Raw genomic sequence first — 57,671 nt, 5'->3', positions numbered from 1 at the left:
GAAGCCCATTGTAATGATTTTTCGTATAGGAATATTCGTGTCTACTCGCTCTAAAGAGGCTTCGGCACCAAAAATGGAATATCCCATGTAGGTAACGATACCACCGCCTATAATGAGAAAGGCGAGTTTTAACATAGGCCATGTTTCGAGGAGTGCACCTATGCCAAAAAAGGCCGCTGTACTTAATGTCATGTCGAAGAGGCCGACGATAATAATGGTCAAAATAATATGTTTGATAGGTCTCGTAAGTGCTGTATTGATGATGAAGAGATTTTGCATCCCTATAGGGGCAAATGTGGCGAGGCCAATTAATAAGCCTTGTAGAAAATACATAGATACTCCTTCTTTATAGTAAAAGCTCCCAAGTGATATATCCTTATTATATCACTTGGGAGCTTTTATATTACCATAATCCCATTACATGTTGCACACCTAGACTCATAATAGAAATGGCAATCCAACAAGCTGCACCTAAAGCGAGAGCAGAGCCACCAGATCGAATGAGTTTTACAATATTTGTATTTAGCCCGATAGCTACCATGGCCATAGTAATGAAATATTTAGAAATTGTTTTGAAATAGTCGAGAAAATGGATGTCTACTTTCATATAAGACAACGCAGTGGTAATGAGAGAGCAGATAATGAAATAGAGGACAAATTTAGGGAAAATGGCACTTACTTTTACAGCATTTGCTTCACCTGTTTCAATGGCATTTTGTTTAGCCTTGTATACTTGGTAGCTAGCGAGGGCTAAACAGATAGGAATAATTGCTAGTGTACGAGTTAGTTTGACAATTGTAGCGTATTCTAGTACTTGTGTACCCGTTCCTTTCATGCTATCCCAAGCGGCGGCAGTAGCAGTTACAGATGATGTGTCGTTAACAGCAGTGCCAGCAAAGAGACCAAATCCCATATTAGTTAGATGGAGTGCATCTCCCAAAGGAGGGAAAATGAAAGCGGCTACCACATTGAAGAAGAAGACAACAGAGATGGCTTGCGCAATATCTTGATCACTGGCTTTAATAACAGGAGCCGCTGCAGCGATAGCAGAACCGCCACAAATGGAGGAGCCTACGCCGATGAGTACGGCCGTGTTAGACTCGATGTTAGTACTTTTAAAAATGATGTATGCTATTACAAGAGAGGTTAGGATGGTTGTAATAATAACAGGCAATGAAAGCCATCCAACGTGTAGAACTTGCGTAATATTCAAGCCAAAGCCGAGCAAAATAACGGCCCATTGTAAAATCTTTTTAGATGTGAAAGCAATACCAGCTGCAGTTTTTTCTCGTTTCCAGGCTGTAAAAAAAGATCCAATAATAATACCTAGAATAATGGCAAAAATAGGACTGCCAATGAGATTGAACTGTTGGCCGAGAAACCAGCAAGGAATAGCTAGAATAAAGCAAAGTAAAACACCTGGTAATGTAGTGGCATTAATACCCATTGTAAAACCTCCTAATGATACAAACTATACATTGTTGCGGTATGATATACCAATCCTCTTTGAATCTATGTTAATAGTACCACAGTGAGGGTTTTTAAATCTAATATAAAAAAATCGATATATAGCCTGTTAGAGCCATAGTTTATCGAGAGTTATGATGCACTAGAAGTCATATATATAGTTTGTTTGATGTAAATGTCACATATGGTAATATATTAGTATAGAGTAAGGAGGTTTTAGTATGGATATATATGTAATCCTGCAAATTATTATTTTATTTGGTGCTATCTTTCTTGGTGTACGCCTAGGAGGGATGGGGATTGGTTATGCCGGTGGTCTTGGTGTAGTATTGCTGAGTCTTGGCATGGGGATGTTCCCTGGAAAGATTCCATGGGATGTAATTCTCATCATTATGTCTGCTATTGCTGCCATTTGTGCTATGCAATTAGCTGGTGGTTTGGATTATCTTGTACGTATTGCAGAAAATTTGCTTCGTAAAAATCCAAAGCACATAAACTATTTAGCACCTACTGTTACGTATTTTTTAACGATTTTAGCTGGTACAGGTCATACGGCGTTTTCAATGATTCCTGTTATTGTAGAAGTGGCAAAAAGCGAAAATATTAAGCCTTCTGTGCCATTGTCGATTGCTGTTGTAGCTAGCCAAATTGGTATTACTGCGAGCCCTGTATCTGCTGCGGTAGTAGCGATGAGCGGATTTTTAGAGCCTTTTGGGGTGAGTTATCCAGCACTATTAGCTATCTGTATTTCTACAACTTTTATAGCTGTTATGGTAACGGCTTTCATTATGTCTAATTTTAGTAATAATGATTTAGATTCTGATCCTGTATATCGTGAACGATTAGCAGCTGGGCACGTGTCTGTAGCTCGCGAAAAAGACTCTGATTTCCAATTGAAACCATATGCAAAAACATCGGTATGGATTTTCTTTATTGGCGTTCTTGCCATCGTATTCTATGCAACGGCGATTTCTAAAAATATCGGCCTTATTTCACCAGTTATTTTCGGTCGAAACGATGCTATCATTGGATTTATGATGATTATTGCGACAGCTATTACTTATTTCTGCAAAATCGATACAGCTGATTTGGTAAATACAAGTACTTTTAAATCTGGCTTATCTGCCTGCGTCTGTGTATTAGGTGTAGCGTGGTTAGGTGATACCTTCGTAAGAGGTCACATTCCGGAAATCAAAGCGGTGGCAGCTGATTTGGTTAGTGCTTATCCTTTCTTGTTAGCAGTAGCATTCTTCTTTGCTAGTACATTGTTATATAGTCAAGCAGCTACTACGCAGGCCTTGGTACCAGCAGTAATCTTGGCTCTTGGTATTACGCCAGAGAATACGGAGAATGTATATATTATTATTGCATCCTTTGCGGCTGTATCTGCCCTATTTGTATTACCAACATATCCAACATTGCTTGGTGCAGTACAAATGGATGATACAGGAACGACGCGGATTGGTAAATTTGTTTTCAATCATCCGTTCTTTATTCCTGGTGTATTGACTATTGCTATTGCGGTAGCATTGGGATTTGTAGTGGCACCTCTTATAATTTAATAGTTATAGGGATAGGTTTAATACCTATCCCTATTTTTATAGTTTATATGAATCTATATATTATGCTTGCCCTTAAAGTATGCTTTAAGGTTATAATCGTTATATTGATTATCACTATAATTTTATGTTAACCTTGACTGTAATAATTTAATAAGAATACAATATTATCTTCATTATATTCCATTTGTTCAGACCAGCGTCTAATTTGTTCTGGTAAATTGCCTCTTAGGGCCGTGCATAGTAGGATAAAATGAGTTGCCTCCTTGGCGTATTGGAGAAGTACAGGTAGAGAATAATCGGCTAACATATCGAGTTGGCGATAGAGGATATATTGATAGATGCGCTGTAGTGCAAGTTCGTTTGCGGTAACAGTTTTTACGAGCCGTTGTGATAGATCATTTTTAGCAGTTAACTCTGTTTCTACTAGTTGAAGTTCATCTGTCCATGCTGCATCGACTGGATCTGTTAGGGCGTAAGTATTGAGTATGATTTTATAATAAAAGGTATCAAAAGTAGGCATGTAACGCAGTAGAGCTGGATTGATTGGTAACCCTAAGAGGTGAAAGATACTTTCTAAAGACAGTGTGTTTCGGTCGCTATCGAGTAGTATAGTATCAGATTCGTTGTCGATTGCTATATTGTCATCTTCAATAGTAAATGTTATATCTTTGTTGTCATTATTTAATAAACCTTCTACAGCAGCCTCACAAGATAGGCCTACACCGCAGAGTTCTAAATCTTCGATATATTTATAGAACCGCGGATGGTTAGTGCATACGTCAGAGAGGGCGTCTTCGCCTAGTTCTAGTATGATCTGGCAGAGGCCATTCGGGGTGAGAAGTGGACAGCGTGGTTTATCCTCCGGGAATACGAAGGAATAACCGTTTTCGTCGGCAGTCATTGTATGGCGTAGTTTTTCTCCTAGAGGGGTAGTTAATGTATTGTAAAAATTAGCCGTATCGTCGTCGATAGGCACATCCCATTTTTGGCAACACGTATATTGGCAGTTATGGGCTTTACATTGGAAGGTATGGTAAAAGGTTGGGTAAATTGATATCATAAGCTTTCAGTAGGGACTTTCATAAATAGAGTGATAAGGATGTTCAACAGATTAGTAGAAAACCTGTTATAAACATATAGTTACTAGCGATATTTACAAACAAGATTAGTTGTAAGGGATTTGTAATAATTTAGTTATTCTTTTGTAATAAGAGTATAGTATAGTTTGGGTAGAGTCAATGGACAGCAATCATGAATATATGAATATGAATGTGTCAAATTGAACGATTTAGTGTATAATAAACACATAGAAAAAGTTAAATGTATTTAATCCATAAAGGAGAAAGACATGAAATCTTTAGTATTAAAAGGCAGCATTTTATTAGCATTAGCAACGTTTGCAGTGAACGTTCCTGTAGTAGAAGCGGAAAAACCAATTCCTGTACAACCAACTGTAGCTGTAGTAGATGAAAATCATGCTGCTATCGTAGGTGCTAACGCTGTGTTGAATGCATTCCTTCAAAATCGTCCAAATGCAACAATTACTGAAATCTCTTTCGATAGTGACAATGGCATGTTGAAATATGAAGTAGATGGTTTTGATGGTACTGGTAAATATGATTTGAAATATTATCCAGCTACAAACCAAGTAGTAGAAGAACGCGATGGTGAATATAAATCTTCCTTAGGTCGTCGTGCTATCGATCCAAGTGCTATTTTGCCACCAGCAGCAGTTGTGAACTATGCTTTTGCTCAAACAAAAGGTGAAGCGACAAGCCTTGACGATTGGTCTGTAAAAAAAGAAGGCAATAAAATTGTTTATGAAGTAAGCTTCGGCACAGCAACGCAAGGTGAAATCGATGTTAAAATCGATGCTGCTACAGGTGAATTATTATCTGTCAAAAAAGATAAAAAATAGTTTTGTTCATAGAACTTAATCCTATAAGCCCTTATATACACAACACACACATAATAAAAATATAAATATATAATAAGCTTTTATATGTAGCTTTATACGATAAAACCCCGCCTTTCGGCGGGGTTTTTGTATTATATGGTTTATGCTGTCATAAGACTATAGGAAGGACTAAATATATTGTCGCGGAATGCGCTCAGAAAATCCCGTAAAGATTTCATAGGGGATGGTCGACGCAAGGGCGGCAATTTCTAATGCAGAAATGCTTTCATGCCCTTGTGAACCTAACAGTACTACTTTATCACCGGGATTAACGGTAATGGTAGATGGTACAGCCACCATGAATTGATCCATACAGATGCGTCCTACTACAGGACAACGGGTACCGTGAATGAGGACGGAGCCGCGGTTAGATAAACTGCGAGGATACCCATCGGCATAGCCTACAGGAATCGTAGCGATGGCCATAGGCTCAGGTGTTACATAGGTAGCGCCATAGCCGATACCTTCGCCAGCTGGCAAGTGTTGGACATGTACGACTTCACTATGGAAGGATAGTACTGGCTTTAATCCAAGGCGATTCGGTACATCGAGAGAGGGCATAATGCCATATTGAATAATACCAGGACGAGCATCGGTAAATAAGCTATCTTTTACTGCTAACAGCCCTGCGCTATTGGCGAGGGAGAAACGATAATCTGCGTCTGGTCTAAATTGACGAATGGCATCTACCATTGTGTGGAATCGCTCTGCTTGCCCATGGGCATGGGTTTGATCCGCAGCGTCAGCATTGCTCATATGAGAGAAGAAACCGTCAATTTCGAGGTGATCAAAGCTTTCCACATATTTGATAAACTCAATGGCGTTCTCTGGCTGAATACCGATGCGGTGCATACCTGTATCGACAGCGACGGTAACGCGGATAATCATATCATGATTGCTAGCTGTTCGGTTAAGGGCTTCTAAATCGGTAGATTCGCAAACTGCTGGAATGGAATTTGTATCTGCAATGAGTTCAAACGATTGTGGTCGTGTTAAGCCCAATAAATAGATAGGCACCATAATTCCAGCATCGCGCAGAGGTACCGCTTCTTCGGGGATGGCTACCGCTAAGGATTCATAACCTTCTTCGATGGCGATACGGCCCATCATAACACTACCGTGACCGTAACCGTTGGCTTTTACCACTGATGTAGATGTGCTCCATTCAGGCAGGCTATCTTTAATTTTTCGTAAATTCTCGCGAACAAGCGAGGTGTCTATCGTTAAATAGGCTGGTCTCATACTAATTATCACTCCTAAAATACATACTATTATTGTATACCTTTTTCAGAAATTCTCAATACTTTTGTTAATTGGCTATGAAATACTATGCATTCTTTTGATGAAAACATAGTATAATATTTATGAAAGTATCATACTGAAAGCTCGCATAGTTTCAGTCGCTTTAGATAGAATGAGAATTGGGCATAGATAGGAGGCTTTTATGAACGAACGAGTAGTAGTGGTGAACGCAAAGAAAATGAATTATGACGGATTGCTAGATTTTTCTGTGCTCTCTAATGATGTAGTTGTTTACGATGATAGCACAAATGACGAGTTCATTGAACGCATTCAAGGTGCTCGAGTGGTGGTGACAAAGGAATTGCCAGTAGGGGCTGATTTAATTAATCAATTTCCAGATTCTGTAGAGCTTATCGTGGAAGCGGGTACAGGATATAACAATATTGACCTTGATGCGGCACGTACTAAAGGTATTACGGTGTGTAATATTCCAGCGTACAGTACCCAACGTGTAGCCCATACGGTGATTATGATGCTCATGAATTTTGCGTCTACTATGCACCGTCAAATCGCTATGCTTGCTACAGGTGACCGTAGCAACTTTACGGAGTATTTGCAAGTGCCTCATGTAGAAATTAATGGCAAAACACTCGGTATTATTGGTGCCGGTCGTATCGGAATGGAAGTAGTGAAGGTGGCTCAAGCATTAGGCATGAATATTTTAATCTATACTCGTACGCCGAAAGAAGATAGCGATGGCATTCGCTATGTCAGCCTTGATGAATTATTAACGAACAGTGATTATATTTCCTTACACTGTCCATTAAATGAAAGCACTAAACACATTATTAACAAAGATACTATTGCTAAGATGAAACCTAATGCAGTTATTCTTAACACAGGCCGTGGTGGACTCATTAATGAAAAAGATCTATGTGATGCGCTAGCAGCCCATATCATTGGTGGCGCAGGCCTAGACGTACAAGAGGTAGAACCGCCAGCGGCAGATAGTCCGTTATATACATTGGACAATGTGATCATTACCCCTCATATGGGATGGAAAGGGTTAGAAACACGGCAGCGATTGGTAGGCATTGTGAAAGATAATGTGGAAAACTTCTTTAAGGGGACGCCGATAAATGTAGTGTCCTAGGAGATGTTAGGGGAGATAGGATTTTATTGAGGGGATATTATTATGAAAATATTAAGTTTTTTTAAACTATTTTGTATTAGCTCTATGCTTATTATTGCTATACTACTTACAGGAGGTGGGACTGACTATAAAGAAGAAAAAGCGTCAGAAGGTTATTTTAAACAATTAACTATGGATAGTGCTGGTACTTTTTACGTTAAGCAACGAGTTAATGAAAGAGATTCTAAAAACGCTGGTCTGGTTTATCATATTGAAATGGATGAGCAAGATAAGTCGAGGATAAAACAAATTACTGCTTATAATAATGGGCATAAAGTAGATACTTTATTAGAAGATAGATATCTTGGTACGCATGGAAAGTTTCACCAAATTCGTATTAGTTATGAAAATGATACTATGAAATATGATTCCTTTGATTCTGCAGGAAGAGCTATTCCTGGATTTTTGGGGGCTGATTCTATACGGTTACAGTTAGATGATAATAAAAAGGTAACGGATATTTTTTCCTATAGTTTGGGAATGCTCAGAGATTATGATGTTCCACATCATAGAATTTCGTATGATGATAAAGGACGAGTTAGTACAGTAACTCCTATGGATATAGAAAGGACTTTTAAAGTTGTATTAGCGGATTTACCTGCTAGTGTAAAATACGAGTATGACGAAAAAAATCCTAATCGTGCTGTAGCTATCACTTCTTTAAATCAAGATGGGACAGTTAAAATAAAACATACATTAATATATGATGAGAAAGGTCGTGTAGTTCGAGTTGAAAATTATTTAGGAGAAAGTCAGTCTTATGATAAGATAGAATCTTTGCCGTTAGAACTAGAATTTATTCAAGGCCCATTAAGTTTTATTAGAAATTTTCAAGGATTACCATTTTACTTTATTACTCCTGTAGTTGAATATGTATATAATGATAGTGGGTTGACTGCTGTTAGATTTAAACATTCAGATGGCAGTCCTAACGGTATAGGGTCTTATCGTGGAGTAAGAGGTCATAGTATTCCGGAGAGAACAGGGATTGCTGAAATTGCTGTTGTGAGAGATAAGAATGGTAATATACTAGAAATTCATACTAAAGGGGTAGATGGTAAACCGATTGAATTAAATACAAAAGGTGCTACTGTGATTAAATTGAATTATAGTGGAGAGGGCTATATTGACTCTATAGAATGGCTTAAAGATGGACAACCTGTGACTACGGATCTATTTGATGCTCAAGGTGATGATGTTGCTAAGGTATCTTTTATGTGGGAAGATGAAGACCGGCCGTCAAGCTGGGCGTTTTTTGGCCTTGATGGTAAACCTGTGAATACTATAGGTATGAAAGGATTGAGTGGTAATCAAGTTTATCATAAACTTGTTCACTCTAAAAACGAAAATGGACAAGTTATTACTATATATTATGATGCTGAAGGGAAGGAAATAAAAAGACTATAACCCAGTTGAACTATAGTAATAGGGCACATATATAAGTTATAAAAATAGAAAAGAGCAATATACAAGGAAAGACTTAGTATATTGCTCTTTTTTGTTTAACCGAACTTTCATGAATGGATTCATGCAAATTTAATGTATAATCTCACAGTCAATTCATTTTATCATATTAAATTATATATCAGTAGATTGAATCATATCTACTGATTGTTTTTTTATTAGGCAAATTTAATTAAAGGAGGTAATGAACATGAAAAGATATAATAACTTATCTAGAATATTATGTTCTCTTAGTGTAAGTACTGTCCTACTTGCAGGGGTTGCTAGTGCAGCTAGCGTGCAACCTACGAACAATATGCCTATGAATGCTACACAATCGAAACAAACTGTTGCAGAAGCACAGCCAAGTGCGACTCAGTCGCAACCAAAGGTAGTGCGATCAACACAAGGTAGTGCACAATCGCAACAAGTCGATTATGTAGGTGCCGTATCTATTTTGCATCACTATTATCCAGATGCTAAAGTAACGTCCATTGCTTATGATGCTACGAATAAGCCGATGTACGAAGTAGAGGCTTTCACAAATAAAGAAGCAGTGGAGGTGAAAGTTGATGCAGCGTCAGGTCAAGTTCTTGCAAAAGATGCTCAAGCCATAGATACGTCAAAACAAGCAGATGTTAGCAGCATCGATATGCAAAAAGTAATTTCTCCACAACAAGCTGCAGCGAAAGCCGCTGAGCAAGTAGGCAGTGATTTTAAAGTGGTAGAATGGGAATTAACGACAGAAGATGGAACTGCTATATATGAATTTGATTTAGTAGATCCTGTTAATCAACAAGTAGATATTATTGTTGACGCTACATCAGGCCAAGTAGTAGGGTCTAATGTAGATAAACAATAATTTGTAGAACGATTCATTAGGATACTCTACCTCACATATTCATATAATTAATACATTATATACAACTCCTTTCATACAAACACAAAACAACACACAAACACACAAAACATATAGAATACTCTCTCAACACACACAACAAACAACACACAACAAGAAAAGGGAAGAAATCGTAAGATTTCTTCCCTTTTCTTGCTAGGTAATGAGTTTTTACTTTTTAAGGTAGTATTTGTTATACTATTTACAGGCAAAGAGTTGAATTTCGCATGAATCACAAAGCCCCTAAGGAATGCTACTCCTTAGGGGCTTTTAACGTTATAATGCTAACGCTAGAGCATGGGCTAGTTGCTTAGTAGGATGGCAATAATCACGTCTAACCACCTGCAAATATAGTTGGCCGCTATTCTTATTTATCCTTCTTGAGGCCAAACACTCCATTGATGCTGCCGATAGGCTTTCATACCTGCTAATACAGTTTTAGAAGCGGCTACGGCGAGTTCTTTCGGTGCTGCTTGGGTGCCTTCAAGACGATAAGGAATATTGAGTTCTTTGTATTTGTTGACGCCCATCACATGGTATGGCAAACAGTCGAGAGCTTTTATATTAGGCATGGCACCTAAGAAGAAGCCTAGCCGGTAGTGCCGATCTTTATTGTCTGTCAAACCAGGTACAATGACGTGGCGAATCCATACGTCTGTATTTGTTGCTGTAGTAAGCTTAGCGAACGCTTTCACAGGATCGATAGATTGTTTCGTAATGTCCTTATGGTGTGTCGGGTCAATGTCTTTGATATCGAGCATAGCGAGGTCTGTTACGGCCAGGAGGGCCTCGAATTTACTGCGCTGCACCGGCGTGTAAGTAATACCGCTCGTATCGAGACAAGTATGAATGCCACGCTCTTTGAAATAGGTGAATAATGCAAGGACGAAGTCGATTTGCACGAGTGGTTCGCCGCCTGTTACGGTAATACCCCCATTCGTATAGAAACTTCGGTTGCGTTCGAATTGTTCCCAAATTTCGTCGATGGTCATCATCGTTGAGTCGCCTACATTGTCCCATGTATCAGGATTGTGGCAATAGGCACAGCGCATAGGACAGCCTTGGAGGAATACGACGAATCGCATGCCTGGACCGTCTACAGTGCCCATCGTTTCGATGGAGTGAACGCGTCCTTTCATATACTCACCTGCTTTCATAGAGCTACTTAGCAATCACAGATTCATTACACTTGATTGTGGAATGTACGAGAAATAACTTCGTCTTGTTGTTGTTTTGTTAATTTGTTGAAATGTACAGCGTAGCCAGATACGCGCACTGTTAATTGAGGGTACAATTCAGGATGTTTTTGTGCCTCTAACAATGTTTCGCGAGTGAACACGTTAACATTTAAATGGTGACCGCCTTTTTGGGAATAACCATCTAACAATTCCACTAAATTATCGATTTGTTGTTCTTTGTTCATAAGAATAACTCCTTTCGAGATAGGGTGCGCCGGTGAAAGCGTTGATCCCTGTAAATATTAATTATGAAAGTAGATTACTTTTCATCTATTGTAACATTTGGTTCGCTGCAAGCGAAGTTCGTATTGCCATTTGGAAGTTGAGACGGATCCAAATCGAAATCAAAATCGCTCATAGATACAAATGCTTCACCAGTTTTTCCGAGCGCATCAGGAACGATGGAGAATGTATTAGAAATACCATCAGAGCTGTCGCGCCAAGGCATTTTAGCTACAGATGCTAAGGAAGCAATAGCGCCGTGGCTATCACGACCGTGCATAGGGTTCGCACCAGGAGCGAAAGCTTCGCCCGCTTTACGGCCGTCTGGTGTAGAACCAGTAGCAGTACCATATACAACATTAGAAGTAATTGTTAATAAACTCATAGTTGGTACAGAATGACGGTATGTAGGGTGTTTACGGATTTTGTTCATGAAAGTACTTACTACTTTCGCTGCTAATTCGTCAACTCGATCGTCATCGTTACCATATTTAGGGAAGTCCCCGTCGATTTCAAACTCTACAGCGACGCCATTTTCGTCGCGTACAGGTTTTACTTTTGCAAATTTAATAGCCGATAAGGAGTCAGCTACTACAGAAAGTCCGGCAATACCAGTGGCGAACCAACGAGTGACTTTGCGGTCATGCAATGCCATTTCTAATTTTTCGTAAGCGTATTTATCATGCATGTAGTGAATGATATTCAAGGAATTTACATATACGCCAGCAAGCCATTCCATCATATCATCGAAACGTTCCCATACTTCGTCGAAGTCGAGGTATTCAGACGTAATCGGACGGTAGCGAGGACCTACTTGTTTTTTAGATTTTTCGTCTACGCCGCCATTGATTGCGTATAATAGACATTTTGCCAAGTTGGAACGAGCGCCGAAGAATTGCATTTCTTTACCGATTCGCATAGGAGATACACAACATGCGATAGCGTAGTCGTCACCAGAGTTTGGTCTCATCAAATCGTCGTTTTCATATTGAATGGAAGACGTTTCGATGGATAGTTTCGCACAGAAACGGCGGAAGCCAATTGGCATGCGAGGAGACCACAATACGGTTAAGTTTGGTTCTGGCGCAGGGCCTAAGTTAGTTAATGTATGTAAATAGCGGAATGCCATTTTGGATACCAATGTACGGCCGTCTGTACCCATACCACCGATGGATTCAGTAGTCCACACTGGGTCACCAGTGAACAAGTTGTTGTATTCGTGGATACGAGCAAAGCGTACCATACGCAATTTCATAATGAAGTGGTCAACGAATTCTTGGATTTGTTCTTCTGTGTACGTGCCGTTTTTCAAATCCCGTTCAGCGTAGATGTCTAAAAATGTGGTATTACGACCGATGGACATGGCCGCACCGTTTTGCTCTTTAATGGCCCCAAGGTAACCGAAGTACAACCATTGAATCGCTTCTTTTACGTCTTTTGCTGGTTCGGAAATATCGTAACCATAAGAAGCAGCCATTTCTTTTAATTCTTGTAGGGAGCGAATTTGATCTTTAATTTCTTCACGGTCGCGAATCACTTCTTCTAGCATGTCGCCCATAGTGATATCAAATTCTTTTAATTTTTCTTCAATTAAGTGGTCTACACCGTACAATGCTACACGGCGATAGTCACCGATGATACGGCCACGGCTGTACGCATCTGGCAAGCCAGTGATGATGTGCGCAGAACGAGCTGCGCGCATTTCTGGCGTGTATACGTCGAATACACCGTCATTGTGCGTTTTACGATGCTTTTTGAAGAAATCTTCTGTTTGGGCATCGAATTCAAAGCCGTATTCTTCAACAGCAGATTTAGCTGTACGAAGACCGCCGTACGGGAACATGGCGCGTTTTAATGGTTTATCTGTTTGTAAACCGACAATCGTTTCTAAGTCCTTATCAATATATCCAGGAGCATGCGCAGTAATGTGTGTTGCCACAGATGTATCTGCATCTAACATACCACCTTTAGCGCGTTCTTCTTCGTATAATTTAAGAACTTGTTGCCATAAGTTAGTAGTCCGTTCCGTAGGGCCTACTAAGAAAGAATCATCTCCTTCGTAAGGTACATAATTTCGTTGGATAAAGTCTCGTACATCGATGGCTTTATCCCACACACCTGTGTTAAAACCGTTCCATGCTGTATGTTTCATCTTACACCTCCATAATGGATATACACTATAGATATTGTTTATCTATAGCTTATAGATTTCCTATGTCTATAGTGTACACAATATATTGTGATTTCACAATAGGCATACTGATATACATTTTCAATATTAAAGATGAGAAAAAGGTAAGAAGTGATCTGTCTAGATACTATCTAGGTTTACCGATTGTCTTTTAAAAACTGTAGCTGTGGCGACAGATAAAAATAATGAAAAGGGCTATACTGAAAGAATCGTTTAGTATGTGACGTAACATTTATTGATAATAAATATCGTTTTAGTGCATTATAGATACACAATAATGTGTCATAATTCTCGGATTATGAATGATTATAGTATCTTATTATGGCAATCCGTGGTACCATGAAGTACATACACAGTATATTATAAGTATTTCTTTTATTATGTGATATATGTAACAGGAGTGGGAATCATGTCGAATCGCACAAAAATGATCATTGGTGCCTTAGGGACGATTGCCGTATGGGCGACGGCATTTCCTTTTAGTAAAATTGCGTTACAATATATTGACGTTACCTCGGTATCGACGGCGCGCGTTATAATAGGAGCTATATTTATGCTCATTATGGGCATGGTGAAAGGCTTGCACATTCCTACATCGTGGCGGGAGTGGGGAATTTACCTATTGCTTGGCTTGACAGGTAATGTGCTGTATCAGCTAGCCTTTAATGCAGGGCTGCGCACCATACCAGCGGCTACGTCGAGCATCATTATGGCCTTAACGCCTATGACGACTGCTTTGATGGCCTTAGTAGTGTATAAAGACCACATGCGTCCTATAGGGTGGCTCTTTACGGTCACTGCTTTCATAGGTGTAGCCATTATTGTTTTGTGGAATGGGTCCTTATCGTTACCTACAGGTGCACTGTGGACGATGTTGGGGATGACCATATTCTCTATATACAATATTATTAATAGAGGATTTGCTATGAAAGGGCACGATGCCATCACCATTGCCACCTGGTCAATGTTTGTAGGGGCTATTATGATGCTACCCTTTGCTAACCATGCTATTGAAAGCATCGCTGCTGCGCCGCCTGTTACGTGGGGCGCCATTGCCTACTTGTCTATCCTGTCCAGTGCATTAGGCTTCGTATTTTGGAGTTACGCCTTAGAGCATGCAGAACAGGTGTCGGACGTGACCAATTTTATGTACTTGTCACCAGTGGTAGCAGCTATCATGGCGGCCTTGATAATCGGGGAGATACCAGATTTAGGTCTTTATATTGGGGCGCCTATTATACTAGGATCGCTGTATATGTTTAGTCGGTGTAGATGATTATAGAAAAGGTAGCAATACAATGCGTAAGATAGTTGAACTCTAAATTTGGAGTGAGGAGTTATATGAGAAAGCTACTGATAAATATCTTTTGGCTTGTAGTAGGGGTATTAATATTGTTATTAGGATCTATTATAGTTCCGCTTGGTATTATAGGCGGTGTGAACTATATTTTGGCATCTTCTGAAGATACGGTTTTATTAGGCAGAGATGTTTTAGTAACATTTTGGAATGAAAAGGGGTATTTCAGCCGATTTGGAGACCAGTATCTTTTTATAGATGCAAATTTAGAACGAGCAAGATTGCCCTATTTAGTAGACTACTATTATATTAAAGAAAAAAATAATCATGAATGCATATATATTATATGTAAAGATAATATGATGGTCTTTGATAATAATAGGCACTGTGTAGTGTTTTTTACTGCGAATAATTTAGAATCTGCACTATTAATTAAGCATATGAAAAAGTATTATGCTCTCGAAGTAGAGAATATTGTTGATAATGTCGATAAATTAGGTCCCATAGAAAAGAATATATATTTTACTAAACCATAGTCTAAATAGGTATATAATTTTATACACTTATTTAGACTGTGTATTGATTATGTATAATCATCATATATAATGTACAATAGTTTTATAATACATTACATTGTCGCAATGGACATTCGCATTAGAAAGGAGTTTTATAATGAAATCTGCCGTATATGTAAAAGCTGGTCAAGTAGGTATCGTAGATGTGGCACGTCCGGAAATTCAAAGCCCTGATGACGCTATTATCCGCATTGTTCGCACTTGCGTATGTGGTTCGGATCTTTGGTCTTACCGAAATGAAAATATGAAAGCAGGCCAAATTAATAGTGGCCACGAAGCACTTGGTATTGTTGAAGCTATCGGGGATAATGTAACGACCGTAAAACCAGGGGATTTTGTTATCGCTCCATTTACACATGGTTGTGGTCATTGTGATGCTTGTCATGCTGGTTTTGATGGTACTTGTGATGAACATCCTGGCATGGAAAACTGGTCTTCCGGTGTACAAGCTGAATATATGCGATTTGAACATGCTAATTGGGCATTAATTAAAGTTCCAGGACAACCATCTGACTATACAGAAGGTATGCTTAACTCGTTATTAACCTTAGCTGATGTAATGCCAACTGGTTATCATGCGGCTCGCGTAGCAGATGTTAAGCCAGGTGACAAAGTAGTTATTATCGGTGACGGTGCTGTTGGTCAATGTGCTGTTATTGCTGCTAAAATGCGTGGCGCTTCTCAAATTATTATCATGAGTCGTCATGAAGATCGTCAAAACATGGCTCTTGAATCTGGTGCTACTGCTGTTGTAGCAGAGCGGGGCGAAGAAGGTATTGCTAAAGTCCGTGAAATTCTTGGCGGCGGTGCTGACGTTGCTCTTGAATGCGTAGGTACAGAAGCATCTATCGACCAAGCGCTTGGTGTACTTCATAATGGTGGTCGCATTGGTTTTGTAGGAGTACCTCATTATAGTAACCATGCATTGGGCTCCACATTTGCACAAAACCATATCATCGGCGGTGGCGCGGCGTCCGTAACTACTTATGTAAAACAAGAATTGTTGAAAGCAGTCCTTGACGGCGACATCAATCCAGGACGCGTATTTACACACACTTATAAACTAGAAGACATCGACCAAGCCTATAAAGATATGGACGAGCGTAGAGCTATTAAGTCTTTGATTATTTTAGAGTGATAGGTATAGTTAGAATTTCTAATAAAATAGAACTCTTATGGTACAAGTAGAGTGTAAGTTTTAAACATGTTGCTCTAATTTGTATTAATTGATAAAATAACCATCAATAATAAGCATATTGATGGTTATTTTATTTTCATTTATAGAAGAATGTTTTAAGAAAAGTATAAAGCAAAAACTAGATTAGTATGGGGTTGAAGTGATGGGTGTTGTAGAAATTAATTTGCTCGGGGAATATGATAGATGGTATGAGTATGATGTATATATAAGAGGAGGAAGTTTTGCAGGGAAAGCTTCTTTTTCTATTACATTTGATGAATATGAAGTACTGTTAAATACTTTAGAAAAAATGTATAAAAGTTTATGTGGAGAAGCAATTATTTCTGATTCTGATACAGATGACTTTGTACATATAACTATGTTAAAGTATGGACATATTAAAATTGAATCACAATTAGGTAGAAGTTGGAAAGATAATTGGGTTAAATTATCTTTCGAATCAGATCAGGGCTTACTTCGAAGTATTATTCAGCAATTTAAGAGTTTCTCTAACAATAATACAGTTAATTAATATAAGGTGGTAGAAAATGTTAAAAAATAAAGAAGCTATAGATTATGTTCTGCTACACTAAAATTGCTACATCTGTATCTAATCTAGCTAATTATGAATAACGAATTTAGTTTTTCCAACCAAACATATTTCATATAGCGGCGAGAGTTCATTCCTATTTAAATAAAGAAGGAATTGTAACAAAATAGTCTTTTTTAGCTGGGTAATTAATCTTGATTATGGTTAACTATATTATCTTTTTAGATAAGAAGGAAGTTGAAGAACATGTTCTATTGCTAAAATTATTTTATGAAGAAAATCATACTAACTACGATGCTTCGCTTAAGGTAAAAGGTAAGCTATTGGAGGATGTTAATATAAAAAAAGAAAAACCTCAAGAAAAGAGTTTGTATGAAATTATTAAACCTTATGAAGAGGAGTAAATATGTTTTTAGCTAATAATAAAAATGATTTTTTAAAAGTTTATATCTATTATTAGGTCTTCTATTTTTGGATATTGTATTTTTGGTTATTTTTATAGAGTCTGCAATGGGCGGAGATGGACTTCGCGGTAATATATATCAGGGGGTATTAGGACTCTTTTGTATAAACATTGGTTTTATATATATTAACTTTAATTTTCTAAAAATGATATATAAATATATCCAAAAGTATGGATTGAAGAGGCTTTTTAACCCCAAAAGAATAATCTTTTTAATTAAAAGATACAAAAATCGTAACAAACCGAAAGGTATTTCTTATCTTTGGAGAGTATTTTTAATTGGTTTTTCTTTACTAGGGGTTGCGATTTGGGAGGGAGGAACGATACAATGGATCTTCCTCATGTTAATAGCTTTATATAACTTATGGCGATTGTTATAATTTTAGCATTTACATATTCAATGGATTAGTTAAATGATCAGGTACTAAAAAATATGCATGCAAAAAAAGAGCACCTAGAACTGAACCGACCCCTTAAAGTTAGACCAACAATCTAACCTTAAGGAGGTCGGTTTTTCTATGGCAAAATATAGCTTTGCGTTAAAATTAAAAATTGTTACAGCATACATGAATAACGAAGGTGGCTACAAGTATTTAGCTAAGAAGTATGGCGTTAAAAATGCAGCACAAATCGAACGGTGGGTCAGTGCATTTAAAAACTTTGGTTTCAAAGGTCTATACAGAAAACGCAATCATGCAACATATACTTCTGAATTTAAGCTATCTGTGGTAGAGTCATACTTAACAAGTGAATTATCGTATCAGCAAATCGCATCACACTATGGACTTCACGACTCCACCTTAATAGCTCGATGGGTATCAGAATTCCGAAACGATGGTATCGATGCGTTTGCTATGCGAGTGAAGGGACGGACACCTAGTATGGAACAAGCAGATACTAAAAAGAATAAACAAGTACAAGCAAAACAGCGTACCAAAAGAAATAAGAAAGAGTTAACACCTGATCAACTTCGTATTTTAGAATTAGAGAAACAATTACTGTATGCCCGAATAGAGAATGCCTATTTAAAAGAATTGAGGAGATTGCGCCTCGAGGACGCTCGAAAAATGAAAGAACAGCAAGAATCATTAGCAGTCTCCGAGGAGAATTCAAACTAACAGAGATTCTTGCTGCCCTAAAGTTTCCAAAAGCAACGTATATGTACTGGCAAAAACAATTTAAACTAGACGATTCAGATACGCCTATTCAAATGGCTATTGAAGAGATTCGTAAAGAACATCCCCATTATGGGTATAGAAGACTCTTGCCCTTATTAAAACAACAAGGGGTCATCATAAATAAGAAAAAATTGCAGCGTATCCTGCAAAAATTCCATCTGCAAGTCAAAACATTTTCTCATAGAAGCCGCAAGTACAATGCTTATAAAGGTGTTCAAGGGCCTATTGCGCCTAATCGCGTGAACCGTAGATTTAACTGTACTGAGCCTCATCAAAAAATTACTACAGATACATCTGAGTTTAAATATTATGAACTCGGAGCTAATGGCGAATTGAAAGTGAGAAAATTGTACTTAGATCCATTTATGGATTTGTATAATAGTGAAGTTATAAGTTTTAGTATAAGTCCGAAACCATCAGCAGAAGCTATCCTCGCTGCTCAAACACGTGCTATCGAAATTACGGCTAATGCATCATATAGGAGAACCTTTCATTCAGACCGAGGTTGGGCGTACCAAATGAAAGCCTATCAGCACAATCTAAAAAAGCATGGCATCTTCCAAAGTATGTCGAGAAAAGGCAATTGTTTAGACAATTCACCAATGGAAAACTTCTTTGCTTTACTAAAACAAGAAATCTACTATGGACATACATTTTATAGTTACGATGAGTTAAAAACTACAATTGAGAACTACATTATCTATTACAATACAAAACGAATTAAAGAAAAACTAAACTGGCTAAGTCCAGTTGATTATCGACTAGCTAATACAGCAGCATAAAAAAATCCGAGCAATCCATTTGGATTACTCGGAAATAAAAGTCTAACTTTTGGGGGGAGGTTCAGTTCTAGGTGCTCTTTTTATAGTTCTTATTTTACAAATTACAAAGTTTTATTAGTCAGTTTTTTATATAGCAGTAATGCCATTTTATAGTTGTCGTCTGTAGTAGTTAACGTGTGATTAGGCACTTTGAATATAATGTTTTTGTTGTTAGAAAGATTTTTAAGTTCGGTTTCGCTTAGACTGGCTAAATCAGTTATATAAGCCATTGAAACAGATTTTGTTTTGCTATCAATAAAATAGATGTATCCTTCGATACCAAAGGATTTATTTTCATCTTTTCTGAAAGTGCTTGTAATAATTGGTGCAGAAATAGCCGTGACTGTATCTTGTTCTGCAAAGACATTGGCATTGTTCATATCTACATATTCAGCATATACATAGGGCTCTCCGGACTTGATGGTGTCGTAGTCTGCTACATACACTTCGGTCATATGAAGATCCAAAGGCGTACCAAGGAAGCTACTATATAGTTCAGATTGAAGTGCTGCCGTTTTTTCTACTGGCGGATGGGGGTTAATGCGTTTTAAACTACTAATGATTTGAGCTTTTGTTTGTGGTCCACGTTTTTCTCTATTCTTAATAGTGAGTTTATTTTGTTCTTCTAATTTCTTTTCTAACGCTTTTTGAGCTTCTGCTTCGCTATTATAGTACGTAGTATCCGCTGGATTGCCACCTATAGTTGATACTGCGTGAATTATAAGTGGTTCTTTATTGTTGGTATCCGTTGCTACTACAGGTAGGGATAGAGTAGTAGCCAAAAGGCCTAACAATATAGTTTTTAGTAAAATCGTGTTAGCTTTCATAAAAGACGCTCCTTATATAATAACAAACTACATAATACATAACTATACAAATTATATCATATTGTGCTATACCGACATTCCTGCCGCATAGTTTTCATATAACTCTTTATAGTGCCCGCCTAGGTCCATGAGTTCTTGGTGGGTTCCTGTTTCTACAATGGTGCCGTTTTCTACGACGAGTAGGAAGTCGGCATTTTTTATTGTTGACAGGCGGTGGGCAATGACGATGCTTGTACGGCCTTGAAGCAAGGTGTTCATGGCTTTTTGTACTTCTACTTCGGTACGCGTGTCTACATTAGCGGTAGCTTCGTCTAAGATGAGGATTTTAGGGTCTGCTAAAAATGCGCGCGCAATAGTGATGAGTTGGCGTTGCCCTTGGGAGAGATCATCGCCGCCTTGTTTGAGGACTGTATCGTAGCCTTGTGGTAAGGTGCGAATAAAGTGGTCTGCCATGGCGAGTTTTGCTACGTATTCGATTTCCTCTCGCGTTGCATTTGGCTTTCCATAACCGATGTTGTCGGCTATGGTGCCGGTGAAAATCCATGCATCTTGTAGAACCATACCGATTTCCTTATGGAGGCTTTCACGAGAGAGGTCCCGAATATCGACGCCGTCGATGGTGATACGGCCTCCGAGGACTTCGTAAAATCGCATAATGAGATTGACTAAGGTACTTTTACCAGCCCCCGTAGGGCCTACAATAGCTGCCATAGATCCGCCAGGAATGTGGATATTCAGGTCTTTCATAAAGACGTTGCTTTCAGAATAACCAAAGTCCACATGGTCAAAGTGAATCGTTCCCTTGTGAGACGTCGTCGTAGTGGCGCTTAAAGTGATGGTGCCGTCGTCCACCTCGGATGGCGCATCGATGACTTCGTAAATACGACCTAAGGCGGCCGCTGTTTCTTGGAATTTCGTGATGATATAGGAACTCCGAGAAATGGGGTCCGATACTTGCGTCACATAAAGGAAGAAGGCTTGAATATCGCCGATACTAATAGATCCGCGAAGGACCATGATGCCCCCTTGGATGGCTACGATAACGTAACTAATTTGGTTCAAGAAAGACACGAGGGGATAAATGAGCTGACTCATAAAAGAGGCAGAACGCATACGTTTAAAGAGGGTGGCGTTAAGTTCTGTCACATTGTCCGTCGTGGTTGTTTCTAAACTGAAAGCTTGGATAACAGATTTACCGATAACGATTTCTTCGACGCCGCTGTTAAATTCGCCTAGTGCCTCTTGGTTTCGAAGGTACACACGGCGCGCCCGTTTCGATGTCCAAGCGAGGCAGGCCATACCGAGGAGAACGATGCCAATAATGGAAGTCCCTAATAGGGGACTAATCCATAACATCATAGCAATGGCCCCTACGATACCGATGATAGAGGAGATAATGCCAGGTACACCTTCTTGGACAGTTTCCTCAATGGCATCTAAATCCGACGTGAGACGGCTAAGAATGTCACCACGTTGATGATTGTGAAAGTATCCGATAGGCAATGTATATAAGTGTTTGCTCATGCGATTGCGCAAAGTTAATACCATAGAGGCGGCGATGGAGGCCATCATATATTCGCCAAAGTAGGTACACAGCGCATGGCCGGCGTATAACGCAATGAGGATAAGGATGATGGAGTCTACAGAGCTCATAATGATGCTCATATCTTGTCCATTCGTTAAGCCTTGCACGATAGCATCTACGATGTTACCGAGAAAAATCGGTGCCGATACTTCGAAAATGGACGCTCCAATGAGGGCTACAATGAGGAGGATTAACCAGCCCCATTGGTTTTTAGATTCTACCAGGAATCGTTTGAGTGGGTTCATGGTGTTACCTCCTGAGATGCTAAGATTTGTTGGTACACAAGGGACGTGTTTGCTAATTCGTCATGGGTCCCGTAACCTGCTACTTGACCGCGATTGATGATGAGGATGTAATCTGCTTTTTTAGCGGCGCTCACTTTTTGTTCTACGCTGATGAGGGCTGGGCGATTACCTTTTGTTAGTTCTGTAGTAATATTTTGGCGCACCGCTCGTTCTGTAGTGCCATCTAAGGCGGAGAAGCTATCGTCAACGATAAAGAGTTCCGGTTGGCGTACGAGGGCGCGAGCCATAGCGAGGCGTTGACGCTGCCCGCCGGATAAGTTACTGCCTCCTTGAGCCACTTGGAATTGGTACCCTCCGTCAAGGCGTGGAATAAATTCATCGGCTTTTGACAGGCGACACGCTTCTTTGATGCGTTCCATTGGAATATCTGTGTCTTTTGTGCCATACAAGCCGTAACGAATATTCATTTCTACGGTACCTGTAAACAAATAAGCTCGTTGTGGCACGTAGCCGATGAGGGAGCGCAATGCTGTGGCATCCCATTCGTAAATGGAGCGTCCTTTAAAGAGGATATCGCCAGACTCGATGGAGAAGAGGCGCGGGATTAAGTTGGTAATTGTACTTTTTCCAGATCCAATGTCTCCCATAATGGCTAATGTTTTGCCGTGATGCACGGTAAAGGACACATTTTCTAACGCAGGCGCTTCCGCATTGTCATAGCGGAACGTTACATTGCGGAATTCTAAGAGCGGCGTATCATCGCTTGCCGTTGCCGTTGCCGTTGCCGTTGCCGTTGCCGTTGCCGTTGCCGTTGCCATTGCCGTTGCCGACATAGCATGGCTTGCGCTATTTGGTGTTGTTAGGGCGCTGTTAGGGGTGGAGATGGTACCTGTGAACAGGTCTGTGTTTTCATGTTCTAGCAATTCTCGAATACGGCGATAGCAGACGATGGCTTCTGGAATGTCGACGATAACGAAGATGGACATTAGCAAATTGAGAAGAATCAAGTTGGCATATTCGATGACGGCCATAATATCACCAATTTGCAATGTCCCAAGGCTTACGTTGTAGCCACCTACCCAGAGGATGCAGACGGCGCTCATGTTGAACATAATTAAGATCGTAGGCAAACCGATAGCGTAGGTTTGTCGTACTGCCTTTGACAAGCCAGCAGTTTCTCGGAATAAAGCGTATTCTTTTTTTTGTTCGTCTTTGCTGCGATTGAATGCGCGGATGACGGACATGCCCACAATGTGATCGCGCACGGCGTCAGTAATGTCGTCTAGCTTCAATTGCATTTTTTTTACTAATGGTAATGCTTTTCGTTGCAGTACGGCGATGCAAATGACCATGAGAATCATAACGGTTAAAATGATGAGGCCTAGCTGCCAGCTTTTGTAGAATGTTAGGCCTAAGCCTACGAAAATCATGAGTGGTGTAGGGGCAATCATGTTGAGGCTTTCATCGATAACGGATTGAATTTTTTCTACGTCTCGACTCGCTCGCATTAAGATTGTTCCTGTTCCGAAGTGGGTGAAGTCGCGTAAGGAAAAGTCTTGGATGGCTTTCACTAAATCGTTTCGTAAGGCCTCGCCGATGCGCGCCGAAATGTGAGCGCTCAGTGCCACCCCTAAGACCGATGCGAGAACTGTGGCGAAGGCCACCGCTAACATGATGGCACTCGAATTAGTAATAAAGTCCAAGTCTCCTTTGAGGACGCCGTCATTGATGATGGTAGCCGTCAAGGTTGGAATGTAGAGGGAACCGACGACGCTCAGCAATGTCGTTATGAGCACTGCTGCCATAGGGCTCACCATAGGTTTTATATAGGATAGAAATGATTTCATAAGTACTCCTTTTTGATCGTTATATTTTTCTATTATATTGCATACAATTTTAGTACGCAATAGTACGATTTATACTATGATTTGTGCAGATTTATAAAACTGATACATGTTGAGTGAGTGGCAATTGCATTATGCTGTATTTATATATACGGGTATCTTATTTTTTGATATACTAGAAAAGCATTTTTAATGCATGTAAGTGTTTTTTCTTAAGTAAGGAGAGTTTTTAATGAACGTAAATTGGAAATTGTTTGCTCCTCTCGTAGTCGCTGTGTTAGTGTGGCTCATTGGAGCACCAGCAGGATTAAGCGCAGATGCTTGGATCTATGTGAGTATCTTCGCAGGCCTTGTAGTAGGTTTGATTTTAGAGCCATTGCCACCTGCTTTTATCGGTATTATTGCTATTACTCTATCTGTATTATTCAAAGTAGGCCCTGTAGTCACGGTAGATAAGGCGACAGGCGTTGCGAAGGCAATTACATCAGCGCAAGCAATTAGTTGGGGACTTAGTGGCTTCTCTAATACGATTGTATGGCTTATCTTTGCGGCGTTCATGATTGGTATTGGTTATGAAAATTCTGGCTTGGGCCGTCGTATTGCTTTGTTCTTAGTACAAAAATTAGGTAAATCTTCTCTTGGTTTGGGCTATGCTATCGCCTTAACTGACCTTGTATTAGCACCATTCATTCCAAGTAATGCGGCTCGTTCTGGCGGTACGATTTACCCAATCGTATCTAGCATTTCTCCAATGTTTGATTCGTATCCAGATAAAAATCCTCGCCGTATTGGTTCCTATTTGAACTGGGTAGCATTGGCGACAACTTGTGTAACAAGCTCTTTATTCCTTACTGGTGCGGCACCAAACCCGCTTGTTCTTGAATTATCTGCCAAAGCAGGCATCGTAACACCAAGCAGCTGGGGTAGCTGGTTTATCGCATTCTTACCAGTAGGTCTTATTTTATTAATCATTACGCCATTATTGACATATGTCTTCTGTAAACCAGAAGTGAAAGGATCTCCTGAAATTGCAGAATGGGCAAAAGCAGAGTTCCAAAAATTAGGAGCTATGACTCGTAGCGAAATCGCCATGGCGAGCATTTCTATTTTAGCTCTTGTTCTTTGGATTGGTGCAAGCACATTCAAAATCAATCCGACTACAACAGCGTTAATCGTTATTATTTTGATGATTTTCACAAAAATCATTACGTGGCAAGATTTCCTCGGTAATAAACCGGCTTGGAATGTATTGACTTGGTTTGCTACATTAGTACCTATGGCGGCAGGTCTTAAAAACGTAGGTTTCCTTGATTGGTTGGCAAAAGCTGCTGGCGGCTACCTTGTATCCTTAGATCCGACAATGGCTGTATTAGGTTTGCTTATCGCATTCTGCTTGCTTCGCTATTTCTTCGCTTCTGCCACAGCCTATAGTACAGCTATGGTGGGCTTGTTTGCGACGTTGATTATGCAAATTCCTGGTATTGATCCAGTTATGACGATGTACATTTTATTGCTTCCAGTTGGTATTGCTGGTATCCTCACACCGTATGGTACGGGGCATAGCCCAATCTGGTTTGCTAGCGGCTATAACAAAGGACCAGAGTTCTGGAAATTAGGCGCCATTTTCGGTTTTATTTATTTAGCTATTTATATCCTCGTAGGTATTCCTTGGATCCAATTCGTAATGCCTACGTTGCACTAAGCATTATGTAAGGGGAGACACGCATGTCTTTTAAAGAACGTTTAGTTCAGTCCGTTTTATTTGAAATGGGAGCTATTTTAATAGGCTATCTAATCATGCTGCTGATTACCCATAGCGGTGAAAGTCAGAGCCATGGAGGCAGTCCGTTATTAGTGACGATTTTAATTTCTCTCACTGCCATGGTATGGAATTTTGTGTTCAACTGGGTGTTTGATAAATTCGTACCTGGTAATCGATTAGATCGTGGTGTAGGCATTCGCATTACGCATGCTGTTCTTTTTGAAGGCCTTTTGTTGGCTGCTACGATTCCAATGATTATGTATTTTATGAACATGACTTTTGTAGAAGCATTCATGGCCGATATTAGCATGACATTAGCTATTTTGGGGTACACATATGTCTTTAATTGGGGCTATGATCATTTGCGCATTCGTTTTGTGAATGCAGAATAGGGAGCTTGAGGGAGTATGATATTTGATGTAAGAACTATAACAGGCACTGCTATGTTATTAGCTATTGCATTGATAGCGCAAAGTTTACGTATTTTATTTCCTATTCCGCCACAAGTGAGTATGTTTGTCATTGGAACTGTTGTATCGGCTACGTATGTATTGGCTACATGGCGATATGGGTGGCAAGCAGGAATGGTAATCGCTTGGATTACACCGGTAATAGCTTATATGCAGGGAATGTTGCCGATTCTGCCTTTAGTGTTAGTAACCGGATTGGGCACATCGGTGTATGTAATATTAGTCCATTGGCTAAAAGATAGACCAATTTGGCTTATCATAGGGGCTGCTTCTACAGGGAAAATGGCAGTTCTCTATGGCGGTGCATTAGCTTTATTGCACGTATGGAATATAACAGGGCCAAAAGCGATGGCTGTATTATTGGCTTTTAGTTGGCCACAGCTTATTACGTCTTCCTTAGGTATCATCATTGCATTAGGGATTATGCGACGTATTGATGGATAAAACTAAAAGTTATGACAACAGATAAAAAATGCATATGACAAAAAAGGGCTTTTCACGCATTGTGAGAAGCCCTTTTCATTGACTTAGAGACTATGTTTTTCTATAATGAATATAATATTTTTATAGTATAGTTTTTTAGTAGGTGTATTAAGACCTTCTAAAAAAATAGGAATTAAAGTGACGGAAGATTAACTCACTGTATAGGGGTAGTTATAATCATACATAGATAAGGAGAGATTATATGAAATTTAATACAAAATGCGTGCACGGTAGCGGTAAACCAGATAATACAGGAGCTATTTCTCCAGCCATTTATATGTCTAGTACGTTCTCTCATCCTAGTTTGGGAGACACGACAGGGTTTCAATATTCTCGCGAATCTAATCCTACGCGGGAACGCTTGGAAACGTTGATGGCCAATTTAGAGGAAGGGACAGACGCATTGGCTTTTTCTTCTGGTATGGCTGCTATTGATGCGGTATTTCATTTATTTTCTCCTGGTGACCATGTTATCGTTGGGGATGATTTATATGGCGGTTCTATCCGTATGTTCACTAATGTTTATGAGCAAAATGGTATTGAATTTACTTATGTAGGTACATCCGATTTAGATGCAGTGAGAGCTGCTTTTAAAGAGAATACCAAAGCTGTTTTCGTGGAAACACCTACGAATCCTATGATGGAAATTACAGATATTAGAGGTATTGTAGACATTGCTCATGCCCGTAATGCTTTAGTGATCATTGATAATACATTCTTGTCTCCGTATTTCCAAAAGCCTTTGACCTTGGGGGCTGATATTGTAGTCCATAGTGGGACAAAGTTTATCGGTGGTCATCATGATGTGATTTCTGGTTTTTACCATTGTGAAAGATGAAGACTTAGCGGCTAAGTTGCGCCTTACTTATAAAACGGTGGGAGCCTGTTTATCTGCTATGGATAGTTGGCTCGTCATCCGTGGTGTAAAAACATTGGCGCTTCGTATGGAACAACACCAGAAAAATGCCATCGCTTTAGCTGAATGGTTACAGGCACATCCAAAAGTGACAAAAGTATTATTCCCAGGTTTGCCAGAACACCCTGGTTACGACATTAACAAATCACAAACGACAGGCTTTGGCGGCATGTTGTCTTTCGAAGTAGATAGCGAAGAAACGGCGAAACAAGTATTGGAAGGCATTGAATTAATCCAATTCGCTGAAAGCCTTGGCGGCACAGAATCACTTTTAACCTATCCAGTGACACAGACCCATCCAGATTTGAAACCAGAAGATGCAGAGCGAAAAGGAATTACGCGCCGTCTCTTGCGTTTGTCTGTAGGGATTGAAGATACAGATGATTTAATTGCTGATTTAAAACAAGCATTTAATAAGTAATCGTGTAATACAGTTTATAGAAGTTATGTCGTTTTTAAGAAAGGGGATATAATGGGGCGCTATAATTTTGATACTATCGTAGATAGAACAAATACACAGTCCTTAAAATACGACTTTGCTGTGCAGCGAGGGAAACCAGATGATGTGAAGCCGTTTTGGGTAGCCGATATGGACTTTGAAATTCCTCAAGAGTTGAAAGAACGATTAGTAGAACGGGTGAATCACGGCATTTTCGGCTATAGCGAAAGTGATGAGTTTTATTTTGAGGCTCTCAAACATTGGTTCGAAGACCGCTTTCAGTGGTCTATTCAACAGGAGTGGCTTGTCAAAACGCCAGGCATCGTATTTGCTTTAGCGATGGCAGTGCGAGCTTTCACAAAGGAAGGGGACGGCGTTCTCATTAATCAACCGGTGTACTATCCGTTTAGTTTAGTCATTGACGATAATGATCGAAAGCTCATCAATGTACCGCTTATATATCGAGATAATAGCTATAGCATTGATTTTGAAGGTATTGAAAAGGCCATTGTAGAACATAATGTAAAACTCTTTTTACTGTGCAATCCGCACAATCCGGTAGGCCGCGTATGGACTGAAGAAGAATTGAAGCGATTAGGCGACATTTGTATCTCCCATAATGTGCTTATCGTGAGCGATGAAATTCACGCTGATTTCGTTTGGGACGGCCACGAGCACACTGTCTTTGCTAATCTTGGAGAATCTTATGCGCAACAGACTATTATTTGTACAGCGCCGAGTAAGACCTTCAATATTGCGGGATTACAAGTATCTAATATCTTTATTCCTAATGCTACATTGCGACGCCGTTTCGTAAAGGAAATTAATAAAGCTGGATTTAGCCAGTTAAATACGATGGGCCTCGTTGCCTGTCAGGGGGCTTATGAAGTGGGTGGCCCATGGCTAGATGAATTGAAAGTCTATTTGCAAGATAATATTCAATTTACTCTCGATTATTTTGCACAGCATTTTCCGAAAATGACTATGCTTCGTCCAGAAGGGACGTATTTGATGTGGTTCGATTGTTCTCAGTTACCATTAACGCCAGAAGAGAGAGAAACATGGATCTTGGAAGATGCTAAATTATGGCTCGACAGTGGGTCCATGTTTGGTAAAGACGGCGAACAATTTGAACGTATCAACGTTGCTTGCCCGCGCAGTGTATTAGTAGACGGTTTAGAATCATTGCGCCGTGCTTACGAAGCGAAAGGATTTTAATTTAATTCGTTATTCTCTAACAACGAGGTGACACGATGCCTATTAAAGTTATTAAGAATTTACCGGCCATTACTAAATTAGCGCAAGAAAATATTTTCGTTATGGATACGGAACGAGCTGAAAACCAACAAATCCGTCCTTTAGAAATCTTGTTAGTGAATTTGATGCCTACTAAAGAAGTGACGGAAACGCAAATCTTGCGGGCTCTTAGTAATAGCCCATTGCAAGTAAATTTTACGCTTTTACATACCGCATCAAGAAAATCTAAAAATACAGACGCAGAATATTTAGAAACCTTTTACCGTACCTTTGATGAAGTGAAAGAAGACTTCTTTGATGGCATGATCATTACAGGTGCTCCTGTAGAACTGATGCCTTTTGAAGAGGTAGACTACTGGGATGAATTGGTAGAGATTATGAACTGGGGCGAAGAGCATGTATACTCTACATTCTACATATGTTGGGGCGCTCAAGCCGGTTTATATCACCATTTTGGCATTAATAAATCGGTTATGGATCGAAAATTATTTGGTGTTTATGAACACGACATTTACAACGATCGTCCCGTTTTATTACGTGGCTTCGACGAAAAGTTCTGGATGCCTCATTCTCGCCATACCACCGTGTCGGAAGAGCAAATTAGAAACAATAAGCAATTGGAATTACTTGCCGGTTCGGGCCCAAGTGGAGCGGCTATCGTGCGTAGTTTAGATAATAAACATATTTTCGTCTTTGGTCATGCCGAATACGATTGGGATACGCTAAATCGCGAGTACGTGCGAGATATTGCGAAAGGAGATGAAGTAGATTTACCAGAAAACTACTTCCCTGATGACGATCCAAAACAACGCCCTATCGTGCGGTGGCGTTCGGTAAGTACTTTGTTATTTACGAACTGGTTAAACTACTACGTATACCAAGAAACACCGTACATTATTGAGCAAATTAAAAAGATGAAATACGACCGGGATAAAGACTTTGGTGCTTACATATAAGGAGATATATTATGAGTAACAATTATAAATTTGAAACACTACAATTACATGGTGGTCATACAGTAGATCCAACAGGTGCTCGTGCTGTGCCAATTTACCAAACTACGTCTTTCGTATTTAAGGATGCGGAAGAAGCGGCAGGTCGCTTTGCATTAACAAATCCAGGGGCGATTTACTCCCGCTTAGGTAATCCTACAACAGACGTATTAGATGCTCGAGTAGCTCAATTAGAAGGGGGCGCAGCTGGGATTGCATTGGCTTCCGGATCTGCGGCGATTACTTATTCTATTTTGAACGTTGCTAGTACAGGCGATAATATCGTAGCTGCTTCTACATTATATGGCGGTACATATAATTTGTTTACAGCTACATTGCCTCGTTTTGGCATTGAAACGAAATTTGTAAATCCAGATAATTTAGAAGAATTTGATGCGGCTATTGATGAGCATACAAAAGCTGTATACATCGAAACAATCGGTAACCCAGGTATTAATTTGATTGATGTGCAAGCAGTAGCTGATATTGCTCATAAACATAATATTATCCTTATCGTTGATAATACATTTGCGTCGCCATACTTATTCCGTCCGTTAGAGCATGGTGCGGACGTTGTTGTTCATTCTGCTACAAAATATCTTGGTGGACATGGTACTACATTAGGTGGTGTTGTCGTTGAATCTGGTAAATTTGACTATAAAGCTTCTGGTAAATATCCAGGATTTGTAGAAGGCGACGAACATTATAATGGCTTAGTATATGGTGATTTGCCAATTCCGTTTACTGTGAAAATCCGTACCCAATTATTGCGCGACACAGGTGCGTGCATTACGCCACTTGCGGCATGGCAAATTTTACAAGGCATTGAAACATTGTCCTTGCGCGTAGAGCGTCACGTTGAAAATACTCGTAAAGTAGTAGATTTCTTAAATAACCATCCAAAAGTAGCGTGGGTGAGCTACCCAGAATTGGAAACGAGCCCATATAAAGCGTTAGCTACGAAATTATTCCCGAAAGGGGTAGGGGCTGTCTTTACATTTGGCGTACAAGGTGGCAAAGAGGCAGGCATTAAGTTTGTTGATGCCCTTCAATTGTTCTCCCACCTTGCTAACGTAGCAGATGCTAAATCTTTAGTCATTCACCCAGCATCTACGACACATGCACAGTTGAACGAAGAACAACAACGATCCGCTGGCGTTACACCAGATATGATTCGCCTTTCTATTGGTATTGAAAATATCGACGATATCATTGACGATTTATCCCAAGCATTAGATAGAGTATAAGCAAGCGCTAGATCAAATATTATTACATAACATAAAAAGAGCTATACCAAATGACATTGATTCATTCGGTATAGCTCTTTTGCGTAATGGTGCATTAGCTCCTTGTGTAGCTAATGTTAAGTGTAGCTAGTAAGGTGATTTACAACAACGTATATTATTGTAGTTTTTCCAATAAAGCTTTCAAATAGATATACACTCGTTCTACAGATGGAAGGTGTACTCGTTCTACTGGCGTATGCGGGCTTAGGATTGTAGGGCCAAAGCTGATCATTTGTGTGTTTGGCAAGATGCCTTTTAATAAGCCACACTCAAGGCCCGCATGGATGGCATTTACCGTAGCAGGTGTATCAAACATTTCGTTATGCAATGCAATGGCTTGTTCCTCCAATTTGGATCCACGTTCGTATTCCCACGCAGGGTAGCCGCCGTTGCGCACTGCTGCAAGGCCTAATGTATCGGCTAAAAGCAATAGTTTTTTCGCTAAGTACTCAAGGCTGTTCATGTTAGAACTACGCACGGATACGAGGATGTCGATGGTGTGGGTTCCTTCTTCTACGATAGCGAGGTTGTTAGATGTTTCTACAAGCCCTTCGATGGTTTGGCTCATAGAATGAACGCCATCTTCAGCGAGGTATAAATAGGAAATTAACGCCTCTGCTGTATCGTCTGCATACGTTACATCTGGTGTTTCGATATCCTCTACGAGAATGACAAGGCCTGGATCTTTAACGGCAAATTCTTGTTGGTATTGTTTTTCATAGAATGCCAACAATGTTTTGATTGCTGTTACATCTTCAGGTCGTACAGTAATAGTAGCGACTGCTTTAGATGGGATAGCATTGTGTTTGACGCCACCTTTGAAAGAAGCAAGATTTAGAGAATATTGTTTTTCTAAATCGTATAAAACGCGGGCTAATACTTGGTTTGCATTTGCTCGTTGCTCGATAATCTCGATGCCTGAATGCCCCCCTTGTAGACCTTGCACAGAAATGGATAAGGCCGCATTGTAGCCAGGCAAATTATTTTCCCGAAGCAGAGGAATGCTCACATTGACATGGCAACCGCCAGCGCAGCTTACGGTGAACTCGTGTTCTTCTTCTGTATCTAAGTTGAGCAAATAATCGCCCGTTACATCTCCTTCTTTTAAGGCAAAGGCGCCATCCATACCTGTTTCTTCGTTCGTTGTAAATAAAGCTTGAATGGGGCCGTGTTGTTGCTCTTTGTCTTCTAAAATAGCTAAAATCATAGCACAGCCTATACCATTATCGGCGCCTAGTGTAGTGTGGTCTGCATGCATCCATTTCCCTTCGATGATATTGGCAATAGGGTCTTTAGTAAAATCATGATTGGAATCAAGATCTTTTACGCACACCATATCAATATGACCTTGCAAGATCACTGTAGGACGGTTTTCATAACCCGGTGTAGCCGATTTTTTCACGATTACATTCCACACATCGTCTTGCACGACATCCAATCCTAATTGTTTTGCGAAATTAACGATATAATCGCTAACTGCTTTTTCATTGCCTGATTCGCGAGGAATTTGGCTCATATCTTTGAAAATGTCTAACACTCGTGTGGCTTGACTGATATTGTTCATATTATATACCTCTCATTCTGTGAAAGTGCTTTCACAAATGGTGAAAGTTTCAATGTACATACATAGGTTAGTATAGTTATGTTGATGTACATTATACTTATACTATAGTTATATCATAGGTAAGGATAAATAGAAAAGTGCTTGTACAAATAGAAAAGGTCTTTCATTTAGTTTATAATAGAAAAGAATAAATAGCAGGAAATCTGTATGGACTGATAGAATGTTTATGTATAAGGGTGGTGAAAGTATGCAGCATGAACACCGCAATATTAGTATGCTCATGGATCTCTATGAGATGACTATGGCTAATGGCTACTTTACAAAGGAGCGAACTTTAGACCGTGTTGCTTTTGATGTCTTTTATCGTCGTAATCCAGATGAAGGTGGTTTTGCTATTTTCTGTGGATTAGAGCAAATTTTGGAATATATTACACATCTCCACTTTGAAGAGGCAGAAATTGAATATTTTAGAAGTCTCAATTTATTTAGTGAAGCTTTTTTAGACTATTTGCGGCACTTCCGATTTACTGGCGATGTGTACGCCTTTAAAGAGGGGACTATTATTTATCCCAATGAACCAGTCATAACTATTGTAGCACCGCTCATTGATGCACAAATTGTCGAGACTGCTGTACTAGCTATGATGAATCATCAGTCTCTGATTGCTACAAAGGCGAACCGCATTGTGCGAGCTGCAGAAGGGCGTATTGTATCCGATTTTGGTGCTCGCCGAGCCCATAATGTGGATGCTGCCGTGTATGGATCGCGAGCTGCCTATATTGGCGGTGTTCATTCTACGGCGACAGTGCTAGCAGGACAGAAGTTTAATATTCCTGTGAGCGGAACGATGGCCCATAGTTGGGTTATGTACTACGGGTCTGAATACGAAGCCTTTAAAGCGTATGCCGAAGTTTATCCTCAAAGTTCCGTATTTTTAGTGGATACCTACGATGTATTAAATTCTGGTGTACCTAATGCAATTAAGGTAGCTAAAGAAGTATTGGATCCACAAGGGTACCGCTTAAAAGGTATTCGCCTCGATTCTGGGGATTTAGCATATTTGGCGAAACAAGCCCGTCGCATGCTAGATGAAGCAGGCTTAACAGATTGTAAAATCGTTGCATCTAATAGTCTTGATGAGTATACTATTACATCGCTGTTGAGCCAAGGTGGACCTATCGATGCCTTTGGTGTAGGGGAACGTTTGATTACGTCTAAATCGGATCCTGTATTTGGCGCCGTTTATAAGATTGCTGGCGTTGAAAAAGATGGGGAATGGAAACCGCGTATTAAAGTATCGGAAACAGTGGCTAAAATTACGAATCCCGGATTGAAAAAAGTATACCGCGTGTATAGTAACGCTACTGGCGAAGCCATTGCTGATTTATTGACTATGCCCGACGAAGTACCAAGCACAGAACAACCTTATCGCTACATTGATCCAGAAAAACCATGGCGTGAACTCTATTTTGAAGACTGTACTTTTAAAGATTTGCAAGAGTTAGTCATCAAAGAGGGGAAACAAATCGTTCCATCCCCATCGTTAGAAGAGATTCGAGAATATGTTCAATATCAATTGAAACATGAAATTTGGGAAGAAGAGCAGCGGTTCGATAATCCTCACGGTCATTATTTAGATATGAGCCCTGCCTATTACGATATGAAAATGGATTTGTTAAGTCGCATAGAAAGTAGAAGGTAGGATATCTATGTTGAAGAATCCAAAACAAATTAAAGACAAACTTATTCAGTGGATTCGCCGTTATTTTGAAGACAATGGACCTCGTTGTTCTGCTGTTATCGGTATATCGGGAGGCAAAGACTCTACCATTGTGGCAGCCCTTTGCAAAGAAGCATTAGGGGCAGAGCGCGTTGTAGGTGTGCTTATGCCGAATGGTGTGCAATCGGATATTGATGACGCCAAATCGGTAGTAGAACATCTGGGTATTCCTTATATAATCGTAAATATTGGAGATGCGTATCAGGCCTTATCTAAGGCTATTACAGAAACTCCAGGTTTTGCTGATATTGCAAAAGAATCTCAGCTTAGTCATGATGCGGCTATCAATATGCCACCCCGCTTGCGCATGGCGACGTTATATGCGGTATCTCAAAACTTACCTAATGGTGGTCGTGTTGCTAATACCTGTAATGGCTCTGAAGATTATGTAGGTTATTCTACAAAATTTGGCGATTCTGCAGGAGATTTTAGTCCTTTAGCGAATCTAGTAGTAGAAGAAGTGCGCCAAATCGGCGAATTATTAGACATTCCTGAACAGTTAGTCCACAAAACACCGAGTGATGGATTAAGTGGGCAATCGGACGAAGACAAATTAGGCTTTACCTATGCTGTGCTTGATCGATATATCCGAACGGGCCAAATTGATGATGCCAACACAAAGGAGCGGATTGACCATTTGCATCGCATCAATTTACATAAATTAGAATTAATGCCAGCTTTCATATGGAATGAAGATTAATATTATTGTAGGTAAGAAGGGAGAGTATGTAGTTATGAAACAGAATATTGCTATCATTGGTACAGGCGGCACTATTGCAGGGAAAGGTGCATCAGATACGGATTTGACAGGCTATACGCCAGGGGTCATTACGGTAGAAGAAATTATTGAATCTGTACCGGGTGTTAGTGAATATGGGCCTTTCGTACATTATCAATTTGCGAATATGGAAAGCTCTGATATTACTATGTATCAATGGATTGAATTAGCGAAATTGGTACAATCTGTTGTGGATCGAGAGGATGTGGGTGGCGTTGTTATTACCCACGGGACTGACACATTGGAAGAGACTGCCTATTTTCTCAATTTAGTAGTTCATACTGACAAGCCTATTGTTGTGACTGGTTCGATGCGTCCAGCCAGTGCTATTAGTGCTGATGGGCCTATTAATTTACTTCAATCTATTCAAGTGACTCGCCATCCTTCTTCTGTGGGAAAAGGGGTATTAGTCGTTTTAAATGGAACTATTGAAAGTGCTCGCGAAGTTACGAAAATGAATACCACCAATGTGTCTACCTTTGGTAGTCCGAATACAGGGCATATGGGCTTTGTACAAGATGGTGTACCACATTTTTATAGTTCGCCTGTACGGCGCCATACACTGCATTCTGAATTTGCTGTGGCTGATACGTTACCGCATGTACCTATCTTGGCTTGTTATGCTGGTATAGAAGAGTCGGTAGGGGCGGCTGTTCTTAATACGCATCCAGATGGACTTGTTATTATGGGGTTAGGCCATGGAACAGTACCGAAGCAGATCCGTGTTGTCACGGAAAAGGCAGGCGTACCTGTTGTAAGAGCATCGAGAACAGGTACGGGTATTGTTTCCGCTCTATCCACTGATAAGGGGACGGATTATATAGTGAGCGATTCCTTAAGCCCACAAAAAGCTCGTATATTATTAATGGTGGCTCTTCAAAAAGAGAGAACAAAAGGGGATTTAGAACGCATCTTTAAGGAATATTAATAGAATAGTAGCATGTAAAAAGAGAGTTAGACCGATATCGTTCTAACTCTCTTTTTCGATTTGTAATCCTCTTAGGGTAAAGCGTATAAAATTACTCGTTCGTAGCATTTGTTAATGCCCGTTGTACTCCTATATAGACAGCTTTTGCTAAAGTATCGCCAAAGAGGGAGAATGAACCAGCATCAGTTAGAATTTCGCCATTTGTATCAATGGTCATAATAATACCGTCTGTAGCCGTCCCTGTAGCACCAGTATTGATAGATTTAGATAGACTGTGATCCACTGTTGTGTTATATGTTGTATGGTGAGTGACACTATCTATATTCCAATCTTGCAAAGCTGCTGTTTTTGCTTCTGTAATGGTGATGATGGATTTGACCATAGCACTATCTGTGAGGGCTTTGTTGGTGAAAGCGAGGATATTAATTGTTCCAGGTGTGTGGAATTGACCATCTTTTTCTTCGTAACAATAGCCTGTTCCTGCACGGTGAGCTGTTTCGTCAACACCAGCAGTAATCAATGTTTCTACAATGGTATCATTTTCTTGTACCATCGTATAGACTACGCGGTCTAGCGTTGCTGATGTCAATAAGGCTGTGCTAAAATGAACAGGTACATCAATATGTTCAAATTCTTGGGCTAAGTAGTTAGATACCGATCCACCTGGCAGATCTTGTTCTGTATGGATGTTGAATGTTAGCTGTTGGTTGCGCACCCCTAATGTATGGTGAAAACCACCATTCAATTGACCGCTGCTGAGGGAGTAATGGATATCGTCGAATAAGACTGTAACAGAGGTTGCCTCTGAAATAATATGGCCACCGCTGGCAAGTTCTGCAGGCGGTGCATAAGGATTTGTAAACATAGTAGACTCTCTAGTATGAAATAGGGAATATAAATATATATAACTCTTATCATCATATCATAGTTTTTATAGAGAACGATATTAATTTATATAGGAAGGTAACTATGGACTTTAATACATTATGGAGTACGGTGTCGCAGCTTTTGTTTAACGATGCCAATGTACTGCTTCGATTGCGAGATTGGTTCTTTGACCAAGCGGGCAATATTTTACTAGCGCTCATTGTCTTTTTTATTGGTCGATATGTCATTCGATGGATTAAAAATGTAGCTGTTCGCATTATGACGAAAGCTCAATATGATGCGGCAGCTATGAGTTTTGTAGCTCAATTGATTAATTACTTATTATTGGCTGGATTAGTGTTGATCTGTTTGAACCAAATCGGGATTCCTACCACATCTTTTGTAGCTGCTTTTGGTGCTTTTGGCTTAGGTATCGGTTTGGCATTACAAAATAATTTGGCCAATTTAGCGTCTGGATTGCTCATTCTTATTTTTAAGCCTTTTAAAGCCGGCCACTATATTTCTACTGGCGATATTGAGGGCAATGTACATGCCATTCAATTTATGAATACTATTGTTATTACGAAAGATCAAAAACGAGTATATATTCCAAACTCGCAACTGACATCGCAGCCGGTAACTAATTTTTCATATATGAAAGAACGGGTTATACCATTTGTGTTTGATATTGGTTATAATAATGACCATCATCAAGCCATCCAAATTTTGAAAGATATTTTTGATGCTGAAAATCGTGTTCTTAATGCACAAAAAATGGAAATTGGTATTACTGAATTTGGTGATAACTCTGTTCGTATCGCTGCATTTGCACGGGTGCGTACACCAGAATATGTAGACGTGCGTTACACTATCATGTCTCGCGTAAAAGATGCTTTCGACGCACATGGTATCGATATTCCATATCCGCAACGAGTGGTATATGTTCATAATGAACCGACTACATCAAATGAATCATAGAATCTTAATATAGAAAGTGAAATACATGAATTTAATTAGGAAACAAATTTCATTGTGGACGTATCTCATGGTGTTTATTGTGGCATTAGGAATAGCTTTCACAATGAGCAAAGATGTAATTGCAGAAACACCGACGCCGCCAACTACCATAGGGGAAGCGGTAGTCTTAATTGATGCAGATACGAAAGACATTTTATTTGCTAAAAATCCAGATAAATGGATGCATCCGGCCAGTACTACGAAAATGGTAACGCTCTTGACGGCCATTGAATTGAAAGGTACTCGATTTGACGAATTAGCCACTATTAGTCCTTATGCGGCTAGCGTAGGGGAATCGAGTTTAGATATTCGTGTAGGTGATGAAATTACATTGGAAGGCCTTATTGAAGGCATGATGGTAGCCAGTGGTAACGATGCAGCCGTAGCAGTGGCTGAAAATGTAAGTGGCTCTGTAGCGGCTTTTGCCCAAGATATGGAGCGCATCGCAGCGAAAGCGGGAGCAAAAAATAGTAAGTTTTTAAACCCTCATGGATTGACGCAAATGGGACATCATACGACGGCCCGCGATTTAGCACTGATTGCGGCATATGGCATGCAATACGATATGTTCCGTGATAAAGTAGCCAACGACTATTATAAAGTGCCTTTCCAAAATCGGGCGCCTGTAACGATTCGTACAACGAATCACTTTATTCGTAACAAATATCCTGGCGCTAATGGACTAAAAACGGGCTATACTAGTGCTGCAGGGGAGTGCTTGATTGCCTCTGCTACACGAGGTGGACATACGATGATTGTTGTTCTTCTCAATGACGATGATCGCTGGGATGATGCGGTGAAGTTCTTAGACTATGGCTTTAAATTGAGAGGTGTAATTTAACAGTCTTAAGGGGGAACTATGAGTTCATTTTTTGCTTTTTTAAAACGTATGCGCTTTATCAATCGCTGGAGTTTAATGCGCAATACAGAACGGGAGAATATTCAGGAGCATAGCTTAGAAGTAGCCATGATTGCTCATAATTTGGCGGCTTTGCGGAATGAATATTTTGGTGGTTCTGTGGATTTAAATAAAGTTGCTGTTATCGCTATGTACCATGAGGTGAGTGAAATTTTTACTGGCGATATGCCGACGCCGATTAAATATTTTGATCCTAAATTGCGATCCTTATATGGTGAAATCGAAACATTAGCACAAGAAAAAATGCTTACCACTTTGCCTGCACGATTGCAATCTGTATATCGACCTATTCTCGTAGAGGCTGAGCATTCCGAAGAATGGCCCCTTGTAAAAGCAGCGGATACTTTGTCGGCATACATGAAATGTGTCAATGAATTACATGCAGGGAATGACGAGTTTAAAGAAGCACACGATTCTATTTTGATTAAATTAAAAGAGCTAAATATGCCAGAGGTGGACATGTTTATAGAAGAGTATATTCCTGCTCTTGATAAGTCGTTGGATCAGTTGAATTATGGGATATAAATTTATAATAACTGAATAAATGGTTTTGATACCAGTAAGTTTAAGCAAGGCGGAGTTTTATTTATTAATGAATCTTATAATATAACAAAAAATGAGCATTAAAATGACTATATTATAGATGAACTAGCAAATAATATTATTGGGGAATACTTTAAAATAGTAACTAATCAAAGAAATGAGAACTTTTCTAATGGGCGGTTTGTAAGAAATATTTTTGATGATTTAGTTATGAATCATGCAAAACGTGTAGTATTGATTGAAAATCCTAGTCGCGAAGAGTTATCTACAATAAAATCTGATGATGTTGTTTTTTTAATACCTGAATTACAAGAATAAATATTATATAAGGAGTTTAGTGTGCAGTTTTCAAATTTAAACGATATAAGAAACAATATTTTTATAGAAGAAGTATCGAGTTTAAATCCCAATTATCGATTTGATAATTATATTAGTGGAAATACTAATCGTAGAGCTTTTTCTGCTGCTCAATATGTAGGAGAACGTCTTGGGTTAGGTTATAATCCACTTCTTATCCATGGCTCTTCTGGTTTAGGTAAAACGCATTTGATGCACGCTATTGGTAATGCTATTTTTCAACAGCGACCGAATTTAAAAGTCATTAGTATTACTAGTGAACATTTTATAAATCTCTTTGTTGAATCAGTCAAAAAAGGGCAAGGCGATATTTTTAGAAATACATTTTACAATATTGATGTATTGATGATCGACGATATTCAATTTTTAGATAATAAAGAAGATACCGAGATTGAATTTTTAAATATTTTCGATGAATTATACAAGAAAGGAAAACAAATCGTTCTTACATCAGATATTATGCCAGACGATATGGAGCGATTTGGAGAACTCCTTCGACCAAGACTTCAAGATGGTTTTGTAGCTACTTTAGAACGTCCTGATTTAGAAATGCGTATTGCTATCTTAAAATTTTGGGTAGAATGCGAAAAGCAACGGAAAAATATCATTACTATTGATAATGACGTTCTTTGTTATATAGCACTTCAATTCGATGAAGAGATTCGTACATTAAAAGGTGTTTTTAACAGGTTAATTTTGAGTGCCACTATAGATGAGAGAAAAGAGTCCATTGATTTACAATATACTAAAGAAATATTAGATTCTTTCGCTTATATGTCTTGAATTGGAATAAACAGTGATAATATAGAAAACAAAAACTAGCTTATGAAATAATCTAGTTTTTGTCTAAAATTAATATTTTATATATTTGTTATTGCGTAATAAAATAGTCTTCCCACGCCACGAAAAGGCTCTATCCCCATAGGCTGTTTTAAATTGTTTATTTGTCATGTGTTCTATTTCATTCACATCTAAGAGTGGCTCCAGGTGTTGAAATTCCTCAATAGGCGTAGTAGGAATATTTTGATTGTGGGGGCATACGTCTTGGCATTGATCACAACCAAATAGTAATGGAGATTTCCTGATGATGGATCGTTCCTCGTCAGTGAGATCTCCTTTTTTTTGCGTCAAATAGCTTTTACAAGTGTTGTATGTAAAATTGCTTTCACCTAAGCAATCTCCTAAACACGTTTCGATGCATCGGTTGCAGCCCAGGCAGGTTTCTTGGCTAGGTCTGTTTGGTTCTAAGTGCATCGTTGTTAAGATGGTACCAATGAAGACGTAGGAGCCCCACGTGGGATTAATGAAGCATTTATTTTTTCCGTAAAAGCCGAGGCCTGCTAAGTAGGCCATGTAACGATCAGCTAGAGGGCTCGTGTCGCAGTGGATGGAAAAGGATTCATTCTCATTAAGTGAGCGCAATTGGTCTACAAGTGTTTGTAAATATTTATTCACTACTACGTGATAGTCGGTACTCCATGTGTAGCGCGATAGATTGCTTGGACCATTGTGGGGGACGTAATAAGGGAATAAACAAACAATAGCGCTGCGCGGTATAAAATTAGATACTGGCTGTAACCGATTCTCTATATTGGGTTCTGTAAAAGGGCATGGATTTTCTTCGAAGAGAATCTGTCTCGCTTCTTTTGGTAATGGCCATGGTGCAACGCCTACGGCAGGGATGTGTATTTCATTACAAATTTTCTGTAAATTCATGTTTTTTACCATAGATTTAAAATCTCATAATTGATACAATGTATATATATAAGATGATTCCATAGGTCATCTCGCAGTACTCGGTGACACTCATTTGGTGCATCGCGAAGTCAATTGTTTTTAGTATACCATTGAGAGGACAGATTATGTTAGCCTTTTTGAAAGTATTACAACCGAAGACGGTAGAAGAGGCCTTTGAAATGGCCACAAAAAACAAGACTGCTCCTATGCTTGCTGGCGGATGCTGGTTGCGCTTAGGGCGTCGAACTTGGCCTGCTGTGATTGATATGGCAGGACTTGATTTGCGTTATGTTCGTGAAGAAGACAATGAGTTTGTAATTGGTGCTATGGCGACACAAGGTGATGTAGAACGTTTTGAACCGCTAAAACAATTCTGTGGTGGCGCTGTAGTCAATGGAGTAAAAGAGATTCTTGGTGTACAGTTTAGAAATATGGCTACTATGGGCGGTTCCGTAGCGAGTCGATTTGGCTTTTCTGATATTATCCCTGCTTTATTAGCCGTGCATGCAGATATTGTTACTTTTAACGGTGGCCGTATGTCTATGCAGGACTATATGAGTTACAAAGAGCGAGATATTTTGATGGAAATCCGCATTCCTAACAAAGAAGTTCCTGTTGCCATCGAGGCATTGCGCATTTCTCGAGGCGATTTCCCTGTGTTGACAGGTTCTATCCGTCGTGATGGAAATGCCTACGAGTTGTATATTGGCACTCGTCCAGGAGCCCCTCAATTAGCAGCAAAGGCAAGTGCTCTGCTTTCAGAAAAAGGATTGGACGGCGTAGCAGAAGCAGCGAAATTAGCATCGGAAGAATTAGTGTATCAAAAGAATTCTCATGCATCTAAGGAATATCGCGTAGAAATGGTGAAATCTATGGTACAACGATTAGTTAAGGAGGTGGCACAATAATGGAATTAGTATTGCATATTAATGGTAAAAATGTCACCGTCAATGTACCGACAGATGAAATGTTGCTCACTACATTGCGGAATTTGGGGTATTACAGCGTGCGTTGTGGCTGTGATACGACAAACTGCGGTTTATGTACTGTATGGGTAGATGATGAAATTACATTGTCTTGTGCATATCCTACATTCCGTGCGCCAGGTCACAACATTACGACTCTTGAAGGTTTGGAAGAAGAAGCTACGTTATTAGCAGAGTGTTTAGCCTCCGAAGGGGCCGATCAATGCGGATTCTGTACGACAGGCATGATGATGAGTGCCATTGCATTAAAACGGAGAAATCCGAGTGCTTCTGATGATGAAATTAGAGAATATTTAATTGGCAACCTCTGCCGTTGTACTGGTTATGCCTCCCAATTACGAGGTGTTCGCAAGTTTTTACAAGGAGGTCTATGATGAAATACGTTGGTAAGTCTTACGATAAAGTCGATGCCAAAGGGATTTTAAGTGGCAAACCTTCTTACACTGGCGATTTTGTGCCAAAAGATGCGCTCATTATTAAAGTGTTGCGTAGCCCTCACGCACAAGCCACTATTAAATCGATTGATACATCGAAGGCTAAATTGATTCCTGGCGTAGAAGCGATTTTCACTTATGAAGATGTACCTACTACACGATTTACCTTAGCCGGTCAAACTTATCCTGAACCATCTGCATACGATACGTTGATTTTAGAAAAAACAGTTCGTTATGTAGGTGATGAGGTAGCATTAATCGTTGCAAAAGATGAGGCCACGGCGTTAAAAGCGATGCCTCTTATTAAGGTTGAGTACGAAGTACATAAACCGGTTCTCGATATGCGTACGGCTATTGACCATGAAACAATAGTTCATCCAGAAGACGATATTTTTAACCATATTCCAGTAGGTCAAGATTATAAGCGTAATATTTGTGTATCTTACCATAAACGGGTAGGCGATGTAGACGGGGAATTGGCGAAATGTGACTATGTCGTAGAGGGGACATATTTTGACCAAGCGACACGCCAATCGGCGATGGAACCGTTCCAAAGTTACGGTTATATTGACCATTTAGGTCGTATCGTCATTGTTAGTTCTACACAAATCGTATTCCATGCCCGCCGTCATATTGCCTTTGCTTTAGGTATTCCAGCGTCTAAAGTACGCGTGATTAAACCTCGTATCGGCGGTGGTTTCGGATCTAAACAAACGGCGTGTACAGAAATTATGACTGCTTTCTGTGCTTGGAAATTACAAAAACCGGTGTATTTATTGTATGATCGCACAGAAGCGCAAACGTGTTCTACTACGCGTCATGCTCGTGAATGGTATATCCGCTTAGGAGCTACGAAAGACGGTATCATCCAAGTTATTGACATGGACTCTATTACTGATGCAGGGGCTCATGCAACGCATTGCTTTACTACAACTACAGCTGGTGAACATAAGTCCGTACCTTTGTACAATAAAGGGAAAGCAGTTCATTATGGTACCGAAGGGGTATATATGAATCATACACCAGGCGGGGCTTTCCGTGGTTATGGTGCCACAGAAGCATTGTGGCCCTTAGAATGTGCTGTAAACCGTTTAGCTGATGAAATGGGAATGGATCCAGCAGAATTGCGTCAAAAAAACTTGATTGCTGCTGGTGAGCGCAGTTTGGTGTATCATGATGACGAAATTATGGATTCTGGATTGTTCCAAGAAACCGTTAATAAAGTAAAAGAAATGGCTCGTTGGGATGAACGCCCTCATAGTTGGGATATTGATGAAAGATACCGCGGTGGTCTTGGTATGGCTCTTGCTTTACAAGGGTCTGGGGTAGCGAATATCGATGTTGCTTCTGTAGAAGTGCGTCTTGGTGATGATGGATTCTATACAATCTATACGGGTTCTTCTGACATGGGGATGGGGTCTAATACAGTACTTTCACAAATAGTTTGTGAAATTTTAGGCTGTCCTATGGACTATGTAACGGTTGTAGAATCTGATACTGATTCTGTACCGTTTGATCCAGGTTCTTACGCCTCTAGTACGACCTATGTAACTGGTACAGCAGCGCGTATGGCAGCAGAAGAGTTGCGCGAAAAAATTATTGGTAAATTAGCCTATTATATGGAAGTGCAACCAGAAGATATTGAATTTGATGGTGTTGTAGGGGTTACGAAAGATGGTTCTAAACAAATGACTGTCAAAGAAATGGCTCCTCAATTGATGGTTGGCGCCGATAAAGGGCAACAGTTAACTGGTTTTGCTACTTGGGGTAGCCACACTTCGCCACCTCCATTTATGGCATCTATTGCAGAAGTAAAAGTAGATAAACAAACTGGACAAGTTATACCATTGCATTTCTACTCTTGTGTAGATGCAGGGACTCTTGTAAATCCTAAATTATGTCGCGTCCAAGTGGAAGGCGGCGTCGTACAAGGTATTGGGATGGCTCTCTATGAAGACGTACGTTATTCCGAAAAAGGCCGCTTAGAAACAAGCAATTTTATGACTTATAAAATTCCAACTCGTCAAGATACCGGGGAATTGCATACAGAATTTGTTGAGTCTTATGAACCGACTGGCAGCTTCGGCGTAAAATCGATTGGTGAAGTCGTGATCAATACGGCTTGCCCAGCAATTCAATATGCCGTTAAAAATGCGGTAGGTGCCGATGTTCGTACATTGCCTATGACGCCAGAGAAGGTATTTATGGCTATGGACGAGAAATATAGAGTATAGTTCTTTTCCATTTTATGGAAGGGAATACTTCTAACTTGTACACATGAGGTGAGTTGTCCTTTTACAATCCTATAAAGGAGGCGTTTCCTATGGTATCTCAAACACAGTATTGGAATCGGTTGATTTCCCCAGGTATTGTGGCTCTCGTTGGGGCTGGCGGTAAAACGACGGTTTTGTCAAAATTAGTAGAATATGGACGCCTACAAGGGCAACCTGTCGTAGTAACTACGACAACTCATTTATACGAATCCCAGGTAGCTCAATATGAGCCTGTGTATGCTACAAATATTAATGAAATTGATGAGTATTGCACAAAACGGATCTTGAAGGGCTATTGCGGAGCTTGGTTTAGCGGTGTCACAGGGACGAAGGTAGACTCTGTAGATTGCGATACTATTGATAGCTTGAGTGCATTGCATCCAAATTGGCAAATCGTTGTCGAAGCAGATGGGGCTAGAGAAAAATGGTTGAAAGCACCAAAAGAGACTGAGCCGGTCATTCCAAAGACGACGAAAACGACCATTGGTGTCGTTAATTTACAAATGCTAGGAGCCCCATTGGATGAGGAACACGTACACAATATTGAATTAGTGCAATCCATTGTACATCGCGATACAGGGGCTATCGTAACGCCTCATATGCTGTCGCAAATCGTAACGCATCCGCAAGGTTTATTTCAATATAGCCGAGGCAAGAAAATATTGTTCTGTACTGGCTATGATACGGTACAACATCGTATTATTGAAAGTTTTATCGAACATGTAGTGGATAGCGATATTAGCGCTATTGTTTTAGCCGATGGATATAAGGCGAGTTGTGAAATTCGCCGCATTATCCAGTGTCGCTAGGTATTGTATATGGACATGAAATTACGTGAAAGCGCTCCCACTGGGAGCGCTCATTCACCGTTTGTTTCTCCTGTTGGCATTGTCCTTCTTGCTGCTGGACAATCAAAACGAATGGGAGTGAATAAACAATTATTACCTTGGAAAGGCAAAACCGTTCTTCATACCGTATGCCGCGCATTGCGCGAAGGATGGTTAAGCAGTATGGAAGAACAATTTGTGGAACATCAGTCCGTAGAAGGAGAATCCATAAACAGAGACCTTTCTAATCATCGTAAAAGAAACAAGTATTGTATTGGTGTGATTGGTCGTTGCGATAGCCAAGCGATGCAATCTATATTAGAAGAACAAGGATTTTTAGTGACCCGTAATGAACGACCAGAAGACGGTCAAGGTTCATCCATTGCATTGGGGGTAGAGCGATTAGTAGCAGAACAGGACGACCCATTAGATGGAGTTCTTTGTTCTGTAGCAGACCAACCTTTATTAACACCTATTGTTGTTCGTCAATTAATTGCTACTTTTCGTAGCAATCCTAATAGAGTCGATGGAGATGGACTATGTCGCTCCATTGTAGTTCCTCTTTATGGTCCTTCGCGCAGAATAGGCAATCCTGTTGTATTTGGATCCTACTGGTTCGATGCGTTAAGACATATTGAAGGGGACCAAGGAGGGAAAACGATTATACATGGCCCTGGAAAAGAATATGTACAATATGTATGGATTTCTGATGATATTGGGGACGATGTAGATACGCCGGAGGACTTTCAGCGTATTCGTAATCGTGAAAGCGAGGATGTATGAAACCATTAGTACTCATGCGCGGTGGCGGCGATATTGCGTCCGGCGCTGTATATCGATTGTGGCGAGCAGGATATCCTGTAGTGATCAATGAAATCGCCATACCTACGATGATTCGTCGCGAAGTATGTTATGGCAATGCCGTTCATATAGGCGAAATGATTTTAGAACGATTAGTTGCGCGGCATGTGTCGCTAGAAGATATACATGAAACCTTAGCAAAAGGGATTATTCCTGTAGTGACTTGTTCTTACGAAGAATTGTTGGATACTATTAAACCAGATATTGTAGTAGAAGGTATTTTGGCAAAACGCAATGTAGGAACAAACCGCTTAGATGCGCCTTTTGTGATTGGTATTGGACCAGGATTTAAAGCTGGCGAAGATGTTAATGTTGTCATTGAAACGATGCGTGGACATTATTTAGGACGTTGTATTTACGACGGAGAAGCAGAACCTAATACGGGCATTCCTGGCAATGTAGGGGGCTACACTCATGAGCGGGTCATCCATTCACCAAAAGCCGGTCTATTTACTGCTAAACGACATATCGGTGATTCTGTACAAGCCAATGAAGTGATTGGTTATGTCGATGATGAACCGGTGCGGGCTAAGATTACTGGCATCTTACGAGGCATATTGAAGAGTGGTCTCATGGTAACAGACCATTTTAAATTAGCCGATGTGGATGCTCGTTGTGAAGAAGCACATTGTTATAGTATTTCAGATAAATCTCTTGCTGTTGGTGGCGGTGTCTTAGAAGCTGTAACGGCTTGGGACAATGAAAGGAATCGAGATGGAAACTATATATGATATTATGAAATCCCGATTGCAAGTGGTAGAACAAACCTATATGGTCACTATTTTATCGGGGCCTAGAGAAGGGGATAAAACGATTTACAGCGAAGCTGGCGAAGTATTATATGGTGAAGCTGTAGAGGGTTTTTCCATAGCTGATGTAAAACCGAATGCTTTATGTCTATTAGAAGGTGTAGAATGTTTCGTACAGCCAGTGGAAAAAGATCCTTCTGTATTAGTACTTGGCGCTGGGCATGTAAGTCGTGCCATTACTGATTTACTTTTATTTATTGGATGCCGTGTTACTGTTGTAGATGATCGACCAGAATATGTGGTACCTGAATTTTTCGATTCTCGAGTAACGCGTAAATGTTTACCGTTAGATAATTTTAAAGATGCTTTAGACCTTAATGAATATAATGGCTTTATTGTCGTTACGAGAGCTCATGAGTTTGATAATGCTGCCTTAGATCAATTGCGTGAACAATTACCTACCTATATGGGGGTAATGGGCAGTCAACAACGAGTGCACTACGCATTGGAAAATTTGAAAGCTCAAGGGTGGACGCAAGAAGAGCTGGATATGATTTATGCGCCCATTGGTCTTGATTTAGGGGCTCAAACACCAGAGGAAATTGCGCTGTCTATTGTAAGTGAATATTTAGCTGTTGTACGAGGTAAAAAAGGTCAGTTTTTACGGAAAGGGAGAGTGAACCATGAATCGTGAGTTTGTAGAGTATTTAAGTGCCCGACAAGATGAGACCTTGGCAGTGGCCACTATCCTTAAAACGAATGGATCTACACCGCGTAAAGCAGGTGTATCTATGGTTGTGTTTCCTGATGGATCCATCTTTGGTACTATTGGTGGAGGGCGTGCAGAAAATGAAATTCGCTTGAGCGCGGTGGACTCTATCGAAAAAAAAGAAAAACATCGCCGCATCGAGGTCTTATTAAATGATGACGTAGCCGTTAAAGAAGGTATGGTTTGTGGCGGCCGTATGGATGTATGGATCGAAACACAAAATGTGTAATTGATATCATAGATGAGTGATATTACAATATATTCTGAAGGTTTCTTATCAGAATGATAGTATTCAAAATAGTTTTATAATTTACAGTACTAATAAAATACGATAAAATATAAGGTACAGCTAATGAGGCTGTACCTTATTTATTTTGCAAGGAGATACCTATGCATTTTCAATCGCTTATACATACCTTTAGGGTGTTGGATGTTATCGATATCATCACTGTAGCTATTGGTATTTACTATATGTACAAGCTCCTCAAAGATACGCGGGCCGTATCGTTGTTAAAGGGCTTACTTATGTTAAGTATTCTCAATTTAATCAGTCATGTGTTGAATCTATACGTAATTAACTGGATTCTACAACAAGGGATGACAGTTCTCCTCTTTGCCTTACCAGTCGTATTCCAACCAGAATTGCGCCGTGCTTTAGAGCAATTAGGGCGAGGTCGTATTTTCTCGAAAGCACAAAACGTTAATGACGAAGAAATGGACCTTGTTATCGACGAAGTCATGTCTGCGGCTAAAGCCATGTCCAGAGAAAATACAGGGGCTCTCATCGTATTTGAACGGGAAGTCGGACTCAATGACTTTATCGATACAGGTATTCTTGTTGATGCCGTAGTCAGTCGAGAATTGATTAAAAATATTTTCGTTCCTAGTACACCACTTCACGATGGCGCTATGATTATCCGCAATGGTCGCATTCAAGCAGCTGGCTGTTTGTTGCCATTAACGGAAGACCGTACATTGAGTACTGAATTGGGGACTCGTCATCGCGCTGCTATCGGTTTGACAGAACAAACAGATGCGGTGGTTATCGTTGTTAGTGAAGAAACAGGAACGATTTCGTATACGTATGGCGGTCATATTTACCGTCATCTTCCAGAAGATCAAATTAAAGAGGCTCTTCGTACATTTATGGAACGTCCTCGTCAAAATATTACTAGCAAATGGAAATGGGGGCGTAAAAAATGATGAAACATTTCAAACGCAATTGGGTTGCGAAAATTTTATCCCTCTTAATGGCTATCGTCATGTGGTTTTTCATTATGCGTGATCAAAACCCAGTGATGGATGTATCCTATACGGTGCCAGTACAAATTCAAAATTTGGCATCTAACTACATTGTTGAAGATGCGCCAGAAGTGGTGCGTGTTACTTTGAGTGGCCCACGGGACACGATTATTTCTATGAGGGAAGATCATTTGAAAGCTTATATTGATGCCTCTGGTGTAGGGGTAGGTCAAAATAACGTAACCATTCAGTTTACTCCTCCGGCAGGTATGACAGTGACGAATCTTCGACCTGAAAACATTACGCTGCAAGTCGATGAATACGCAGAAAAAACATTGCCTGTAGAAATCGTACCTGTTGGTAAGTGGCCAGATGATATTGCTCTTAAATCGGTAACTATCATTCCAAAAGAAGTGACTGTATCGGGCCGTAAACAACAAGTTATGGCCGCAGCACGGGTGATTATGAAAGTCAATACAGAAGGTAGAACAGAGAACTTTAGCACCGTAGAAGATCTGGAAACATGGGATGCTAATGGTAATATCTTAAATGTTCATACTACGCCTGCTATTGGACAAGCGCAATACGAATTGAACTTCTTGCGTAAAGAGAAGGCTCTTCCTGTGACAGTGGCGACAGTAGGAGATGTGCCAGAAGGTTACGAAATTAAAAGTATTACTGTAACACCAACACAGTTGACTATTTCTGGTCGTGCCGAAGTGGTAGATAGCGTGATTGATATTAGAACAGAAGATATTGATGTGTCCAATGCTACAACTACCATCACAGGGGCTTACAATATTGTATTCCCTGATGGTATTACGAGCAGAACTACAACAGTACAAGTTAAAATTGAAATCGCTAGAAAAGCGGAATAAATTCCATATATCCATAGCATATCCATGAGGTCATTCCTCATGGATATTCCTATGAAAGGAAACACTATGATTAGAATTATTAATCTTCGCGTTGCTGTTACTGTACAATCCAGCATCGAAGACATCGTTGAAAAGAAATACCCTCAATTTAGAGGGCACATTGAAGCAGTGCACGTCGTGCGCCGTGCCGTAGATGCGCGGAAAAAACCGAATATCGTCTTTGTCTATACACTGTTTGTGGAAGCCCGCAACGAAGCACAGATTATGAAAAAACTGGGCAAACATAAAGATATATCCCTTTTTACGCCAGAAGATCCGGAACCAATTGTACATGGTAAAGTACCATTAGCCCATCGACCTGTTGTCATGGGGTTTGGTCCAGCTGGTATGTTGGCGGCTTTTTACTTGGCTCGTGAAGGGTATAAGCCTATCGTCTTAGAACGAGGCCAAGATGTAGATACCCGAAGCCATGATGTCGAAACATTTTGGAAGACGGGGGCTTTCAAAGAAGAATCGAATGTACAATTTGGCGAAGGTGGAGCAGGCACGTTTTCTGATGGGAAATTGACGACTCGCATTACACATCCACGATTACATGAAATCTCTAAATATTTCGTCGAATTTGGAGCGCCAGAAGAAATCCTATATAAGCATAAACCTCATGTAGGGACTGATAAATTGCGTCATATGGTAAAAGCCATGCGAGAACGCATTATCCAGTGGGGCGGTGAAGTGCGATTCGGCGCAAAAGTAAGCGATTTGTTCATAGAAAATGACCGCATTGTAGGGGTTGAGGTGAATGGGTCCGAGCGTATTGATACTACTGTAGTGCTCTCTGGCATAGGCCATAGTGCTCGTGATACCTATGAAATGTTCCATAAGCGCGGCATAGATATGGAAGCAAAGCCTTTTGCTATTGGTGTTCGCATCGAGCATCCACAATCGCTTATCGACCATTCTCAATACGGTGTAGAACCAGAAAGCTTAGGCCTTGGTGCAGCAGAATATTCGTTGGTGTATCATGATAAAGAAACAGGTCGTACTGCTTATAGTTTCTGCATGTGCCCTGGAGGACAAGTAGTAGCGTCTGCGTCTGAGCAGGGTGGTGTCGTTACAAACGGTATGAGTCTATATGCTCGTGATAGTGGTGTAGCTAATAGTGCTATTGTGGTCAATGTAGGGCCAGATGATTTTGGAAATCATCCGTTAGATGGCGTTGCTTTCCAACGAGAGTGGGAGCGAAAAGCTTATGAGTTAGGTGGCTCTAATTTTAATGCGCCAGCTCAGACTGTAGGCTGTTTCCTCGGTCATATAAGCGATAAAGATGTAGACGATAGCGTACATAGCTATGAGCCGCAAATTGTACGAGCAGATTTACATCGATGCTTACCAGACTTTGTATCTGACGTGTTAGAGCGAGCGCTTCCCTATTGGGGGCGCCGTATTAAAGGTTTTGATGGTAATGATATCTGTATGACTGGCGTTGAAACGAGAACGTCTGCACCGCTTCGTATCGGTCGCAATGAACAGCGCATGTCTCCAACCGTACATGGATTATATCCTATGGGCGAAGGGGCAGGTTATGCTGGTGGTATTATGAGTGCTGCTCTTGATGGAGCGGAAACAGCCATTGCTTGTATGGGTATTTATAGTCAACCTGTAGAATAGTAAATAAGTTTAATCGTATATAGTATGGAGGATCCTATGGCTCGATTATTTGGCACCGATGGAGTGCGTGGTGTAGTAAATGAATTCCTGACGCCTGAGCTGGCTTATCATTTAGGTCGTGCAGGGGCAACGTATTTTGGCAAAGAAAAAGAGAAACCTACATTTTTAGTAGGATCTGATACGCGTATTTCTAGCCCTATGCTTGAAAGTGCGATAGCAGCTGGTATTTGTGCAGCTGGTGGTAATGTTGTGATGGCAGGAACCCTTCCAACACCAGCAGTGGCTTATCTTGTGCGGACAGAAGGTTTTGATGCAGGGGTTATGATTTCTGCCTCTCATAATCCATTTCCTGATAATGGTATTAAATTCTTTGATGGAAATGGTTTTAAATTGCCTGATGATGTGGAAGATCAATTAGAAGCCTATGTACATGAAAGTGCTAATAATGAATTGCCTCGCCCTACGGGTGATGGTATCGGGACTATTGAAGTAAAAATGGACTTAGTGCGTCATTACGGTGAATTTGTACGTAGTACGGTGCAAACTAGCTTAGAAGGACTAACCATTGTATACGATGGTGCTAATGGTGCTGCTTCTGCCATCGGTCCAGATATTTTAACTGGTCTAGGTGCCAATGTAATTGCTATCAATATTGGCCCAGATGGACAAAATATTAATCGTCAATGTGGATCTACACATCTCGAAGGTTTACAAGAGGCTGTGAAAGCGCATAAGGCTGATTTAGGTATTGCTAATGATGGTGATGCGGATCGCTGCTTATTGGTAGACGAAAACGGAGATATCCTTGATGGCGACCAAATCATGCTCCTTTGTGCGTTGAAATTGAAAGAAGAAGGTAAGCTCAAAGAAGACACTATCGTCGGTACTGTTATGAGTAATATTGGCTTTCACAAAGCAGCTGAAGAATTAGGTATGAAAACAGTGTCTACCGCAGTTGGTGACCGCTATGTATTGGAATATATGCGAGAACATAATCTTTCTATCGGTGGTGAACAATCTGGTCACGTCATTTTCTTAGATTATAATACTACTGGCGATGGTATGCTCACGGCCGTACAAGTGGCAGCATTGGTGAAAGAAAAAGGAAAACCATTGTCTGAATTAGCGAGTATTATGACGAAATACCCACAAGTTCTTATTAATGTACGCGTAGCTACAAAAACAGGTTGGGATAGCAATGATATTATCAAAGCGGCTATCGTTACAGCAGAAGGAGAACTTGGCGATGAAGGCCGCGTTCTTGTTCGCGCTTCTGGTACAGAACCACTTATCCGTGTTATGGCTGAAGGCCCTCGTTTAGATGAGTTACAAGCGTTGACGCAAGAAATTGCTGATATTATCGGTAGAGAGCAAGGATTGGCGGAGTAATATCTAATAGCGCTACAATAGTATATATAGAAAATGCTTGGTCCTATTCGTAGGGCCAAGCATTTGTATTTGTATTGACAGATTTAGTATAATATAAGTTAGTATAGCTTTCACTATACATCTGCCATATATAACAGAAAGGAGTTCCTAATTCGTAAAGGCGAATAGCGCATGTACCCTCGAGGGCAGTCGTAAGGGTAGACGAGGAGAAGAGTTGTCGAGTAATCAGCGGATGCTCTTCCGGCATGTTCATGTCGTAACAAATACTAAAAAGGCCTCTGGTAAGAGGGGAGACAAAAGGTATTTGAGTGAACTTAGAATTAATAGTACAGCCTTAGTGCTTTCGACTGGGGCGTAAGGCCCCTATATAGGAGGATATAATATGTGTGGTATCGTAGGATACATCGGTTTTAATGAAGCATCTGATTTCTTGTTGGACGGTATGGAAAAATTAGAATACCGCGGTTATGATTCTGCCGGTATTGCTGTTATCGGTGCTGATAATGTCATTAAGATTCAGAAAAAGGTAGGTCGTTTATCTAATTTAGCGGCTATTGTGAAAGCAGATCCAAATCCAGGAACTGTAGGTATTGGTCATACTCGTTGGGCTACGCATGGTCGTCCATCTGATATGAATTCGCACCCACATGCTAGTGAAGATCATAAATTTGCTGTAGTACACAATGGTATCATTGAAAACTATATGCCTTTAAAAGAAGAATTAATCGCGAAAGGTTACGAATTCAAATCTGAAACAGATACAGAAGTAGTAGCGCATTTATTAGCGGATATGTACGATGGTGACTTTGTAGGTACTGTACGTCGTATGCTCGACCGTGTTGACGGTGCGTATGCATTAGGCATTATCTGCAGTGATGAACCAGATAAAATTATTTGTACGAAAAAAGAAAATCCATTAGTTATCGGTTTAGGAAAAGGGGAAAACTTCATTGCCTCCGATATTCCAGCTATCATCAATTACACGCGGGATACATATATTTTAAACGATGGTGAATTAGCTATCGTAACGCGTGATAGCGTAGCCATATCTGATCGCAACGGCAATCCAGTAGATAAAGAAATTTACCATGTAACATGGAATGCAGAGGCTGCTGAAAAAGGCGGTTATGAACATTTCATGTTGAAAGAAATTCATGACCAACCTAAAGCAGTACGCGATACATTTGGTACGCATATTTCTGAAGACGGTAAAACAGTTGTCTTTGAAGAATTAAACTGGACTGCAGAAGATGTAGCGGCTTTCAATAAAATCCTTATCGTTGCTTGCGGTACTGCATACCATGCAGGTCTTGTAACGAAACAATATATCGAGAAGTTAGCACGTATTCCAGTAGATGTGGAAATCGCTTCTGAATATCGTTATAGCGATCCATTAACAGATGATAAAACATTGTGTATCGTTATTAGCCAATCTGGTGAAACATCGGATACATTGGCAGCGTTAAAAGAAGCTAAACGTTTAGGCGCTAAATCCTTGGCTATTACTAATGTGGTAGGCTCTAGTATTTCTCGTGAAGCAGACCAAACTGTATATACTTGGGCTGGTCCAGAAATTTCTGTAGCGTCCACAAAAGCGTATACAACACAATTAGTAGCAGGTCTATTGTTAGCTGTGTACATTGGTCAATTAAATGGCAAAATGGACTCTGCTGTAGGCGCTGATATCTTAGCAGGTGTGAAAGAATTACCAAACTTGATTCACGAAATTTTCGAAGTAGACGAAGAAATGAAAGCCTTTGCTAAACATTATGGCTTCAAATCTGATGCTTTCTTCTTAGGTCGTGGCATTGATTATGCTGTAGCAATGGAAGGTTCTTTGAAATTGAAAGAGATTTCCTACATCCACGCAGAAGCATACGCTGGCGGTGAATTGAAACATGGTACATTAGCTCTTATTGAGGAAGGCGTACCAGTTATTGCTCTAGCTACACAAGAAGATGTATACGATAAAATGATCAGTAATATTCGCGAAGTAAAAGCTCGTGAAGCTGTTGTTATCGGTATCGGCATGAAAGGTGACGAAGAATTATCGAAACACGTAGACCATACCATTTATGTGCCTCGTGCCAATAAATTCATCGCTCCTATTTTAGCAGTTGTACCGTTGCAATTATTAGCTTATTATGCAGCTATTACACGCGGTGCTGATGTTGATAAACCACGTAACTTAGCGAAATCTGTTACTGTAGAGTAGTTAATAAATATCCCGTACACTATGTATCTTTCATGAGATACTATCTATTCTTTATAGGAATGATTACAGGATATCCATATAATTTGACTGGACATGCAATGTAATATGTCGTCTGATAGGAGTTTATTATGTCTGTTATTTTTTCCGGCATTCAACCGAGTGGGGAGTTGACCTTAGGTAATTATCTAGGGGCGCTACGTAATTTCTTAGATTACCAAGATAGTGATGAATGTTACTATTGTATTGTTAATCAACATGCTATTACAGTGCCACAAGATCCAAAAGAATTGTTGCACAATACGCGCAGCTTAGCGGCTATTTACTTAGCAGCTGGTCTCGACCCTAAGAAAGTAACTCTATTCGTCCAATCAGAAGTACCAGAACATGTACAATTAGGCTGGATTATGCAGTCTATTAGCTATGTAGGTGAACTAGAGCGGATGACACAATATAAAGACAAAGCGCAAAAACAAGGGGAATCTATTCCTACTGCTTTGTTAACGTACCCACCGTTGATGGCGGCGGATATCTTACTATACGGTACAAACTATGTGCCAGTAGGGGATGATCAAAAGCAGCATATGGAATTGACTCGCGATTTGGCAGAACGTTTTAACCGTCGATTTGGTGAAACTTTCGTCGTGCCAGATATTAAAATATCTGAAGGTGGCGCTCGCATTATGAGCTTACAAGAACCGACTAAAAAAATGAGTAAATCTGATGAAAACCAAAATGCCACCATTCGATTACTAGATACGCCAGATCAAATCATTAAAAAATTAAAACGAGCGCAAACCGATTCAGATAACGCTGTTCGCTTTGATAAAGAAAACAAACCAGGTATTTCTAATTTGATGGGCATTTACCGAGCTATTACAAAAGATAGCTATGAAGCTATCGAAGACATGTATGCTGGTAAAGGCTATGGTGCTTTTAAATCCGATATTGCTGATTTAGTCGTATCAGTGTTGGAACCATTGCAACAACGCTATCATGAACTCATTGAAAGCCCTGAATTAGATAGCATTCTCGATGAAGGTGCAGCGAAAGCGCAAGCGAAAGCGAGCATTATGTATGGCAAAGTTATTCAAGCCATGGGGTTGCGTCGTAAATAATAGGTTTTGTATTTGCCTGAATAATTCATTTAGCACCAATCACTTATGTGATTGGTGCTATTTTTATAGTAAGGTCGATCTTCTATTTAGATGGTAAAATATAAGGGAATATGATGAATAAAGGTTCTATAATAAATGTTGGGGTGTCACCATCAAGGTGGCACAACCAACATTATTTTTTTGCAAAAAAAATAAG

At 40.0% G+C, this 57,671-nt stretch carries 53 protein-coding genes and 1 pseudogene (1 of these 54 running past the window's edge); 41 read left to right on the top strand and 13 right to left on the bottom strand.

Annotation, left to right across the window (positions count from 1 at the left end; translation table 11 throughout):
* Both NFR29_RS06765 and NFR29_RS06760 read right to left on the bottom strand, forming a co-directional pair.
* Positions 1–333 carry the 5' portion of a LysE/ArgO family amino acid transporter gene (locus NFR29_RS06765; RefSeq protein ID WP_251424803.1) on the bottom strand. It extends 276 nt beyond the left edge of the window, so only the first 333 of its 609 coding nucleotides appear in the window; its start codon is at positions 331–333; its stop codon lies beyond the left edge, outside the window.
* 70 nt (positions 334–403) lie between these two features.
* Positions 404–1,447, bottom strand: a complete 1,044-nt coding sequence (locus tag NFR29_RS06760) for a YeiH family protein (protein ID WP_251424801.1) — start codon at positions 1,445–1,447, stop codon at positions 404–406.
* 241 nt (positions 1,448–1,688) lie between these two features.
* On the opposite strand from NFR29_RS06760, the gene NFR29_RS06755 reads away from it, so the two are divergent.
* The gene (locus NFR29_RS06755; protein ID WP_251424799.1) at positions 1,689–3,029 is read left to right on the top strand and encodes an anaerobic C4-dicarboxylate transporter; all 1,341 of its coding nucleotides are present in this window, start codon (positions 1,689–1,691) and stop codon (positions 3,027–3,029) included.
* A 127-nt stretch (positions 3,030–3,156) separates the two neighbouring features.
* Here NFR29_RS06755 and fliB read toward each other — a convergent pair whose 3' ends face one another.
* A complete protein-coding gene (fliB, locus tag NFR29_RS06750) occupies positions 3,157–4,089 on the bottom strand; it encodes a flagellin lysine-N-methylase (RefSeq protein WP_251424797.1) in 933 nt (310 codons plus the stop codon).
* 288 nt (positions 4,090–4,377) lie between these two features.
* On the opposite strand from fliB, the gene NFR29_RS06745 reads away from it, so the two are divergent.
* Positions 4,378–4,947, top strand: coding sequence for a PepSY domain-containing protein (locus NFR29_RS06745; RefSeq protein WP_251424795.1), 570 nt, complete (start codon positions 4,378–4,380; stop codon positions 4,945–4,947).
* Positions 4,948–5,115: 168 nt separating this feature from the next.
* Here NFR29_RS06745 and alr read toward each other — a convergent pair whose 3' ends face one another.
* A complete protein-coding gene (alr, locus tag NFR29_RS06740) occupies positions 5,116–6,228 on the bottom strand; it encodes an alanine racemase (protein ID WP_251424793.1) in 1,113 nt (370 codons plus the stop codon).
* 202 nt (positions 6,229–6,430) lie between these two features.
* On the opposite strand from alr, the gene NFR29_RS06735 reads away from it, so the two are divergent.
* From NFR29_RS06735 to NFR29_RS06725, 3 genes are all read left to right on the top strand, one after another.
* Positions 6,431–7,381 carry an NAD(P)-dependent oxidoreductase gene (locus tag NFR29_RS06735; RefSeq protein WP_251424791.1) on the top strand — a complete coding sequence of 317 codons (951 nt, stop codon included), beginning with the start codon at positions 6,431–6,433 and terminating at the stop codon, positions 7,379–7,381.
* Positions 7,382–7,423: 42 nt separating this feature from the next.
* On the top strand, positions 7,424–8,827 hold the full coding sequence (locus tag NFR29_RS06730; RefSeq protein ID WP_251424789.1) for a hypothetical protein: 1,404 nt from the start codon (positions 7,424–7,426) through the stop codon (positions 8,825–8,827).
* 247 nt (positions 8,828–9,074) lie between these two features.
* The gene (locus tag NFR29_RS06725) at positions 9,075–9,725 is read left to right on the top strand and encodes a PepSY domain-containing protein (protein ID WP_251424788.1); all 651 of its coding nucleotides are present in this window, start codon (positions 9,075–9,077) and stop codon (positions 9,723–9,725) included.
* A gap of 407 nt (positions 9,726–10,132) precedes the next feature.
* Here the strand turns inward: NFR29_RS06725 and pflA are convergent, their stop codons facing one another.
* The 3 genes from pflA to pflB all read right to left on the bottom strand — a co-directional run bounded on the left by pflA (position 10,133) and on the right by pflB (position 13,373).
* A complete protein-coding gene (gene pflA / locus NFR29_RS06720) occupies positions 10,133–10,900 on the bottom strand; it encodes a pyruvate formate-lyase-activating protein (RefSeq protein WP_251424786.1) in 768 nt (255 codons plus the stop codon).
* Positions 10,901–10,944: 44 nt separating this feature from the next.
* On the bottom strand, positions 10,945–11,184 hold the full coding sequence (gene grcA3, locus NFR29_RS06715) for an autonomous glycyl radical cofactor GrcA3 (RefSeq protein ID WP_251424785.1): 240 nt from the start codon (positions 11,182–11,184) through the stop codon (positions 10,945–10,947).
* A 74-nt stretch (positions 11,185–11,258) separates the two neighbouring features.
* Positions 11,259–13,373, bottom strand: a complete 2,115-nt coding sequence (gene pflB / locus NFR29_RS06710) for a formate C-acetyltransferase (protein WP_251424784.1) — start codon at positions 13,371–13,373, stop codon at positions 11,259–11,261.
* Positions 13,374–13,821: 448 nt separating this feature from the next.
* Here pflB and NFR29_RS06705 point away from each other — a divergent pair, with 448 nt between their 5' ends.
* The 7 genes from NFR29_RS06705 (at position 13,822) to NFR29_RS06675 (ending at position 19,434) form a co-directional block, all read left to right on the top strand.
* Positions 13,822–14,688, top strand: coding sequence for a DMT family transporter (locus NFR29_RS06705; RefSeq protein WP_251424782.1), 867 nt, complete (start codon positions 13,822–13,824; stop codon positions 14,686–14,688).
* Between the two features lie 65 nt (positions 14,689–14,753).
* Positions 14,754–15,245 (top strand): hypothetical protein, encoded by a 492-nt coding sequence (locus NFR29_RS06700; RefSeq protein WP_251424780.1) that lies wholly within the window; start codon positions 14,754–14,756, stop codon positions 15,243–15,245.
* A gap of 136 nt (positions 15,246–15,381) precedes the next feature.
* Positions 15,382–16,422 (top strand): alcohol dehydrogenase catalytic domain-containing protein, encoded by a 1,041-nt coding sequence (locus NFR29_RS06695; RefSeq protein WP_251424778.1) that lies wholly within the window; start codon positions 15,382–15,384, stop codon positions 16,420–16,422.
* Positions 16,423–16,624: 202 nt separating this feature from the next.
* A complete protein-coding gene (locus tag NFR29_RS06690; RefSeq protein WP_251424776.1) occupies positions 16,625–16,993 on the top strand; it encodes a WapI family immunity protein in 369 nt (122 codons plus the stop codon).
* A 218-nt stretch (positions 16,994–17,211) separates the two neighbouring features.
* Positions 17,212–17,415, top strand: coding sequence for a hypothetical protein (locus NFR29_RS06685; RefSeq protein WP_251424774.1), 204 nt, complete (start codon positions 17,212–17,214; stop codon positions 17,413–17,415).
* 67 nt (positions 17,416–17,482) lie between these two features.
* Positions 17,483–17,854, top strand: coding sequence for a hypothetical protein (locus NFR29_RS06680; protein ID WP_251424772.1), 372 nt, complete (start codon positions 17,483–17,485; stop codon positions 17,852–17,854).
* A gap of 138 nt (positions 17,855–17,992) precedes the next feature.
* A protein-coding gene (locus tag NFR29_RS06675) for an IS3 family transposase (protein WP_251424770.1) occupies positions 17,993–19,434 on the top strand; the annotation gives its coding sequence in 2 pieces (ribosomal slippage) (positions 17,993–18,581 and positions 18,581–19,434; 1,443 coding nt in all).
* A gap of 101 nt (positions 19,435–19,535) precedes the next feature.
* On the opposite strand, the gene NFR29_RS06670 is transcribed toward NFR29_RS06675, so the two are convergent.
* From NFR29_RS06670 to NFR29_RS06660, 3 genes are all read right to left on the bottom strand, one after another.
* On the bottom strand, positions 19,536–20,300 hold the full coding sequence (locus NFR29_RS06670; protein ID WP_251424768.1) for a hypothetical protein: 765 nt from the start codon (positions 20,298–20,300) through the stop codon (positions 19,536–19,538).
* A 66-nt stretch (positions 20,301–20,366) separates the two neighbouring features.
* Complete coding sequence (locus NFR29_RS06665; protein ID WP_251424766.1) at positions 20,367–22,130, bottom strand: ABC transporter ATP-binding protein; 1,764 nt, start codon at positions 22,128–22,130, stop codon at positions 20,367–20,369.
* Positions 22,127–23,977, bottom strand: coding sequence for an ABC transporter ATP-binding protein (locus NFR29_RS06660; protein WP_251424764.1), 1,851 nt, complete (start codon positions 23,975–23,977; stop codon positions 22,127–22,129). Before NFR29_RS06660 ends, NFR29_RS06665 begins: the two co-directional genes overlap by 4 nt.
* A gap of 229 nt (positions 23,978–24,206) precedes the next feature.
* Between NFR29_RS06660 and NFR29_RS06655 the strand changes: the two genes are divergently transcribed.
* The 7 genes and pseudogenes from NFR29_RS06655 (at position 24,207) to NFR29_RS06625 (ending at position 31,540) form a co-directional block, all read left to right on the top strand.
* Positions 24,207–25,676: a DASS family sodium-coupled anion symporter gene (locus NFR29_RS06655; protein ID WP_251424762.1), complete on the top strand. Its 1,470-nt coding sequence runs from the start codon at positions 24,207–24,209 to the stop codon at positions 25,674–25,676.
* A 23-nt stretch (positions 25,677–25,699) separates the two neighbouring features.
* Entirely contained in the window at positions 25,700–26,128 is a 429-nt protein-coding gene (locus NFR29_RS06650; protein ID WP_251424760.1) for a PACE efflux transporter, read from the top strand.
* Between the two features lie 15 nt (positions 26,129–26,143).
* Positions 26,144–26,650: a hypothetical protein gene (locus NFR29_RS06645; protein ID WP_251424758.1), complete on the top strand. Its 507-nt coding sequence runs from the start codon at positions 26,144–26,146 to the stop codon at positions 26,648–26,650.
* Between the two features lie 241 nt (positions 26,651–26,891).
* Positions 26,892–28,026, top strand: a pseudogene (locus NFR29_RS08310) (trans-sulfuration enzyme family protein).
* Between the two features lie 51 nt (positions 28,027–28,077).
* Positions 28,078–29,262, top strand: a complete 1,185-nt coding sequence (locus tag NFR29_RS06635; protein ID WP_251424756.1) for a MalY/PatB family protein — start codon at positions 28,078–28,080, stop codon at positions 29,260–29,262.
* A 35-nt stretch (positions 29,263–29,297) separates the two neighbouring features.
* On the top strand, positions 29,298–30,257 hold the full coding sequence (metA, locus tag NFR29_RS06630) for a homoserine O-acetyltransferase MetA (protein WP_251424754.1): 960 nt from the start codon (positions 29,298–29,300) through the stop codon (positions 30,255–30,257).
* 11 nt (positions 30,258–30,268) lie between these two features.
* Complete coding sequence (locus tag NFR29_RS06625) at positions 30,269–31,540, top strand: O-acetylhomoserine aminocarboxypropyltransferase/cysteine synthase family protein (protein ID WP_251424753.1); 1,272 nt, start codon at positions 30,269–30,271, stop codon at positions 31,538–31,540.
* A gap of 154 nt (positions 31,541–31,694) precedes the next feature.
* Here the strand turns inward: NFR29_RS06625 and NFR29_RS06620 are convergent, their stop codons facing one another.
* Positions 31,695–33,143: an aminoacyl-histidine dipeptidase gene (locus tag NFR29_RS06620; RefSeq protein ID WP_251424751.1), complete on the bottom strand. Its 1,449-nt coding sequence runs from the start codon at positions 33,141–33,143 to the stop codon at positions 31,695–31,697.
* Between the two features lie 247 nt (positions 33,144–33,390).
* Here NFR29_RS06620 and NFR29_RS06615 point away from each other — a divergent pair, with 247 nt between their 5' ends.
* Genes NFR29_RS06615 through NFR29_RS06605 form a run of 3 tightly spaced genes read left to right on the top strand, consistent with a single transcriptional unit; the run spans position 33,391 to position 36,629 of the window.
* Positions 33,391–34,845, top strand: a complete 1,455-nt coding sequence (locus NFR29_RS06615; protein WP_251424749.1) for a nicotinate phosphoribosyltransferase — start codon at positions 33,391–33,393, stop codon at positions 34,843–34,845.
* A gap of 7 nt (positions 34,846–34,852) precedes the next feature.
* The gene (nadE, locus tag NFR29_RS06610) at positions 34,853–35,623 is read left to right on the top strand and encodes an NAD(+) synthase (RefSeq protein ID WP_251424747.1); all 771 of its coding nucleotides are present in this window, start codon (positions 34,853–34,855) and stop codon (positions 35,621–35,623) included.
* 34 nt (positions 35,624–35,657) lie between these two features.
* On the top strand, positions 35,658–36,629 hold the full coding sequence (locus NFR29_RS06605; protein ID WP_251424745.1) for an asparaginase: 972 nt from the start codon (positions 35,658–35,660) through the stop codon (positions 36,627–36,629).
* A 91-nt stretch (positions 36,630–36,720) separates the two neighbouring features.
* Here the strand turns inward: NFR29_RS06605 and NFR29_RS06600 are convergent, their stop codons facing one another.
* Positions 36,721–37,494 carry an adenosylcobinamide amidohydrolase gene (locus NFR29_RS06600; protein ID WP_251424743.1) on the bottom strand — a complete coding sequence of 258 codons (774 nt, stop codon included), beginning with the start codon at positions 37,492–37,494 and terminating at the stop codon, positions 36,721–36,723.
* A gap of 104 nt (positions 37,495–37,598) precedes the next feature.
* Here NFR29_RS06600 and NFR29_RS06595 point away from each other — a divergent pair, with 104 nt between their 5' ends.
* From NFR29_RS06595 to NFR29_RS06580, 5 genes are all read left to right on the top strand, one after another.
* Positions 37,599–38,474, top strand: coding sequence for a mechanosensitive ion channel family protein (locus NFR29_RS06595; RefSeq protein WP_251424741.1), 876 nt, complete (start codon positions 37,599–37,601; stop codon positions 38,472–38,474).
* A gap of 103 nt (positions 38,475–38,577) precedes the next feature.
* Positions 38,578–39,354 (top strand): D-alanyl-D-alanine carboxypeptidase family protein, encoded by a 777-nt coding sequence (locus NFR29_RS06590; protein WP_251424822.1) that lies wholly within the window; start codon positions 38,578–38,580, stop codon positions 39,352–39,354.
* Between the two features lie 18 nt (positions 39,355–39,372).
* Entirely contained in the window at positions 39,373–39,957 is a 585-nt protein-coding gene (yfbR, locus tag NFR29_RS06585; RefSeq protein WP_251424739.1) for a 5'-deoxynucleotidase, read from the top strand.
* Positions 39,958–40,068: 111 nt separating this feature from the next.
* A complete protein-coding gene (locus tag NFR29_RS08340) occupies positions 40,069–40,293 on the top strand; it encodes a hypothetical protein (protein WP_420908282.1) in 225 nt (74 codons plus the stop codon).
* Between the two features lie 21 nt (positions 40,294–40,314).
* Positions 40,315–41,115: a DnaA ATPase domain-containing protein gene (locus tag NFR29_RS06580; protein WP_251424737.1), complete on the top strand. Its 801-nt coding sequence runs from the start codon at positions 40,315–40,317 to the stop codon at positions 41,113–41,115.
* A gap of 69 nt (positions 41,116–41,184) precedes the next feature.
* On the opposite strand, the gene NFR29_RS06575 is transcribed toward NFR29_RS06580, so the two are convergent.
* Positions 41,185–42,060 carry an epoxyqueuosine reductase gene (locus tag NFR29_RS06575; protein WP_251424735.1) on the bottom strand — a complete coding sequence of 292 codons (876 nt, stop codon included), beginning with the start codon at positions 42,058–42,060 and terminating at the stop codon, positions 41,185–41,187.
* A 134-nt stretch (positions 42,061–42,194) separates the two neighbouring features.
* On the opposite strand from NFR29_RS06575, the gene NFR29_RS06570 reads away from it, so the two are divergent.
* From NFR29_RS06570 to trpS, 14 genes are all read left to right on the top strand, one after another.
* The gene (locus NFR29_RS06570; RefSeq protein ID WP_251424733.1) at positions 42,195–42,977 is read left to right on the top strand and encodes an FAD binding domain-containing protein; all 783 of its coding nucleotides are present in this window, start codon (positions 42,195–42,197) and stop codon (positions 42,975–42,977) included.
* Positions 42,977–43,429: a (2Fe-2S)-binding protein gene (locus NFR29_RS06565; protein ID WP_251424731.1), complete on the top strand. Its 453-nt coding sequence runs from the start codon at positions 42,977–42,979 to the stop codon at positions 43,427–43,429. The genes NFR29_RS06570 and NFR29_RS06565 overlap by 1 nt, the downstream gene beginning before the upstream one ends.
* A complete protein-coding gene (locus NFR29_RS06560) occupies positions 43,429–45,723 on the top strand; it encodes a xanthine dehydrogenase family protein molybdopterin-binding subunit (protein ID WP_338146906.1) in 2,295 nt (764 codons plus the stop codon). Before NFR29_RS06565 ends, NFR29_RS06560 begins: the two co-directional genes overlap by 1 nt.
* 89 nt (positions 45,724–45,812) lie before the next feature.
* Positions 45,813–46,571, top strand: coding sequence for a selenium cofactor biosynthesis protein YqeC (yqeC, locus tag NFR29_RS06555; protein ID WP_251424726.1), 759 nt, complete (start codon positions 45,813–45,815; stop codon positions 46,569–46,571).
* Positions 46,572–46,586: 15 nt separating this feature from the next.
* Positions 46,587–47,372: a nucleotidyltransferase family protein gene (locus NFR29_RS06550; RefSeq protein WP_420908281.1), complete on the top strand. Its 786-nt coding sequence runs from the start codon at positions 46,587–46,589 to the stop codon at positions 47,370–47,372.
* Complete coding sequence (gene yqeB, locus NFR29_RS06545; RefSeq protein ID WP_251424722.1) at positions 47,369–48,181, top strand: selenium-dependent molybdenum cofactor biosynthesis protein YqeB; 813 nt, start codon at positions 47,369–47,371, stop codon at positions 48,179–48,181. Before NFR29_RS06550 ends, yqeB begins: the two co-directional genes overlap by 4 nt.
* Complete coding sequence (locus NFR29_RS06540) at positions 48,165–48,893, top strand: XdhC family protein (RefSeq protein ID WP_251424820.1); 729 nt, start codon at positions 48,165–48,167, stop codon at positions 48,891–48,893. Before yqeB ends, NFR29_RS06540 begins: the two co-directional genes overlap by 17 nt.
* On the top strand, positions 48,883–49,197 hold the full coding sequence (locus tag NFR29_RS06535; protein WP_251424721.1) for an XdhC family protein: 315 nt from the start codon (positions 48,883–48,885) through the stop codon (positions 49,195–49,197). The genes NFR29_RS06540 and NFR29_RS06535 overlap by 11 nt, the downstream gene beginning before the upstream one ends.
* A 161-nt stretch (positions 49,198–49,358) precedes the next feature.
* Positions 49,359–50,171 (top strand): diadenylate cyclase CdaA, encoded by an 813-nt coding sequence (gene cdaA, locus NFR29_RS06530; protein ID WP_251424719.1) that lies wholly within the window; start codon positions 49,359–49,361, stop codon positions 50,169–50,171.
* Positions 50,168–51,088 carry a CdaR family protein gene (locus NFR29_RS06525; protein ID WP_251424717.1) on the top strand — a complete coding sequence of 307 codons (921 nt, stop codon included), beginning with the start codon at positions 50,168–50,170 and terminating at the stop codon, positions 51,086–51,088. Before cdaA ends, NFR29_RS06525 begins: the two co-directional genes overlap by 4 nt.
* A 66-nt stretch (positions 51,089–51,154) precedes the next feature.
* Positions 51,155–52,756, top strand: coding sequence for an NAD(P)/FAD-dependent oxidoreductase (locus NFR29_RS06520; protein ID WP_251424715.1), 1,602 nt, complete (start codon positions 51,155–51,157; stop codon positions 52,754–52,756).
* 36 nt (positions 52,757–52,792) lie between these two features.
* A complete protein-coding gene (glmM, locus tag NFR29_RS06515; RefSeq protein ID WP_251424713.1) occupies positions 52,793–54,145 on the top strand; it encodes a phosphoglucosamine mutase in 1,353 nt (450 codons plus the stop codon).
* 382 nt (positions 54,146–54,527) lie between these two features.
* On the top strand, positions 54,528–56,360 hold the full coding sequence (gene glmS, locus NFR29_RS06510) for a glutamine--fructose-6-phosphate transaminase (isomerizing) (protein ID WP_251424710.1): 1,833 nt from the start codon (positions 54,528–54,530) through the stop codon (positions 56,358–56,360).
* A gap of 128 nt (positions 56,361–56,488) precedes the next feature.
* Positions 56,489–57,475 (top strand): tryptophan--tRNA ligase, encoded by a 987-nt coding sequence (gene trpS, locus NFR29_RS06505; protein ID WP_251424708.1) that lies wholly within the window; start codon positions 56,489–56,491, stop codon positions 57,473–57,475.
* Positions 57,476–57,671 lie beyond the last annotated feature (196 nt).

Source organism: Veillonella agrestimuris, assembly GCF_943193065.1.
Lineage (GTDB): Bacteria > Bacillota > Negativicutes > Veillonellales > Veillonellaceae > Veillonella > Veillonella agrestimuris.
This window is presented reverse-complemented; position numbering and strand designations above follow the sequence as displayed.

Excerpts from the sequence above, each read along its gene's own strand:
- NFR29_RS06760 (WP_251424801.1), bottom strand. The coding sequence starts at position 1,447 with ATGGGTATTAATGCCACTACATTACCAGGTGTTTTACTTTGCTTTATT.
- NFR29_RS06755 (WP_251424799.1), top strand. The coding sequence starts at position 1,689 with ATGGATATATATGTAATCCTGCAAATTATTATTTTATTTGGTGCTATC.
- fliB (WP_251424797.1), bottom strand. The coding sequence starts at position 4,089 with ATGATATCAATTTACCCAACCTTTTACCATACCTTCCAATGTAAAGCC.
- NFR29_RS06745 (WP_251424795.1), top strand. The coding sequence starts at position 4,378 with ATGAAATCTTTAGTATTAAAAGGCAGCATTTTATTAGCATTAGCAACG.
- alr (WP_251424793.1), bottom strand. The coding sequence starts at position 6,228 with ATGAGACCAGCCTATTTAACGATAGACACCTCGCTTGTTCGCGAGAAT.
- NFR29_RS06735 (WP_251424791.1), top strand. The coding sequence starts at position 6,431 with ATGAACGAACGAGTAGTAGTGGTGAACGCAAAGAAAATGAATTATGAC.
- NFR29_RS06730 (WP_251424789.1), top strand. The coding sequence starts at position 7,424 with ATGAAAATATTAAGTTTTTTTAAACTATTTTGTATTAGCTCTATGCTT.
- NFR29_RS06725 (WP_251424788.1), top strand. The coding sequence starts at position 9,075 with ATGAAAAGATATAATAACTTATCTAGAATATTATGTTCTCTTAGTGTA.
- pflA (WP_251424786.1), bottom strand. The coding sequence starts at position 10,900 with ATGAAAGGACGCGTTCACTCCATCGAAACGATGGGCACTGTAGACGGT.
- grcA3 (WP_251424785.1), bottom strand. The coding sequence starts at position 11,184 with ATGAACAAAGAACAACAAATCGATAATTTAGTGGAATTGTTAGATGGT.
- pflB (WP_251424784.1), bottom strand. The coding sequence starts at position 13,373 with ATGAAACATACAGCATGGAACGGTTTTAACACAGGTGTGTGGGATAAA.
- NFR29_RS06705 (WP_251424782.1), top strand. The coding sequence starts at position 13,822 with ATGTCGAATCGCACAAAAATGATCATTGGTGCCTTAGGGACGATTGCC.
- NFR29_RS06700 (WP_251424780.1), top strand. The coding sequence starts at position 14,754 with ATGAGAAAGCTACTGATAAATATCTTTTGGCTTGTAGTAGGGGTATTA.
- NFR29_RS06695 (WP_251424778.1), top strand. The coding sequence starts at position 15,382 with ATGAAATCTGCCGTATATGTAAAAGCTGGTCAAGTAGGTATCGTAGAT.
- NFR29_RS06690 (WP_251424776.1), top strand. The coding sequence starts at position 16,625 with ATGGGTGTTGTAGAAATTAATTTGCTCGGGGAATATGATAGATGGTAT.
- NFR29_RS06685 (WP_251424774.1), top strand. The coding sequence starts at position 17,212 with ATGGTTAACTATATTATCTTTTTAGATAAGAAGGAAGTTGAAGAACAT.
- NFR29_RS06670 (WP_251424768.1), bottom strand. The coding sequence starts at position 20,300 with ATGAAAGCTAACACGATTTTACTAAAAACTATATTGTTAGGCCTTTTG.
- NFR29_RS06665 (WP_251424766.1), bottom strand. The coding sequence starts at position 22,130 with ATGAACCCACTCAAACGATTCCTGGTAGAATCTAAAAACCAATGGGGC.
- NFR29_RS06660 (WP_251424764.1), bottom strand. The coding sequence starts at position 23,977 with ATGAAATCATTTCTATCCTATATAAAACCTATGGTGAGCCCTATGGCA.
- NFR29_RS06655 (WP_251424762.1), top strand. The coding sequence starts at position 24,207 with ATGAACGTAAATTGGAAATTGTTTGCTCCTCTCGTAGTCGCTGTGTTA.
- NFR29_RS06650 (WP_251424760.1), top strand. The coding sequence starts at position 25,700 with ATGTCTTTTAAAGAACGTTTAGTTCAGTCCGTTTTATTTGAAATGGGA.
- NFR29_RS06645 (WP_251424758.1), top strand. The coding sequence starts at position 26,144 with ATGATATTTGATGTAAGAACTATAACAGGCACTGCTATGTTATTAGCT.
- NFR29_RS06635 (WP_251424756.1), top strand. The coding sequence starts at position 28,078 with ATGGGGCGCTATAATTTTGATACTATCGTAGATAGAACAAATACACAG.
- metA (WP_251424754.1), top strand. The coding sequence starts at position 29,298 with ATGCCTATTAAAGTTATTAAGAATTTACCGGCCATTACTAAATTAGCG.
- NFR29_RS06625 (WP_251424753.1), top strand. The coding sequence starts at position 30,269 with ATGAGTAACAATTATAAATTTGAAACACTACAATTACATGGTGGTCAT.
- NFR29_RS06620 (WP_251424751.1), bottom strand. The coding sequence starts at position 33,143 with ATGAACAATATCAGTCAAGCCACACGAGTGTTAGACATTTTCAAAGAT.
- NFR29_RS06615 (WP_251424749.1), top strand. The coding sequence starts at position 33,391 with ATGCAGCATGAACACCGCAATATTAGTATGCTCATGGATCTCTATGAG.
- nadE (WP_251424747.1), top strand. The coding sequence starts at position 34,853 with ATGTTGAAGAATCCAAAACAAATTAAAGACAAACTTATTCAGTGGATT.
- NFR29_RS06605 (WP_251424745.1), top strand. The coding sequence starts at position 35,658 with ATGAAACAGAATATTGCTATCATTGGTACAGGCGGCACTATTGCAGGG.
- NFR29_RS06600 (WP_251424743.1), bottom strand. The coding sequence starts at position 37,494 with ATGTTTACAAATCCTTATGCACCGCCTGCAGAACTTGCCAGCGGTGGC.
- NFR29_RS06595 (WP_251424741.1), top strand. The coding sequence starts at position 37,599 with ATGGACTTTAATACATTATGGAGTACGGTGTCGCAGCTTTTGTTTAAC.
- NFR29_RS06590 (WP_251424822.1), top strand. The coding sequence starts at position 38,578 with ATGAGCAAAGATGTAATTGCAGAAACACCGACGCCGCCAACTACCATA.
- yfbR (WP_251424739.1), top strand. The coding sequence starts at position 39,373 with ATGAGTTCATTTTTTGCTTTTTTAAAACGTATGCGCTTTATCAATCGC.
- NFR29_RS06575 (WP_251424735.1), bottom strand. The coding sequence starts at position 42,060 with ATGGTAAAAAACATGAATTTACAGAAAATTTGTAATGAAATACACATC.
- NFR29_RS06570 (WP_251424733.1), top strand. The coding sequence starts at position 42,195 with ATGTTAGCCTTTTTGAAAGTATTACAACCGAAGACGGTAGAAGAGGCC.
- NFR29_RS06565 (WP_251424731.1), top strand. The coding sequence starts at position 42,977 with ATGGAATTAGTATTGCATATTAATGGTAAAAATGTCACCGTCAATGTA.
- NFR29_RS06560 (WP_338146906.1), top strand. The coding sequence starts at position 43,429 with ATGAAATACGTTGGTAAGTCTTACGATAAAGTCGATGCCAAAGGGATT.
- yqeC (WP_251424726.1), top strand. The coding sequence starts at position 45,813 with ATGGTATCTCAAACACAGTATTGGAATCGGTTGATTTCCCCAGGTATT.
- NFR29_RS06550 (WP_420908281.1), top strand. The coding sequence starts at position 46,587 with ATGAAATTACGTGAAAGCGCTCCCACTGGGAGCGCTCATTCACCGTTT.
- yqeB (WP_251424722.1), top strand. The coding sequence starts at position 47,369 with ATGAAACCATTAGTACTCATGCGCGGTGGCGGCGATATTGCGTCCGGC.
- NFR29_RS06540 (WP_251424820.1), top strand. The coding sequence starts at position 48,165 with ATGGAAACTATATATGATATTATGAAATCCCGATTGCAAGTGGTAGAA.
- NFR29_RS06535 (WP_251424721.1), top strand. The coding sequence starts at position 48,883 with ATGAATCGTGAGTTTGTAGAGTATTTAAGTGCCCGACAAGATGAGACC.
- cdaA (WP_251424719.1), top strand. The coding sequence starts at position 49,359 with ATGCATTTTCAATCGCTTATACATACCTTTAGGGTGTTGGATGTTATC.
- NFR29_RS06525 (WP_251424717.1), top strand. The coding sequence starts at position 50,168 with ATGATGAAACATTTCAAACGCAATTGGGTTGCGAAAATTTTATCCCTC.
- NFR29_RS06520 (WP_251424715.1), top strand. The coding sequence starts at position 51,155 with ATGATTAGAATTATTAATCTTCGCGTTGCTGTTACTGTACAATCCAGC.
- glmM (WP_251424713.1), top strand. The coding sequence starts at position 52,793 with ATGGCTCGATTATTTGGCACCGATGGAGTGCGTGGTGTAGTAAATGAA.
- glmS (WP_251424710.1), top strand. The coding sequence starts at position 54,528 with ATGTGTGGTATCGTAGGATACATCGGTTTTAATGAAGCATCTGATTTC.
- trpS (WP_251424708.1), top strand. The coding sequence starts at position 56,489 with ATGTCTGTTATTTTTTCCGGCATTCAACCGAGTGGGGAGTTGACCTTA.